The organism is Anaerohalosphaeraceae bacterium (assembly GCA_035378985.1).
Lineage (GTDB): Bacteria > Planctomycetota > Phycisphaerae > Sedimentisphaerales > Anaerohalosphaeraceae > JAHDQI01.
In genome coordinates this window covers 1-57,530 of the sequence record DAOSUR010000006.1, presented here as the reverse complement: position 1 = coordinate 57,530, position 57,530 = coordinate 1, and the positions used below count along the sequence as shown (strand labels likewise).

The window sequence follows — 57,530 nt, the reverse complement described above, 5'->3', positions numbered from 1 at the left end:
ACGTCGGGCGGGGCTGGAGCATCGCGGCAAGGTTTTGTTCCACCATCGAAAACAGAGGAGCCAGCTCCGTTTTTCCAAAAATTCCCTCATCCGGGTCATCCCGACGGATTTGACGGGGAATCAGCCGGTTGTCGTCCTTGCCGGAGGGAACCCATTTGGTTTGATAAATCAGGTATTGCAGATGTTTTTGTGCGGTATCCCAGCGGGTTGCTCCGAAACGGTCCTGCGGCAGAGGCGGAATCGATTCTCCGGGCAGTGGACCGAACAGTTTCCGCATTTCTGTTTTGACAATATCCAGTTCGGCGGCATATTCAGAGCGGCGGGACAGGTCCATTTCCTCAAGAATCTGCCGATACTGTTCGGAAAGAGAAAAAACCACTTCAAATGGGCTGTTCTGAAAACGGGGATTGGTCCGCTGGGCATCCACGGTATCCAGCAGGGATTCCGCTTCCGTTTTGTCTGTTGTTTCCAGGGCCTGCAGAAAGGCATCGCGAATATCCTTGGCCTGCTCGCGGAGCCGGGCATACTCGTCATTCGAGACTTCCAGATAGCGAAGATGGCGTCCGAACTGCTGATAAGCCGCTTTGACTTCTTTACTCAGGAGAGCGGTGTCGATCCCCCGGCTGAAATGCTCCAGGAGGGCCAGGGCTTCCTGACGAGCTGCATTCGTTCGGGCTATTATCCTTTCAAGGTCCTCCGGGCGGCCCCGTTTAAAAAGTTCCATCTGCATTTTGTCGAATTCGACGGTTTTCCGGAAAAAGACGGCTTGGCTGCCTTTCCAGAGCATAGGAAGCAGAAAAATCATCAGCGTAGCGGCCAGAAACAGCACGGAACCGCTGCACAGGGCCGTAAAGAGCGCATTTTTTATTTGACGCCAGAGAATCATCGCTTCGGCTTTTTCATTTGCATAATAAAATGTTCACTGAGCAGATTCAGACAGAATGTAAAAATCAGCAATACCAGGCCGATGGCAAAAAGCGAATGAAAATGAATCGTGCCCTGCGGCACTTCCCCCAGTTCGCCGGCAATAGTCGCGGTCATGGTGCGGACGGACTGCGACAAATCCCACCACGGAGAGGGAATCTGCGTGGCGTTGCCGGAGGCCATCCAGACAACCATCGTTTCTCCGACGGCACGCATCATTCCGAGGATTACGGCGGCCAGAATGCCGCTGTGGGCGGCGGGAATAACAACCCGCAAAAGGGTTTCCGCCCGCGTGGCGCCAAGACCGTAAGAGGCCTCGCGAATTTCCCGCCCGACGGCGGTCAGGGCGTCTTCAGCTACACTGATAATCGTCGGCATGGCCATAATCGACAAAATAATCGAGGCATTCAGGGCATTGGTTCCGGTTGGGAATTCGAACTTTTTCTGAAGCCAAGGGGCTGCAACCATAACGGCAAAGACACCGTAGGCCACAGAAGGAATAGCAGCCAAAATCTCAATGAGCGGCTTGCAGATTTGACGGATGCGGAAGGAGGCAATGTCGCTGAGAAACACGGCGGCCAGAAGACCGGTCGGGACGGCAATTAGCAGAGAGGTGATGGTGACATAAAAAGAGCCGGCAATAATAGCCAGAATCCCGTATTCCGGATGGACCTGGTGTTCAGGAAACCAGCGCCGACTGGTAAAAAACTCGGTGATTCTCTCTCGGGGTGAAATTCCACTTTCCGCAAAGAAGGGGGCTGCCTGGCGAATGACAAAAACGAATATCAGAAAAACGGCCGCTACCGAGCAGAACGTGACGGCAAACAGAAAAGATTTCACAAACCAGGACAGCAGGGTGCTGCTTAGGTCGTCTCGAAACGTAAGACGCAGCGGCCGCGTGAATTGGACCGCTGCGTCGGATTGACTGCCTGCTGTTGTCATATTCAGAGAACCGAACAATCAAAATGAGAGGGTTAGTATTCCGTTACTGGGACAAAGCCCTTGGCTTCAATGATTTCCTGCCCTTTTTCCGTCAGATAAAAGGTGCAGAATGCGTGGATGATGGAACCGAGTTTGGGATAGCCGTTGGTGAAGAGAAACAGAGGCCGGCTGATCGGGTAAATCCCTTTGGAAATTGTAGAACGGGTCGGCATGACCCCGTCCACTTTCAGCGCTTTGACATAGCGATCCAGGAAGCCGATGCCGACGTAGCCGATGGCTCCGGGCGTACTGCGGACGCGGGCATGGGCCTGCGGATTGGAATTGACGTACTCGACGTTAGCGGCCATCTTTTCGTTGTGCATGACCAGGGAGTGGAACGATTCATAGGTGCCGCTGGAGGTATCGCGGCTGACGGGGACAATCGGTATATCCGGGCCGCCCAGTTCCTTCCAGTTGGTGATTTTGCCCATGTAAATGTCGCGAATCTGTTCCGTGCGAAGTTCGGTGATGGGATTGGAGGGATGAACGACAACACAGACTCCGTCCATTGCTATTACATGCGCTACGGGGAAAACCCCTTTTTCAACGGCCTGCTGGAATTCCTTATCTTTCATAAATCGGCTCATCATCGCAATATCACATCGACCGTCGATCAGAGCTGCCGCCCCGTCACCGCTTCCGGTTTTTTTTACGGTGATGGAAACGTCCGGGTGGAGCTCTTTAAAGACTTCTGCAAAGGCGTCTCCGAGCGGACCTACGGTGGTGGACCCGTCAATCTGAAGGGTTTTGCCCTCTGCGGCCAAAACCGGCTGGGCCGCCCACAGGGTGAGTCCGATGAAGAACAGAACTGTTTTTCCAGACCGAACCGTCATCTTTTTTTCCCTTTCCATTATTGTTTAAAAAGTAAACGTCCTGTAAAGCACACATGGTACTCTACAGGACGTTTGTTAGTGTTTCGTTAGGAAACGGTTAGGAGGTCGTGAAAATCAGAATTTCACGACGAAATCAAACTGGATTCGCTTGTAGTCCTCATTGGGCTTTTGCGACAGCTTGTCGGCCAGATAGTAGCTGATGCCGAAAGACGTGTTTTTGGCGAGCATATAGGTCCAGTTGAACTTATGCCCTTTGACATTGGTGCCGCCGTCTGCAAAGTCGGAATCAGCAAACGCACCCAGCACAGCATCGGCTTCGAGGTCGCGATAGCTGTAGGTGAAATCCCATGTCCCCGGGTCTTTGGCCTTGTTGAAGGTTAGCCCTGCCAGCCAGCCCGTATCCTCTTTTACGCCGGAGGCCGTGTTGACGACATAGTCGCCGAATGCGGCAAACGGGTAGCTGCCCAGTTTAAAGGCATACTGCCCAAAGGCGTTGACGAGGTTATAATCGTAGAGGTAATTTGAGCCGTCATTGGAGTTGCCGGCGGCTCCGTTGTCGATGACCTGGTCATTGATGGCCGGCAGATTGGTCCCTTCGACATTGGAGTAGTCGTAGTAGGACACACCAAATGTGGCCTTGGATTTGTCTTCAAAGGTATGGGCCAGGCCGACTTGTCCGCCGAACATCCGCTTGTCGGCTGAACTGCCGTTTTCTTCGACATAGCCGACAAACGCGTTTGCAAACAGCTCATCCTTTTCCGTCCAGGGCTTGGTGTACTGGAGGGCGATACCTTCCGGATTGACATCGCCGTCCCAAATCAAATCGCTCTTGCCGACATAGAAGGGATTGTAGATTTTACCGGCGGCGATGGTCAGGCCTTCAACGGCTTTTGGGGTGTAAGACACGTAGGCCCGGTCAACCCAGAGATTTTTGCCGGACCAGTAGTCGCCGAGAGTCTGGTTGGCGGCATTGGCGGCAGAACCCGGGATAATCGCATCATTTTCATCTTTGAGGAATTCCGAGGTGGCTACACGGAAGTCGAAGAGATATTCCTCATTAATTTGGAACTGCACACCAACGCGGGCACGAATGCGGTGACGGTCATCCTTCGGATCAGACCTCCAATCCCGGTCACGGCATTCATACCGGTAGCGGAAATCCCCGTAAAGTTTGATTTTTTCCAGCCAGCTGAGCGTCTCGGGGATTTCAAAACCGCCGCTTTCCTCTACTTTGGCAAGCTTTTGGGCCTGTTCTTTTTGAGCAGCCTCCATTTTGAGCAGGCGGTTGTTCATTTCGGCCAGCTGGTTGTACAGTTTTTCCTGTTCTTTTCGCAGTTCGCTGATTTCATCGGCCCAGGCGGTGCCGAACAGCAGAACTGCGAAAACCGCCGTCCATGTCCATTTCCATTTTCCTGTCATAACTGTACCTCCACATAAAGGAATAGGTGCGTGTTCAAACCGCTTGAAGACACGCTGGATTGGTTTCAGAAGAAATCTCAGACTCCGTTTTCAAAGACACAGCCTTTCTCGGATAAAAGATTATCGGCAAATTTCCTTTTTTTCTGAATTTTCTTGGGGGAAAATCCGGAGGGTTTGCAAGGATTTGATAAAGAAACAATTTGCTCTTTTTTCGAGTCCGAAAAAAGATGAAGCGATGATGCTGGAGTGAAAACAGGGGGCGAAACCCCCTAAAAGAGTTCTGGGGCAAAAGGGAGGAAAATGGAAAAGGTGCTTCCTCTGCCTACCGTACTTTCCACTCGGACAGAACCGCCGTGTGCCTGTACAATGTGTTTGACAATAGCCAGCCCGAGGCCTGTTCCGCCTAATGAGCGGCTGCGGGCTTTGTCTGCCCGGTAGAAACGCTCAAAGAGCCGCGGCAGGTGTTCTTTGGCAATTCCGCAGCCGTAGTCCTGCACTTCGATGCAGATTGTTTGTTTTTCGGCAAAGGCGCGGATAAAAACGGAGGAGGTCTCTTCGCTGTATTTCACAGCATTATCAATCAGGTTGACAAGGGCCTGGATGAAGAGAGAGGGGTTTACATTTGCCGTTAAATCCGGCCGGCAGTCAATTTGCAGGGCGATTTTTTTGCGTTCCGCCTGGTGCCGGCAGCATTCCGCAGCTTCCTTCAGCAGGGGCAAAATCGCGGTTTTCTGCATAGATATTGAGGATTTGTCCGCCTGCTGTTCGATATCAGAGAGCGTCAGAAGGTCTTCAATGATTGAATTCAGCCGTTCTGTCTGACGCCGCATGATTTCCAGAAAACGCTGAAGGTCTTCCGGATTGTCTTTGGCCCCGTCAAGCAGCGTTTCAATGAAGCCCTTAATACTGGTAACGGGGGTTTTCAGCTCGTGAGTGACATTGGCGACGAAGTCGGTTTTGACCCGCTGGGCTTTGTAGATGTCGGTAATATCGTTAAGGACGAAGAGGGTACCAAATCGCTTTTCAGCGCGATCTTTCAGGGCGCTGCTGCGAACCTGGATGGAACGGGATTGGTCTGTTTCGTGAACTGTCAGATGTTCTTCGAGCGATTCAGGACTGGAAAGGGCTTTTTGGACAAAGTCTTGGAACTGTGTATTTCGGATGATTTCGGCTATGGTTCGTCCGACCGGCTCTGCAGCGGAGATTTGGAGAAGACGGCAGGCCGCATTGTTAATACTGATACAGCGGTTTTGTGTATCGATTGCCAGGACACCTTCACTCATGCTGGTTAAAACGGCCTGCTGTTCGTTCCGTTGGGCCGTAATAGTATCCAGACGCCGAATCAGCTCTTCGGCCATTTTGTTCATCGCTTTGGCTAAAGAGGTAAACTCCCGTGTTGCAGCCATCGGCAGACGGACGGTCAAATCCCCTTCGGCCAGCTGTTTGGCGGCGGCCTCCATTTTCTTCAGCGGTCGGGTAAGATGCCAGCAGACAAACCAAAGCAGCAAAGCGAGCAGCACAGCAGCCGGGAAGCCCGCCAGAAGCATCTTGCGGCGAAGATGGACAAGCATTTGATCGATTTGGTGAATGGAAGCGGCCGTCCGTATGAAAAAGAGGAGTTGGTTATTCGGAGCATAGGGAATGGCTGCATACAAAAAGCGCTCACGGAGCGTGCTGCTTGAACGGATGTCAAATCCGGTCTGTCCGCGGAGGGCCTGCTGGATTTCCGGTCTGGAAAGGTGGTTTTCCATAGAGGCGGGGTCTTTGTCGGATTCTCCCCAAACCTTGCCGTCAGGGCTGATAATGGTGATTCGTGTTGAGGTCTGATGACTGAGTGTTTTGCAAAGGCGGTCAATGGCAGGCGGCTCGAGCGGTTCTTTTGCGAACGGGGCGAGCACGGACTGCACAAAAGCCGCCCGAATCAGCAATTCACTTTTCTTTTCTTCAAGCAGTTTTTTTGTGAGGATATCCGAGAGCAGCCCGTAGAGAACAACCAGAAAAAGCAGCAGAAGGACAAGAACTGCCGGATAAATCTGCCAGAGAAGAGCCCGCCGTTTGGCCATAAAGAGCGTTCAGTTTTCCTCCCGAAAACGATAACCGACTCCCCGAACCGTTTCAATCAGGTCGCCGGCCTTACCGAGTTTTTTTCGCAGGCCGACGATTTGAACATCGACTGAACGGTCAGTGACAGGATAATCCGGGCCGTGTACAGCATCGACAATCTGATAGCGCGTAAAGACCCAGCCGGGACGAGCAGCCAGAAAGTGAAGCATCTTGAATTCTGTAGAAGTCAGCTCCACTTCTTTTCCATTTACAAAAGTACGATGGCGTCCTGGATCTATTTCGATATTGTGTATTCTGATTATTGTTTTCTCGCTTGGCGGTGGTGCTTCCGCTCGGCGAAGCACGGCTTTAATGCGGGCCAAGAGAACTTGAGGACTAAACGGCTTGGTAATGTAGTCATCAGCTCCTGCCTCTAACCCGGCCACCACATCCGATTCTGTTCCTTTTGCGGTTAAGATGATGACGGGAATCTTTGACAGAGTGTTGCTGCTCTTGAGACTTCGACATACTTGAAGACCGTCAATGCGGGGGAGCATTAAATCAAGCAATACAAGGTCCGGTTTATATGTATCTGCCTTCATTAACGCAGTTTTCCCATCTAATGCAGATTCGCAAAGAAAACCGTTTTTCCGGAGATTGTATTGAATCAGTTCCTGAACATCTTCTTCATCTTCTACAATCAAAATCTTTTTGGGAACCATCTTGTTTCCTCGAATTTAGGTTTTTTCATGTCCCCATTTACTTTCAGATTGTTTGGTTATGATTAAGAAGATGTTAAAAAACTATTTGGAAACCACCTATTTTTTGTATGTTGCTTTCGGGTCGTAGACCTTTTGAGCTACAAACTCAAGCTGATCAGAGGTTCCTTTTTTCAAGGCCCGATAAAAACAGGATTGATAACCGACATGGCATTGTCCTTGATTTACTTCCACTTTCAGAAGAAGACAATCCTGGTCGCAATCGGTTAGAATCTGAAGGACTTTTTGGACGTGCCCGCTTTCTTCCCCTTTTTTCCAGAGTTTTTTTCTGGAGCGGCTGTAATAAACGGCATTTCCGGTCTGAATAGTCAGCTTAAGGGCCTCTTCATTCATATAGGCAACCATCAAAATCTGTCCGGTCCGGGCATCTTGGGCTATCGCTGTGATCAGACCGTTTGCATCGAAACGAGGAGTGAATTGGAGACCTTCTTCCAGGTGAATGTCTGCTGCCACAGGGTTTAATCCTTTCCAAAGACAAAAGGTTTTTTCTGAACGTCTTGTTGTTGTTTGTTTTACCGGTTATGATAAGCAAAAACAAGCATTTATCAGGAAGATTCATTGTTGGAAGAAAGGAAGCAAAAGGTACGAAAGCGGATTCATTTGTTCCTTCGGCTCTTTGTGGTCGCAGCCGCCTGTTTTTTGATTTTTAAAAATCTGGATTATCAACAGTTTATTGCGTCTTTCAGGCATTTAAGAGGGTGGGTAATCTGGACTGCAGCGGCTGTTAAGATTCTTACTGAGGGGGGGATGGCGTTCCGTTGGTGGATTCTTCTTCGGGCTTTAGGGATTCCGATTCCGCTTCGATCGGCGGTCCGGCTTCATTTTCATGGACTTTTTTTCAGCGGTTTTCTGCCGAGTTCAACAGGCGGAGATTTCATCCGGGCCTGGTATGTTACCCGTCACACGGATAAACGGGCGTTGTCTGCACTGAGTGTTTTTGCGGACCGATTTACCGGTTTGTTTTCTACAGCCCTGATTGCCGCAGTCTCCTTCTTTGTCTTTTTTAGGGGCCGGTCTCTTTTGGGTGGGAGAAGAGAAGAGCTTTCATGGAAAATAAGCTCTTATCAAATATGGATTTATGTTCTCCTTGCCGTTTTGGTGCTTCTGTTGGTTTTTTGTTTATTCAGCCGGAGGACGAGGGACCGATTTACTCAATTCTTCAAATTTCTAAAAAAAATAGGGTGGAAATTTTTCCTTTATACCAGAGAGATTATCTCTGTTTATTTCAAAAAGTGGTGGCTCTTTCCTCTTACGGTTTTTATTACGGTTCTTTTTCAAAGTCTGACTTTTGTAAGTTTCTGGCTGATTGGGATGGATTTAGGGGTCAGCGGGCAGTTAAAGCATTATTTTGTCTTTTTCCCGCTGGTATGGGTAATCGGGGTTATTCCTGTGAGTATTGCGGGTCTGGGCATTCTGGAAGGAGGAGTTGTTCTGCTTTTTGTGAACTCAGCAGGGGCCAGTGCGGAGTCGGCTGCGGCTTTGGCTGTTTGCCAAAGGGCTCTTTTTTTGTTCGGTTCGATTCCCGGTGTCTTTGTTCACTTAAAAGCAGACTATCTGCCCAAGATGAAAGAGCATATTTTTATTGACGTACCGGAATAGTTTGGATACATTCAGCCCATTGCGAGACAAAGAGTTGCGAGTCCTTTGGACCTTCGAGCACCACTGGACTGTTGTTCAGGAAAACCCTGTCGGACAAAGTGGGGCAGGGAAGCAGAACGAAAACTGTCACGGCCGTCGTGATTGTTATAAACTTTTCGGCCCGACCCGGGATGGTTAGGGTAGAAACCGGACATGCAGGCATTGCGAAACTTCAGGACCTATTTTTTCAGGGGGATGGCGGCTTTGCTGCCGACAATCCTGACCATTTGGATTTTTGTCCAGTGTTATATCTTTATCCAGGACAAAATCAGTATTTATGTCAATAAGGCATTGGTATGGGTTCTTTTGCATCTGAATCCGGAATGGGAGAGGGAGTTCCTGGAATCCTTCTAGGTGTATGGTCCGGGCAAAATCTCCGGTTTTATTATTACCATTATTGGGGTGGTTATTCTCGGGGCCTTTCTTGCCAGTATGGCCGGCCGAACGCTGTGGCATTTTTTTGAAAAGATTTTTTTCAAAATCCCTCTGATTAAGCAGGTTTATCCGTATATCAAACAGGTGACCGATTTCTTTCTGATTCGCAAAGAGCTGTCTTTCAACCGAGTCGTTGCTGTGGAATATCCTCGCAAGGGTATCTGGTCGCTGGGGCTTGTGACAGGACAGGGGCTTCAGGGGTTGACTCGGAACAATCCGAGAGGGTATCTGACGGTGTTTGTACCATCCTCGCCGACCCCGTTTACCGGATATGTAGTTACGGTGCCGAGGGAAGACGTAATCGAGATTGATTTGACGATAGAGGAAGCTCTTCGATTTGTGATCAGCGGCGGTGTGATTACGCCTACAGAACATCGGGCATTTCAGCAGGCCCTGCAGGAAGAACGTGAAAAACAGGCGGTACCATAATGGAAACTTTTTATGGATAAGGGGATGTCGATGCTTTTTACGATTACCGGACGACATATTGAAATTACCGATGCCATTCGAGAGCATGCGAAGAAACGCGCGGATAAACTGCCGCGGTTTCACAGCAATATCGCCCGTGTAGAAGTGCTTGTTGAGGAGGGAGAAGGTCCGAATTTTACAGTTGAAGTTATTGCCCATGTGGAACATGAGGCCCTGATCGCGGCCAAAGAGATGCGGCCGGAGCTGTATACGGCTCTGGATGCGGCGTTTGATAAGATGGTTCGTCAACTGAAAAAGAAAAAAGAAAAACAGCGTGATAATAAACGAAGCGGAATCTCCGAACCGGAGCCGTTTGGCAAGCCGGAGCGTGAAGATGTGGCGTAAGACGTTCGCCGATCGGCAGGTTCAAGTACCTGTCCGGATGCCGGAGAAGCCTTTTGGTTAAGGAGTCAATATGAAATTGTCAGACATTGTGTGTTTTTCGGCGATTGTCCCGGAGTTGGAGGCCAAGGACCGCAATGGGGCAATCCGGGAACTTGTAGGACTTCTTCATCAGAGCGGCTGTTTAGGGCGCAATGACCCGGAAAAATTGATCCGGGCCATTATTCAGCGGGAAAATGAAGCCAGTACCGGTATGGGCAAGGGTGTGGCTCTTCCGCATATCAAAGCGGACGGGATTACGGAACCGGTAGCGGCCGTCGGACGCAGCAGTCATGGAATTGACTTTCGGTCGCTGGATAAACAGCCGGTTTATACAGTTCTTCTGCTGGTTAGTCCCAAGGACAATCCCGATAAGCATCTTCAGGCGATGGAGATTCTCTTCCGAAATCTGAATCAGGATGATTTTCGCCGATTTCTTCGTCAGGCGCAGACGGTGGAGGAGATTGCGGAAGTGATTCGAGATGCAAGTTGATCCGAGCATTTAGACAGTTGGTCGAAGCGAAGACAAGATATTCCGAAAGAGGCGAATGTGCTGTGAGTGAACCGGTTGCGGAAATTGAGGTGGAGATTCAAAATGAGGAAGGTCTGCATTTGCGGCCTGCGGTTCAGTTTGTCGATGTAGCCAGCCGGTTTCGCTCTGCCATTACGGTTTCTCACGGTTCGGTTCAGGCGGATGCCAAGAGCGTGATGGAAATGACGCTTTTGGCGGCCGCATGCGGCAGTCGTCTGAAAATACGGGCTGTCGGACCGGATGCTTCGGATGCGGTTGCAGCTCTGGGAGAACTGGTGGCCAAGAATTTTCCTCCAACGTCCAAACCAGCGGAAGCCAAGAAGGAAGGATAACCTGCCGAAATGGAACTGCGAAAAGGAATAGCCGTTTCACCGGGCATTGCGATTGCCCGGGCGATGGTGATTGATTCGAAGGATTACCGAATTCCCCGTCGCTCGATTATGGCCTCTCAGCGTGCCGGGGAAATTAAGCGGGTTCGGCTTGCGTTTGCGGACGCCATTCGGGAGCTGGACCAGATTCAGACGGCCAAGCGAATCGAGGAGGGCTCGATTCGGGACATTTTCGCCGTGCATATGCGTTTCCTTCGGGATAAGCGGTTTCTTAAGCGGGTTACGGATTACATTGAGAAGGAACTGGTGACGGCGGAGTATGCTGTTTCGGCGATTCTGCGGGAGATTGCTTCGCACTTTGAGAAGGTTGACGATGTGTACATCAGCGAGCGTGCGGCGGATATTTATGATATTGAACGCCGTCTGCTGACGCATCTGCTGGGCAAGGTGGCTGAAGAGGTGGAGCATCTGCGGGAAGAGGTAGTTATTGTAGCCCATGACCTGGCACCGACCCAGACGGCCAGTTTCAACAAAACTTTTGTGAAGGGGTTTGCGACAGAGCGAGGGGGACGGACCAGTCATACGGCGATCATTGCTCGTTCGCTTGGAATTCCGGCCGTGGTGGCTCTGGAGGATTTGATGAGCTGCGTGACGGCTCAGAGCACGGTGATTATTGACGGCAATCGGGGAGTGGTGGTCATCGACCCGGATGAGGCCACGCTGGAGGAGTATCGTGCCCATGCCCGGCGTTTCACGGAGTTTGAGCATGAACTGGACGGTTTTCGGGATATCCCGGCTGTTACGCGGGACGGTGTGCCGATTACCCTGCTGGGCAATGTCGAGTTTCCGGATGAAGCGGAGGTAGTCCTGCAGAAGGGCGGTCAGGGCATCGGGCTGTATCGGACGGAGTTTTTGTATCTGTACGGCGGCACCGAGCCGACGGAGGATGACCATTACCATGCGTATTCGGAAGTGGCACGGCTGATGAACGGCAAGCCCATCGTTATCCGGACGATGGATTTGGGTGCGGACAAGGTGCCGCATACCAACCGCCATCCGCAGGAGGCCAATCCGGTGCTGGGGCTTCGGTCGATTCGGTACTGTCTGCAGAACCTGCCCCTGTTTAAAACGCAGCTGCGTGCGATTCTTCGTGCTTCAACGCTGGGGGATGTGCGGGTGATGTTTCCGCTGATAACAACGATGCAGGAGCTGCGCCAGGCGAAGATGATTCTGCGGGATGTGATGGAGGATTTGGATGAGTACGGCGTTCCGTACAATGCGCAGATGCCGGTGGGGATTATGATTGAGACGCCCAGTTCGGCACTGACGGCGGGGCTCCTGGCTACGGAGAGTGATTTTTTCAGTATCGGCACCAATGATTTGATTCAGTACACGCTGGCAGTGGACCGGGGCAATGAGCATGTTTCCACAATGTACTCGGCGGCGGAACCGGCGGTGCTGTATCTGATTCGCAGCGTGATTCACGATGCCAACAAAGCCGGCATCGGGCTGAGTGTCTGCGGAGAAATGGCTTCGGAACCGGAATTTGTGATGCTTCTGTTGGGGATGGGGGTTCGAATGCTGTCGATGGCTCCGCCGCTGATTCCGGAGGTCAAAAAGATTGTCTGCTCGGTTACCATTGAGGAGTGCAATCTGCTGGCCCGAAAAGTGGCGACCTTGGATTCGCAGCGTCAAATTAAAAATCTGCTTCGAGATGCGGCCGGCCGGATTCTGCCGGTGGAATATTGAGGCGGACTGCGGAGGCGGATTCAAATGACCCAGCGGACGGCAATGGTGATTGTGTTTGACATTCGGGGGGACTTGTGTGTTCTTTCTCATCGTGAAACGATGACGATGTGGGTTCGAGCTCTGGCCCGCTCGGGACTTCCGGTCTCCTACAGTGCCGGCTTTAATCCGCATCCGCGTCTGTCGCTTCCCCTGCCGCGTGCGGTGGGGGTAGAGGGCGAAGGAGAAGTGCTTTGGGTTCAATTGGAAAGAGGATGCTCCCCGTCTGAAGCGGAAGGGCTGGCTCGGATGCTGCCGGCGGGCTGCGCAATCAGGGGGATTGAGGTTCCGGCAGGACCAAGTCCCCGGCGGGCGGTGCGGGCGGATTATGTTTTTGAGCGGGCGCCGGGGGTTTCTGCGGATTTCTGGCTCGAGCGGCTGCACAGAGCTCATCAGCAGCTTTTGTCGGGCGAACCAATTCTGCGGAAAAGGCTGACGCCCCGAAAGCAAAACAAGACGCTGGATTTTCATTCGTATCTGGAGGGGATCAGCGGAGATTCCGAGCAGATTCGGCTGAGCTGCCGGATTGCACCGGAAGGGACGCTTCGCGTTGAGGAAATGCTGGATTGGCTGGGGCTGAAGCGGGAAGACCTTTCGGGATCGCCGCGAAGGAACAATGTAGTCTGGATAAGCAATTAAGCAGCGGGGTTTGTGAAGATGGCACGTGAAATGCTGGTAAATGTGGCCGAGGGGGAGGAATGCCGAATTGCCGTTGTGGACGACGGCGTGCTGGAGGAGCTGTATATTGAACGGGCGAATGTCGCCAGCACGGTCGGCAATATTTATAAGGGTCGCATTGTCAATATTGAGGCGGAAATCCAGGCAGCGTTTGTGGATTTTGGGCAGTCCAAGAGCGGCTTTCTGCACATCAGCGACCTGCATCCGCGGTATTTTCCGGAGGGACAGGACAAGGAGGAGGAAAAAATCGGCCGGCGGCAGTCGGTGACCCAGCGTCCACTGATTCAGAAATGCCTGAAGAAGGGGATGGAAATTGTCGTTCAGGTGATTAAGGAGGGAATCAACACCAAGGGGCCCACGCTGAGCACCTATATTTCACTGCCGGGGCGGTATGCTGTTTTGATGCCCTGGATGAATCAGGTGGGGGTTTCGCAGAAGATTGAGGATGAGGCGGAGCGCAAACGGCTTCGGGAGCTGGCCTCGACGCTCAAGCTGCCCAAGCAGTCGGGACTGATTATCCGCACGGCCGCGCAGATGGCGACCAAGCGGGAGCTGCAGAACGACGTGTCCTATCTGTCCCGATTGTGGAATGCGATTCTCAAACGCAGCGAAACGGAAAAGGCGCCGGCGCTGATTTATCAGGAGTCGGATTTGGTGATCCGGACAGTGCGGGATATCTTCGACAGCCGCATCAGCAAGATTTACTGCGACAGTGAGGCCATTACCCAGAAGATTAAGGATTTTCTGGGTATTGTGCAGCCGCGGATGTGCAGCCGGGTGGTTTATTATGACGGCAAAGTGCCGCTGTTCAGCCGGTTCCGGATTGAGCAGGAGATTGAGAAGATTCAGTCTCCGTATGTGCCGCTCAAGAGCGGCGGCTCGCTGGTGATTGAGCAGACCGAGGCGCTGGTGGCGATTGATGTCAACAGCAGCAAGTACCGCAAGCAGGATAACGCCGAGCAGACGGCCCTGAAGATTAACCTGGAGGCGGCCAAAGAGATTGTGCGGCAGCTCAAACTGCGGGATTTGGGCGGGCTGATTGTCTGCGATTTTATCGATATGCGGGACGGGAAGAATCGCCGGGAGGTGGAGCGGGTTTTTCGGGAGGCCCTCAAAAGCGATCGCGCTCGTTCCCGTGCCCTCAAGATGAGCCAGTTTGGTCTGATTGAGCTGACGCGGCAGCGCATTCGTCCTTCGCTTCAGCTGAGTACCTATCAGAAATGTCCGCATTGTCAGGGCCGCGGCCTGGTGAAGAGTTATGAATCGCAGGCGATTGAGCTGATTCGTCTGCTGCAGACGGCAGCGGCCCGCAAAGAGATTCAGAAGATTGAGCTGCGTGTCCAGCCCGAGGTGGCGGACTTTCTTCAGAATCAGAAACGGTCGGTCCTGGTGCGTCTGGAAAGCGAAAACGAAAAGGAAATCGCGGTCCATGCGGACTGGAAAACGAACGGACAGACTCCGACAATCATCTGCTACGATGCGCGAGGCAATGAGGTGAAAATTTGAATCGGAATGGAACAAAATCAGCGGGTTGTCTGCCCATGAAACCGGATTTGGTCTATGCCAGACGGGTGATTGAAGCGGAAGCGGCCGGAATTGCCGGCTTGGTTTGTTTGGTTGAATCGGCGGCATTTGCACAGGCCGTGCAGCGGCTTTATGACTGCCGCGGTTCGGTCATCGTGACGGGGGTCGGCAAGGCCGGTCAGATTGGTCAGAAAATCAGCGGCACGCTGGCGTCGACGGGGACACCGAGCCATTTTCTGCATCCGACGGAGGCGCTGCACGGCGACTTGGGCCGGGTCGGGCCGGAGGATGTAGTCCTGGCGCTCAGCCACAGCGGGCGAAGCGATGAAATTCTGCGGCTGGTCGAGCCGCTCAAACAGCGGGAGATTCCCCTGATAAGCATTGTGGGAGACGGGCAGTCGCCGTTGGCCCGCTACAGCGATTTGGTGCTGTGTATGGGCGTTCAGGAAGAGGCCTGTCCGCACGGGCTGGCGCCGAGCGTTTCAACAACGTGCATGCTGGCCCTCGGAGATGCCCTGGCCCTGACGGTGATGAAGGCAAGGAATTTTACGATTGAGGATTATGCACGCTTTCATCCGGGCGGGGCGCTGGGGGCCCGGCTGATTACCGTGGGCCAGTCGATGTGGTTTAAGCGGGGCGAGACCCTGCCGCTGGCCCTCGAGACGGATACTGTAGAAGAAATGCTGAACAAAACGGCCTCACTGAAACGCCGGGGGGCGGTGATGATTGTGGACGGAGACGGCAAGCTGAAGGGGATTATTACAGACGGGGACCTTCGGCGTGCGATGACGCGGTTTGGCGCGGCGGTTTTTGCCCGCAGGACGGCGGATTTGATGACATCGCCCTGCAAGCGGGTGACGGAAGAGACGCTGGCGGCGGAGGCAATGGCGATTTTCCATAAATATCGAATTGACGAGCTTCCGGTGGTGGATGCGCAGGAGCGGCCGGTGGGGTTAATAGATGTACAGGATATTGTGAGTTTGAAAATTGTTCAGTAAGGATTGAGATGGCGGCCAAAGCCCGAGTGAATCTGAATCGAATTCGTATGCTGCTTCTGGATGTGGACGGGGTCCTAACGGATGGGGGGCTTCTGATTCATCCGGACGGTTCGGAGAGCAAATGGTTTAACGTCTATGACGGTCACCGAATCCGAATGTGGCAGCGGGCGGGACTGTTGTGCGGTTTGCTGAGCGGTCGTCAGTCGGAGGCGACAGCCCGCCGGGCCGAGCAGCTTCAGATTTCGTTGGTTTTGCAGGGCTGCGGGGAAAAACTGCCTGCGTTTGAACAGATGCTTGCAGAAATGCGGCTGGAACCGGATGAAGTGGCTTATGTGGGGGATGATTTGATGGATTTGCCGATTCTGCGGCGGGTCGGATTTGCCGTGGCGGTGGCCAATGCACCGGAGGAAGTGCGGCGGCATGCGGATTATGTGACGCTTCGGGACGGAGGAAAAGGAGCTGTGGCGGAGGTGATTGAATATTTGCTGCGCATCACCGGCCGCTGGGAAGAACTTTTGAAGCAGTATCAGGTATAACGGATGACCGGTCGAAAGTGGATCAGAAGATTCGGATTAGCGGCTGCGGGCGGGGCGGCGGCCGCTCTTGTGTTTTGGAGTTTTTGCCGGCTGAGTCCTTCGGCTCCGATGCCCAGCCCGGAACTGGTTCCGGTATCGGTGCCTGATTTGCCGAAGCGGTCCGCTTCGGCGAGCTCGCCGATTGCCGAAACGTCGGTGGAGCTGGTGGAAAACAGCCGCTGGGTGCGTCGGGACCCACAAACCAAACGGGTGATTGAAATCGGCGGTTTTTCAAAACTGCTCACACCTCCGGAGGGGGCTTCGTACTGGATTGTTGAATCGCCGTATCTGATCCGTTATGAAGACCGGTTTGTTTGCCGAATTGACGCCCGGCGCGGCCGGATTCAGATGGAGCCGGGCGGTCAGGTGCCGTCCAATGTGGAACTTCGGGAGCAGGTGACGCTGGAAATTCGCCGGCCGGGGGCAGATGAGAATGAATCCGCAACCCGGATTTTTCTGGAGGATTTAACTTACAACAGCGAACGGTCGGAGTTCTTTACCGAAGGACCGGTTCGGGTGGTATCCCAAGAGGCGGACTTAAAGGGCAAGGGGTTGATGCTCATTTACAATCCCCGGTTGAGCCGGTTGGAGTATCTGGAAGTGCGGAATCTGGATTATCTGCTGATCAAAGAGGCGGCAGGACTGGGGACCGGCAGCACCGCAGGAGATTCAGACAATCAGGAATCCGGTCCTGCCCCGGCGTCTGCCAATGGGCCTCAGGTTGATAAACCTCAGACCAGGCCGGCGGATTCTGACCCGCTTTATTATCAATGCAGTCTTCGAGAGGATGTTGTGGTTCAGTACGGTACGCGGCTGGTGGTGGCCGGCGCTGACCAGGTGAACATCCGACAGATTCTCTGGCAGAATGGTTCCGATGGTCCGGAACGGATTTCTTCGGAAAGTTCCGAGTCGATGGGGCAGCCGATAAACAAATCGGCGACAGCGACGGAACGGAAACAAGAGGGTACCAAAGACGAGGAACCGGCGGCGGAGCCGCTGAAGCCGGCGGAGAATGAGGTTTTGATTACCTGTCGGGGCGGGATTGTGATTCAGGTTGCTCCGGAGGAAGAGTCGGCGGAGAAAGAAAAACATGTGTCCACCGTGGAGATGATTGGGCAGCTTCAGATTGAACGGCTGGCTGACGATTCCAAAACGAGGATTCCGCTGGCGGCTTGTTCGGCCTTGCGGTATGTGCTTGCCGAGGACGTTCTGGAGCTGTTTTCGGATTCAGGAGAGAAGCCGATTTGGCTGTATCTGGACGGTTCCGGGGATAAAATCCGAACCCTGGGCCGCGTTTTCTGGGACCGCCGGAATCATCTGGCTCGCGTGGACGGGCCCGGCCAGGTTTTCCTCGATGGAGATGCGGAGAAGACCGGCGAGGGACGCCGGGAGGTTCTTTTCCAGGGGCCGATGGATTTGGAGTTTGCGCAGCTGCCTTCCGAATCTCTGTTGTCGCTGAAGACGGCGAATCTGGCGGGGGGTGTGGAGGCCGTGTGGGAAAAGGAAGGGATACGCAGCCGTTCCCGTCAGGCCTTTCTGGTTTTTGAACCTCGCACGAGCAAACCGCAGGTGCTGGACTTGAGCGGGGGTGTCCAGTTTGAGACTCGTTCAGACGGGCGCTCTTCCCGGGTAGAAGCCAATCGGACAATCTTTCATTTTGATTCATCAGGACAGGTCAAGACGGCGAGTCTGAACGGGCGGGTGCGGATGGTTTCTGATGAACAGACAGTTGAATCCGATTCGGCGGATATTGCATTTGAGCAGACGCAGGAGGGCCGGCTTGTTCCTGCGCAGGTTCTTCTGAAAGGCCGTTCCCAGATTCAAAGCCGGTCGGGAGAAACTCTCCCGCCGGCACGGTTTGAAGCCCTTCGGATCGATTATGATTACCTCCGGGGTACAGCGGTTGCGGCAGGTCCCGTGCTTTTTGTCTTCTATACACCGGCGGATTCAACGGTTTCCTTTCTGACGGAGCCGATTCCGGTGGAGATTACCGCAGAGGATTCTGCAGAGTTTTTGACCGATGGACGGGGGACGATTGAACAGGTTGTCTTTCGGGGCAAAGTATCGGCCCAATGGAAGGCCAAGACGGAACGGGAAGAGATGATACGGCGTTTTTACGGCGATCGTCTGACAGTGGACCTGGACCGGAACTCGCAGACGGGGCAGCGGATACGCCGTGTGACGATGCAGGACAAGCAGGTTTTGTTTGAATCGCTTCATTTTGCGGACCGCAAAAAAGTCAATCATCTGCGTCTGACGTGTCGGCAGTTTGATTATTTGGGGGATGAAAACAGGATTGTGGCGGTCGGTCCGGGGAAGATGGAACTGAATAACCAGCAGGTGCCGGCATCTGCCGCGGAGGCCGGCGGGCAGGCCTTCAGCCTTCAGCGGCCCTGTTTTGCGTATATGGAAGGGTTTGACCGGCTCAGCTGGCGTGTATCCGCCAATGAGTTTTCCGGCGAGGGGACGGAGGGGATTTATCTGAATTACTGGCCGTTTGAGAACGGTCAGCTGGCAGATCAGATTATTGTTCAGTGTGTACGGGTGCGAGCCGGTTTTTCAGATAAAGGCGGCGGGAAAAATGAACTGGACTTTCTGCGGGCGGATGGGGGGGTGGAATACCGGGAGCAAAAACAGGACGGACGGTATCTGCAGGGAGATGTTCTGACCTATGAAAAACAAAACGGCTGGGTGGTGATTGAAGGCAGTCCGGAACGTCCGTGCAAAGTGAACGGGGTTAATGTTCCGATGATTCAATACCACCCGCTGACGGGGCAAATGAAGACGAAACTGAGTCCTTCCCCGTCCAGTCTTTCTCCGCAGGGGACAGCTCGATAAAAAGAAAAAAGCCCGCTTCGAGGAGCGGGCTTTCTGTTTTTTTGCGTTTTTTATTCTGCTTGTTTTTCTTTCTTGTATTGGGCGACTACCTGCTGCTGGATATTCGGAGGAGTCGGTTCATAATGGCTTAATTCCATCGAGTAGCTGCCCTGTCCGCCGGTGACGCTTTTGAGCTGGCTGTTGTAGTTGGCCACTTCGGACAGCGGCACCTGGGCCCGAATCAGAACCATTCCGCCCGGAAGCATTTCCTGACCGGTGACTCGCCCGCGTCGGGATGCCATATCGCCGGTGATATCCCCCATATTTTCGGCCGGAACGGTGATTTCCATATTCACGATGGGTTCCAGCAGGACCGGTTTGGCTTTTTCGAGAGCATCAATAAAGGCCCCTTTGCCGGCCGTGCGGAAGGCCACTTCTTTGGAATCGACCGGGTGGTGCTTGCCGTCATAGACGGAGACCTTGATATCCTGCATCGGGAAGCCGGCGACGATTCCGCTTTCCATCACATCCTGGATGCCTTTAAGAATGGCCGGCTCGAACTGGCCGGGAATGGTGCCGCCGTAAATGTCCCAGCTGAAAATCAGCGGCGGGTCGGAATCCCGCGGCGCGGGCTCGACGCGCAGATACACTTCGCCGAACTGGCCGGCACCGCCGGTCTGCTTTTTGTGCCGATAGTGTCCTTCCGCCTTGGCGGTGATGGTTTCGCGATAGGGAATCTTGGGCGGCTTGGTATGCACGGATACTTTGTATCGGTTTTCCATTTTGGCCAGCATAATCCGCAGGTGCAGGTCTCCCAGACCGCTGATGACCAGTTCTTTGGTCTGCGGGTCGCGGTTGACCTTAAAGCAGACGTCTTCCTCGCACAGTTTTTCCAGCGCGCTGCTGAGGCGGTTTTCATCGTTTCGTGAAATCGGCTCGAGGGCCAGGGAAAACATAGGTTTTGGAATAGCGGGCAGCTCGAATTTGCCGGAGAATTTTCCGTCGTGCACGAGGAGGCCGTGCGAGAGCTCATCAATTTTGGTCAGCGTAATAATGTCGCCGCACGTTCCTCCTTCCACCTCTTTGATTTCTCCGCCGAGCATTTTGAGCGGATGGCCCGGTCGGATGGGTTTTCGTGCATCTCCGACAAACAGCTGCGTGGAGGAATCGAGTTTTCCGCTGAAAATTCGGATGGAGGCGTACTTCATATTGGAGCGGGCTTCGTAGCCGACGCGGAAAACCAGTCCGGCAAACGGGCCGTTTGGATCCGGGGTGATTTCGATTTTTTTCTCGCCGTCTGTAAGTACCGGCGGTTTTACATCGACCGGCGACGGAGCGAAATGAGCCAGCATATCCATGAGTTCCGGGATGCCGACTTCGGTTTTGGCGTTGGTGAACAAAACGGGAATGACCGTTCCGGATACGAGGGCCTTGACAAAGACTTCTGAAATTTTTTCATCCGAAATGGTTTCACCGGATAAATAACTTTCCATTAGCTGGTCGTCGGCTTCAATGATGCTTTCGAGCAGTTCCGTATGGGCTTTGGCAACATCCATCACAGGAGACTGGCCGGATTTGTTTCGGATGCAGTCAATCACGGAGTTTTTGTCCGGAGAAGGCAGGTTGGCCGGTCTGCATTGCGGTCCGAAAGACTCCTGGATTTGCCCGAGCAATTCTTTCAGGTCAGCATTTTCTGCATCGATTTTATTGATAACGATAATCCGTGCCTTGCCGGCGGAGGAGGCTGCCGCAAACAGTTTTCGGGTATTGATTTCGATTCCTGCGGAGGCACTGATGACGATTACAGCCGTGTCGGCGGCAGGAATGGACATTAAAGCCGCCCCGATGAAATCCGGATAACCGGGGGTGTCAATCAGGTTGACGGTTTTTCCTGCGTGGGTGAAGTAGAGGAGTGATGAGTAGATGGAATGGCCGCGGTTTTTTTCCTCTTCATCGAAATCGGACACGGTATTTTTTTCGTCAACACTCCCTAAGCGGTTGGTAACACCGGCTTTATGAAGAATGGCTTCCGCCAGCGAAGTTTTGCCGGCGCCGCCGTGTCCTAAAAGAACCACATTTCGAAAGTCCTTAACTGCTGCCACGCTTGTCAACCTCCAAATTCAAAACTTTGTTTCCGTCTTTCGCATAAAAACGGCGATTGTACAGGGAAAATGTTTCTTCTACAAGTCCTAAATAAAGGAAAAGAGTGTTCGATGACTGATAGTTGTATTTATTGTGTATCCGGTTAAACCTCAATCTGGCAAGGACTCTGATTTTATTGACCTTAGTGGAAAACAACTTATAATGGTGTAAGGTTTTTCGATGAAACAAAACATTTTGATTCCACTTTGGCTGTTAATCCTTTGTGGGGATGCCGTTTCGTTCGGGGATGGAACGGACCAACGAAGGGTTTATGTTCTTACCGTTTTGCAAGTTCATTCCGCCAATGAATTTACCTGCCGTGTTGATGAATGGAAACAGGTAAAGAATCTCAAATTACGGGTAAAAGTGCGCAGTTTAGAGAAGATAGAGGAAGGCGAAAGAGGGCAGAGAATCCTTGAAGAACTGTTTAAGAGCAAAAAGGAATTTTTTCTCAGAAATATTGAAGACCGCGGATATTTTTATGTCTTGGCGGATGTTTATGCGGGGAAGCTGAATATTGCAGAAATTCTCTCTGCTCAAATTCAACTTTTGCGAGAAGAGGGGGCACAGAGGAAGACTGCTGCTGATGAAAACCTCGACACCGAGATGCTCGAAAAAAGAAACGAGCGAAGTGTTCCTTTGGTTGTTCAGGAGAACAGCCAAAAAGCTGAAAAGATTGAAATTGATACAATCTTACAGAAAGAAGCGGATTTATCGGGTCTTCGGGAGGATGTGACGCTGAGGGAAGCATTCGAGATTATCCGAACTTCTGTAGAACCTCCTCTTCCTCTTCTGGTTTTGTGGAATGATTTAAGCCGTAATTTGGCGGTTGACCCTGAACGTCCGATTGGTTTTGAAATAAAGGGAAAAGCCCCTCTTGGAGTGGTGCTTGAGTTGATTCTTTCCTCAGCAAGTTTGTCAGGGCAGCGGCCGGTATTGCTTCGCGAAGGCGGCATGCTGCTTGTAGTCAGCCCTCCATTTGCCGTGATAAAGATGCGTCCAAAAATCTATGATATTGGAGAGTTAACCTCTTTTGGGATTTTGGAGGAAATGAGTTCCGGGAACGCAGGCAATTCCGGAGGTACAGGAAAATAAGACTCCTGAATGCTCCATTTCCTTTTTGTTTTATCTTTTCCGTCCGATAATCGTAGAAATCAAGAAAGCCGAAGAGAACTGGGGTTGTTTTCCGATTAAGGATATAGCGTTCTTAACCGATAACGAAAGCGGCACGTGTCCTTTATCAGGCATCGGTGCATGCTTTTAAAACTTGAATCAGGGAAGACTTATGCAAAACGTTAGAACATTCACCGTCAAACCGTCGCTGCCGGAACCACTGAAAGACCTGCAGCTGATTACCGGCAATATGTACTGGTCCTGGAATTATGAGATTACAGATATATTTCGGCGGGCGGACTACGATTTGTGGAAGCAGTGCATGCACAATCCTGTCCGGATGCTCGGGATGATTTCGCAGGCGCGTCTGGAGGATTTGGCGAGAAATGAAGGATTCTTGTATCAGCTTCAGCAGGCCAAGCTCAAACTGGAGCAGACGCTGAATGCGCCGAGCTGGTTTGACAAGATATACGGCCAGCAGCCGCGTCCTCTGATTGCTTATTTTTGTGCTGAATTTGGAGTTCACGAGAGCATTCCGATCTACTCCGGCGGTTTGGGAATCCTGGCGGGGGACCATCTGAAGAGTGCGTCTGACCTGGGGATTCCCCTGGTGGGAGTGGGGCTGCTGTATCAGAAGGGTTATTTCCGTCAATATCTGAATACGGACGGATGGCAGCAGGAACATTATATTGATAATGATTTTCATACGATGCCTCTGGAGCTGGTACGGAAAGAAGGAGGGCATCCGCTGCTGGTGACGATTCAGTTTCCGGGACGAACGGTATCGGCTCAAATCTGGAAGGCGCAAGTGGGGCGCACTCCTCTGTATCTGCTGGATACAAATGTGCCTGACAATTCGCCGCAGGATCGGATGATTACCCAGGCACTGTACGGCGGAGATTTGGAAACCCGAATCTGTCAGGAAATTGTGTTGGGCATCGGCGGTTTGAAAGCACTGTATGCGATGGGGCTGGAGCCGACCGTCTGTCATATGAATGAAGGGCATGCGGCGTTTCTGGCAATTGAGAGAATATCCAAACTCCGCAGTCTTCGGAATATGTCATTTGATGAAGCGTTTGAGGCGGCCAAGGCCAGCAATGTGTTTACGGTCCATACGCCGGTGGCTGCCGGAAGCGATGAGTTTCCGGTGGAGCTGATGGATAAATATTTCGGCCATTATTACGGCAAACTGGGCATCAACCGGGAGCGGTTCCTCGGGCTGGGACGAATTCGCCCGCAGGATGGGGCGGAGTCGTTTAAGATGCCGGTGCTGGCGCTGCGGTGCAGTGCGTTCCGCAACGGAGTGAGCGAACTGCACGGGCAGGTTTCCCGGCAGATTTGGCGGAATCTGTGGCCGGAACTTCCGGTTCACGAGGTGCCGATTGGTTCCATCACAAACGGGATTCATGCCAAGACCTGGCTCAGCTCCGAAATGAATCAGCTTTACGAGCGGTACCTGGGCGCCCGCTGGGCCGATGAAATTGTGGATAAATCGCTCTGGCAGGTGATTGACCAGATTCCGGATGAGGAGTTTTGGCGAACGCATCAGCGATGCAAAGAGCGGCTGATTGCGTTTGCTCGCGCGCGTCTGAAACGGCAGCTGGAACGCCGCGGGTCTTTTCATTCCGAATTGAGATGGGCCGATGAAGTGCTGGACCCGGAGGCGCTGACCATCGGCTTTGCCCGGCGTTTTGCTACATACAAACGAGGCACTTTGCTGCTTCGGGAACCGCAGCGTCTGATGAAGCTGCTGACGAATACGCAGACGCCGGTTCAGTTTATTTTTGCGGGCAAGGCCCATCCGCGGGATACGGCCGGCAAGGAACTGATTCGGCAGATTGTGCATTTTGCCTCTCAGAATCCGGAAATTCGGCGTCGGCTGATTTTCCTGGAAGATTATGATATGGATATTGCGCGGTATCTGGTTCAGGGAGTCGATGTGTGGCTGAATAATCCGCGGCGTCCGATGGAGGCCAGCGGAACCAGCGGAATGAAGGCGGCGATCAACGGTGTGCTGAATATGAGCACGCTGGACGGCTGGTGGTGTGAGGGGTATGTGCCGGAAAGCGGATGGATTATCGGGGCCGGCGAGGAGTACGAAGACCTCAGCTACCAGGACCAGGTGGAATCGCAGGCGATTTTCAATCTGCTCGAGCAGGAGGTTGTGCCGCTGTTTTATATGCGTACGAAGGACCAGCTGCCGCGTCAGTGGATCCGACGAATGAAGAATACTATCAAATGGTGTGCGCCCCGGTTTAATACCAGCCGGATGGTGGCGGAATATACACGTCGGTATTACAGGCCGGCGGCTGTCAAGTGGGCCGAGTTGACGGAAAACGGCGAGGCCAGGGTGCGGGCGCTTTCGGAATGGAAGGTGCGGACGCGCATGGCCTGGGACAATTTGGCGATTCTGAATGTGTCCGTCCAGTCCGGCAAAGGAGAACAGTATGTGGCCTGGAACGGCCGTGTGCCGGAACTGGAAGTCGGTTCAAATCTGGCCATCACGGCTGAAGTGAAATTGGGACGGCTGAATCCTTCCGATGTCTCTGTGCAGATTTACTACGGTCATGTCAATTCTTCCGGTGTCATTGAAGACGGGAAAATTGCCGAGATGCAGTACGAAGAGGGTTCTCTGAATCCGGACAGAATTGCTCGTTTCAAGGGAAACATAGAATGCCGCAGTTCCGGCAAACAGGGATTCTGTTTACGAATCGTTCCTCGTCATCAGGATTTGGTAGAGCCGTATGAGCCGGGAATGGTGCTGTGGGAAGCATCCCGAGGATGAGCAGCCCTGCGTGCCTGGTCAGCCGGGAATTATTCCGTTTCTTTGCTGCTGATGAGTTCGTAAACCTCTTCCGGAGAGGAGGCCTTTTCGAGTTTGGCCTTGAGGGTTTCGTCCAGCATCAGCCGGCTTATGCGGGCCAGGGCCTGGATATGGGGCCCGGTGCAGTCAGGCGGGGACAACAGCAGGACGATGATTTTCACAGGTTTTTTATCGATGCTGTCGAAATCAATCGGATTTTTTGCGATTCCGAAGGCCATAACCAGCTCTTTGGCGGAGGCGGTTTTCCCGTGAGGAATAGCAATCCCTGAGCCGATGCCTGTGCTTCTTTGCTGTTCCCGTTCCATTACAGCTTCAAGGGCACCAACGGGATCGGTAATCTGTCCCGCTTTGGCGAGCAGGTTTATCAACTCTTCAATAGCGCTGGTTTTATCCCGACTTTCCAGCGGCGCTTTAATGCAGGTCGGCTGCAGAATTTGCGTCAAAATCATACCTGATTCCTGTTGACCGAGTCTTATTCAACATTTCGTTTTCTCAGAAAAACAAGCACAACTTTATACCACCCTGTTCCGAAAAGAGCAATGTTTTTTCTGGTAAAAGAACAACAGACGAACCGAAAACCCTCTCAGCAGTTTGCCGCAGAGGCGGTTTGTCTGGCGGTGTTTTTTATCTTTTGCTTAATGGTTTTCTGCGGCACAGGGGCTGTCGCCCGATCCATATTGGCCAGTTGGACGGCCTGCTGGGGGTCGGGGGCATATAAGTCGGCTCCTATTTCCTCCCAGAGTCCCTCTGCGCGTCCAAATACGCCCCCGGAAAGCATAATACGCATAGCAGGCCAGGCATTAATTTCTCGGATTCTGTCGATCAGCCGGCGAATACCGGGTGCGTCCGAGCCGTTCATTCCATAGAGGAGGAGGATATCAGGAGAATATGTATGGATAAACGCAAGAATATCGTCTGTACAAACACTCCCTCCGAGGAAGCGGGTTTCCCATCCGTCGCTTTCGAACAAGTCTGTAAGCATTTGACCGCCGAGTTCTGCTTGTTCATTATCCGCAGTGCATATAACAACTTTCTTTTGCTTTTCAGGTTTTCTGGGGAGTTTGTTTTGGAGTTGGTTGACTAACGTTCGGTTGATTCGGGATGCGAAGGCTTCTTGAGCGGAGTCGATTCGTCCTTCTCGGTAGAGCCGTTCGATTTCGACCATAATCGGCCAAATAATATCAAGGTACACCTGATGGGCCGGTACTCCGTTTTTGAGAACATCCTCAATGACAAGCCGACAAGAGATACGGTCCCCGGAAAGAAGTGAGCGAAGGTACTTTTCGAGAATGTGTTCATCAACCATAAACCTCTCCCTTTCATATTTAATTGTGCGTTAAAATAGGAAAACTGGTCAATCTGGGGTTTTAATCGGAATGCGGGTCAAAAAATCTTTAGTTAAAATAGGCAATATGCTGGAAGGCGGTTCTCCTCTGAATATATTCATATATCTTTGTAATAAAATAGGATACGATATTTTTATTCTGGGTAAGGCCTATAAAAGATAGGATTTTTTGTGTTAAAATAGTCAAAAAGGGCAATTTTTTGGAGAGGTTGTTTTTTGCAAAGGAGGAGGAGAAAAGACCGATAGTTTGGAATATATGTTTCTTGCGAAAGGAAATTGAAATGATAGAGATTCTCGGAGAGCGAACGATTTGCTGTATAGAAGGATTCGGCCGCTTCGGACGATTTGCGGGCGAGTCATTTCGGGCGATGATTCATACTTTTTTTCATCCCCGTTCCTATCCGCTGGTTCTAAATCAGATGAATGTGATTGGGGTAAAGAGCGTTCCTGTCGTGATGGCTACGGGGGCTTTTGTCGGGATGATATTGGCCATTCAGGCCTATGGACAACTGGCATCGATGGGTCTGGAAGAGCGCTTGGGTGTGTTAATTAACATAGCGGTTGTGAAAGAATTGGGGCCTGTTCTGGCGGCGGTGATGCTGGCCGGACGGGTCGGAGGGGCCCTGACGGCGGAACTGGGCACGATGAATGTAACCGAGCAGATTGCGGCGGTGCAGAGTTTTGGAGTCAGCCCGATTCGATATCTAGTGGCTCCGCGGGTTTTGGCGTGTCTTCTGCTGACACCGCTTTTGATTATTTACGCGGACTTGCTGGGTATTCTCGGCGGCTTTTTTGTGAGTGTCAAACAGCTGGGCATCAATCCCGGTGCCTATTGGAATTACAGCGCGATGGGGGTGGAATTATGGGACGTATCGACTGGAGCCCTGAAGGGGTTCTTTTTCGGAGGGGCGATCGCCTTAATCAGCTGTTATAAAGGATTTACCTGCCGAGAGGGGGCGCGGGGTGTCGGGGAGGCCTGTACGGAGGCGTTTGTCGGGTGTTTTATTTCGATCCTGGCGCTGAATTATGTATTTGCGGTTGTTCTCAGTGCGGTGTATAAAACCTTTTGGCCGCTGCGGCCGCTGATTTAATGGTGTCGGAGGTTCGTTGAGTCAAAAACAGATTCAGCCGGAAGATGGGATTCTTGTCGTCCGTGATTTGACAAAGCGGTACGGCGACAAACTGGTTCTGGACAGCGTCTCGATGGCGATTGAAGAAGGCAAAACGACGGTCATCATCGGGCCGAGCGGCTGCGGCAAAACTGTCTTTATGAAACACTTGATTGTGCTGGAGCGTCCGGATTCCGGGGAAGTCTATTATCGAGGCCGGCGGATTGATCGTCTCAGCGAGCGGGAACTGGTTCCGATTCGCCGGAAATTCGGCTTTTGTTTTCAGATGGGGGCTTTGTTTGACAGCATTACGGTTTATGAGAATATTATTTTCCCGCTGCGTCAGCACTACAAAATCACCGACTGGAAGGCCGTCGATGAAATGGTCAAACAGAAGCTGGCTTTGGTCGGGATGGACGGCTACCAGCATTATTATCCGGCGAATTTGTCCGGCGGTCAGCGCAAGCGGGTGGCCCTGGCCCGGGCAATTGCACTGAATCCGGAGATTATCCTTTATGATGAGCCGACGACCGGTCTGGACCCGATTACCTCGGATGTGATTAATGAGCTGATTTTGAAACTCCAGCGGGAACTGAAGGTGACCAGCGTGGTGGTTACACACGATATGAGAAGTGCCTATAAGATAGCGGACCGGATTGTGATGCTCCATCACGGGCGCATTGTTGCGGACGGAGATGCCGAACACATTCGGACACATCCCAATGAGATTGTCCAGCAGTTTATTCAGGGCAAGGTCAGCGAGGCGGAGCTGGAGGCGCTGCGGCTGGGCGGAACAAAATTTCCGACCCAGTTTATGCCGGAGGATTTTGAGTGACCTGTCGGCCGTTTTTTTCTTGATTTTTTCAGAAACGTCTGTATCTTCATTTTCTGTTCTTTACCAGTGGAATATGGATTGCAGGTCCGGATGTCCCCGGAGGATATTCGGATAATCAAACGGGAACACGGTGAAAAACCGTGACGGTCGCGCCGCTGTGAGCATCGGCTGAACGGAAGTTCGGCGCTTTGCAGGCAAAAGCCACTGTCTGAAAAGATGGGAAGGTGCCTGCGGAGAATCGATGCAAGTCAGAAAACCTGCCTGCAGTTCGGAACGTATAAGATGTTTCCCGCGGATGGAACGCTGTGCACGTTGAAGCCGCTGAATGCGGAGTCTGTCCTGACGGATAGACCGGTCGGGCTTCAATGGAATCAGATATTGAAAGCCGTTGCTTCCGTGGCGGAGGCAGCGGCTTTTTTTGTTTTGTCCGCCGGGGCCCTCGCGGTTAGGGCCAAAGAAACGCAGGAAACGGAGGTGGAACAAAAAGTAACTGAAAAGAAGGATTCTGTTGTGTTGGTTTTGACGTGAATGCAAAGAACTATTTTCAGAGTGGTTTTCGGAGGAAAGAATGAAACGTTATCTTTTTGCAGGTATTTGTGTGATGGTTAGTGTATCGTCCGTTGCTTTGGCGGGCTTAAGTTTTGAGCAGGTGAATGTGGAATACTGGGCCGGTCAGGGCTCCAATCGGGCAATGATTGTGGTGGATTTTGATGACAGCACCAGCTTCGCCTTCGGGTATCTGTGGGATGGTGCAAAGACCAGTTATGATGCTCTGCTGGCGATAGATGCGTATTCGGATGATTTTACGATGAACGCATACTGGGTGGACAGCGTCGGCGGCTGGTTTATTGCGGATTTAAGCTATCTGGGGGCCTCCAAACGAGGCGGCTCGTGGAGTTTCTTTACATCCGATGACGGCGTGAACTGGTTGCTCAGCTGGGTCGGTGCATCGGACCGAGTTCTATTAAACGGAGCTTGGGACGGCTGGGCCAGCGGCGACTGGGTCTGGGTCGGCCCGAGTGACTGGGACTGGGCCTTTACCGGTTCGGTCCGGACGCCGATACCGGAACCGGCCAGTTTGGGGTTGCTGGGACTGGTGAGCTTGTTTGTGTTCAGGAAACGGCGATAGTGTACAGCGGAGGCCGGCTTCTTCTGTCCGGCCTTCCTTTTTCGAAAAGGTATGATGAAAAAATTATTTGCAGCAGTCGGATGGATTCTGCTTGGCGCCCTGGCTGAAGCGGCTGTGTATGATGCGAATGATTTTGCCGTGGAGGTAGTGGAGTACGTGCCGGGCGGGGGGATTCCGACGCATTACTGGACGGGCCAGCCGTACAACAATCCGCAGGCGGCTTTGGGCAGGCCGACGGTGAATACCGTTGGAGACGGGACCGCTGCACCGCCGGGGCAGACGGTACCGGTGGTGCCGGTGTATCCGGCCTGGCTGCCGAGTGAGGTCGTCAGCATCGGCTTTGGGGGGCATCTGGTCCTGCGGTTCGGCAGGCGGGTTTATGATGTACCCGATAATCCCTTCGGAAAAGATTTGATTGTTTTCGGAAACTCCTTTCAAAACATCAGCGGCAGCCAGTATTGGCTGATGGGAAATCCGGTGCTGCTGACGACTCTGAATAAACCATGCACGAAGGAGCCGGCGGTGATCAGTGTCAGTCAGGATGGACTGAACTGGTTTACTTTTACGATGGATGAGGCATATCGGGTCAATCCGGATTTTTCAGACCCCAACTTCCCGGGCCGCTATGGTTTTCTGGGGGATTTTTTTGCGGATGCGTTCGCCCCGACGCTCGGACGGGTGTACGAGCCGGCTCTGCCGGAATGGTGGGGTCAAGAGACCGACCCGACGCTGCCGCTGGACCCGGCGGTGCTGGAAACGGATTTTCGCAATACTACGCTGGCTCAGATTGCTTTGAAGTACGGAAAGTCGGCCGGCGGGACGGCGCTGGATATCTCGCCGTTTCCGCTGCCGGTTGACCCGCAGACCGGGCGGAAATGGATTCAGTATATTCGCTTTGACAATCCGCGAACCAGCGGGGCTACGCCGGAGATTGATGCGGTCGCACGGGTTCGGGGCCGCTCAGAACGCTTTCCGGCGGCGGACATTACCGAAGACGGCCGTGTCGATTTGAAGGATTTGGTTCAGCTGAGTGCCGATTGGCTGAAAGGAACGGAAGATGGCGTTGAATAGAAAGAGCCGGGGATTTACGCTGACGGAAGTGTTGGCGGTTTTGGCCTGTCTGGTGCTTTTGGCCGGTCTTTTGATGCCGGCACTCAGGCAGGCCCGCGCGCAAGGGCAGTCCGTGCTGTGTCTGAGCAAGCTGCGGCAGTGTGCCCTGGCGGCGTCGGCTTATACAGCCTGCTATAACGGATTCTATCCAATGGCCTATCGAACTGCGGCCTCTTCCGACTGGAGTCAAATCCGGACGATTGCGTGGGATTATATTACGACCCAGAGCTGGGGCGACGGGCGGCGAATTTTTACCTGGGAACCCGGCATTTTGTGGCAAAGCGGCGATTCGATGGAGATTCAGCAGTGCCCGGGCTTTCGAGGACCGGACAATGCAGGCGGCGAGCCGTTTACGGGCTACAATTACAACACCAGTTATATCGGGCACGGCAGTGCCGAGAGCATCCCGGAACCGGCCAAATATTATCAGGTTCGCAATCCGGCCCAGACGGTCTTGTTCGGAGACGGACAGTATGCGGAAGGGGCGAATAAGTTTATGCGGGCACCGTGGGCCAATCCGGGAGATTGGAGTTTCAGCGGCCGATATGCCGGAACGCAGGGATTTCGGCATTGCCGAAAAACAAATGCAGCTTTTTGCGACGGACACGCAGACACGCTGGCGGACCGCTATACGGAGACTTATCCGGAGGACAAGAAGATGATTGCGGAGGGAACGGGCTTTCTGTCGCCGGATAACCGCCTGTATGATTTGAATTAACAGCCGCAAACAAAACTTTGCAGAGAGGAGATTTTAACCCCCATCTTTTCCGCTGACCGCTGGGTAGCAGAGGATAGCCCCGTCCGTAAGGGCGGGAAAAAAGAGAACGAAAATCCCATCTCCTTTCCCTCGGGCTTGCGCCCGGGGCTAATTTCCGCGCCGGTCGATTCAAATCCCGCCTTCCTCCTTCGCTGAAAGCTACGAAGGACAAGCCGCGGGAATAACAGGGGGCGGCGCAATCATAATGTGGGCGGGGTGGACGTAGGGAGGCCGTGACGCGAAAAAACAGTTGCCTGCATTCGGCGGGTGTGGTATCGGGAGGAAATGCAGGTACTTGAGCATCTTGGGTTGTTTTTTCGAAAGCGTCTGCTGCCCTGGGGGCAGGGAGCGGCGGCGATGCTTTGGCCTCGACAGTGCCTCTTGTGCGGGGCCTTTCCGGAGGAGGGAACCTTTCTATGCAGACGCTGCTGGCAGGATTTTGCCCGCACAACCGGACAGGATTACTGCCGCCGATGCGGTCTGACGGTCGGCCCTTATGGACATCTGCCGGAGGGGTGCGGTCGATGCGAGGGACAGCGGATTCTGACGGACGGCATTCTGCGGGTGGGGCAGTATGATTCCGTCTTGCGGGATTTGCTGCTGCGGCTGAAATTTCAGGAAAGAACAGAGCTGGCGGACTTTTTCGGTCCGTTTTTAAGGGCTGTGTTTGAGAGTCGTTCCTGGGGGCAAGTCGACTACCTGGTGCCGGTTCCTCTGCACTGGCTGCGGCGTCTGCAAAGAGGATTCAATCAGTCGGATTTATTGGCAAAGGCGCTTAAGGGACTCGAAGTGCCTATTTGCCGGGATTTGGTTCGTGTTCGGTACACCCGAAGGCAGTGGAACCTGATGAGTGCCCAAAGGCGGAGAAATGTCAAAGGGGCTTTTGCCGTTCGAAAAAGGCATCTGTTTGAGGGGGCGTCCGTTTGCCTTCTGGATGATATTACCACCAGCCGGGCTACGCTGAATGAATGTGCCAGGGTTCTCAAAAGGGCTGGTGCACAAAAGGTTTATGCACTGGTGGCCGCTGTGGCAGACACGGCGGAATTCGATTGACAGACCGCGAAACACAAGGGGGCTGTCTGACCTGTCCCGGATTTATTGGGGTTGCGAGTGGATTTTGGCCGAAAAGACTGTTAACTCTTTTTTGCGGATAAACTTAGAATGGTAAAGGGATTTCGACAGATTGCGGTTTTGACCGTCATCAGCCGGATTTTGGGAATGGTCCGGGATATGGCGTTTGCGTATTTTTTCGGCCGCAGCGACTTGTTTGATGCCTGGACGATAGCGTTTAAGATTCCCAATCTCTCGCGTCGGATATTCGGCGAGGGGGCGGCAACGACCTCTTTTATCCCGGTGTACAGCCGGTATCTGGAAAAAGACCCCAAAGAGGCCAATCGGCTGGCCAATACGGTTTTGACGGCGGTTTTTCTGATTTTGACGGCTGTCGTGCTTTTGGTTTGGGCGGGGATTTGGGGGTATATGCAGTTCGGGGCGGAGCTGGAGGGCACACGGCGGATGCTGAAACTGACGGCAATTATGATGCCGTATATGGTGATGATTTGTCTGGCGGCGGTGATGGGAGGGATTCTCAACAGCCATCGGCATTTTGCCGCTCCGGCGCTGGCACCTGTGGTGCTCAATATCTTTTTGATAGGGGCGTTGGTGATTTCCGGGAAAATGTTGGGCTGGCCGAAGGAAAAGATGGTTTATTTTACGGCCTGGGCCGTCATTGCCGTCGGCATCGGTCAGCTGCTGCTGGTGGCGGCGCCGATGAAACGCTACGGTGTTCAGCTGCGGCCTGCGTGGGAGTTTCGCTCGGAGGGGGTTCGGTCGATTCTGATGCTGATGGGGCCGATGATATTGGGACTGACGGCCACGCAGATTAATACGCTGGCGGATGATATTATCGCCAAGTCTCTGTCCGGTTCGGCGGAGAAAGGGGACAGTTTCCTTCTTTTCGGACAAACGATTCGGTATCCGGTCTGGGCCGGGACGGTTTCGGGGCTTTTTTATGCGCAGCGGCTTTATCAGTTTCCGCTGGGGGTTCTGGGAGTTTCGCTGGCCACGGCGATTTATCCGGTTTTGAGCCGCACGGCCGCCCGGGAGGATAAAACAGAGCTGCTGGAGACGATTCGGCGCGGAATCTGCGGAGCGTTTTTTATTGCGCTGCCGGCCACGGCAGGGATGATTCTCATCGGACGGCCGTTGGTGGCGGTTCTATTTGAGCGTGGGGCGTTTACAGCGGCGGATACAAAGGCGACGGCGTGGATTTTGTACGGCTACAGTCTGGGACTGTGCGGATATTTCTGCCAGCAGATTGTCACGCGGGTGTACTATGCCATCGGGCAGTCCAGGCGTCCGGCGATGACGGCCGCCGCTGCGGTGGGGGTAAATGTTTGTTTGAATCTTCTGCTGATTTGGCCGATGGGGGCGGCGGGGCTGGCGCTTTCTACCGCGCTGTGTTCCTATCTTCAGGTGGGGATTTTGTTGATTTCGCTTCGAAAACAACTGGGCGGAAATGTGTTTGAAGGATGGATGGGCACTCTTTGGAAAACGATTGTCTGTACGATTCTGATGACGCTGACAGGATTGCTCGTTTTGCGGCTGATGAGGGATTGGCCGAAGGGGACTGGATATGAATTGATACGAATCGGAGCGGTGGTAGGGATTTGCGGAGGGGTTTTTCTTGTTGGGTCCTGGATGAGCGGCAATGAAATGCTTACACTCTTGTCAGGAAGGAAAGCGGTTCTTGGGAAGAAAACCAGGGATTCTTGCGGAACGGAAGAATAGAGGGGAAGTTATGTCGGGAAAGTTTGACGCTTCCATTGCTTTCTTTTATAATGCGGAGGTGTAAAGAAAAGGGATGTGAATGCATCTGGGCGGCTGAAGTGATAACGGAAGCAGACAACTGTTTTTCTGCGGCCAAAGGGAGAGTGGAATGAAGCAACGGCTGGTTTTTTTATATTTGTTCGGCGTTTTGGGATTTGTGAAAGCGGCTCCGTCTGGAGAGGATACGTTTACATCGCCGGCAGCGGCTGCGATTCTGGCCAAGGCAGCGATGGATGCTTATGCGGGTGACCCGTTTTCCTCCCGAACCATCGAGATTACGATGACGTTTCTGGAGGCGGCGGCGGCCCTGGACCCCCAGCTGACTTCCGCGCAGGAGATGCTGCTGAAGGTGGCCGCCTCGGCCGGTGCGAATCCGAACGATTATTCCCGTTCCGTTCGCGATGCACTTCGGCAATATATTGATGAACGTGCGAATCTGGCGATTGTCACCGGAGGGGTGGAATATTTGCTGGGACGGCTTCAGACACGGCTGGAACGGGAGATGCTGCTGGGACGGCTGATCGGGACATACGGCAATAAAAATCCGGCGGTTGTCTCGGAACTGTCCACCCATTTGGCGTTGCTGGAAATGGAGCGGGCGGATACGGCTACGGCTTTTCAGCGTTTGCAGTATGCCTATAGTCTGAATCCGTATAATATGCTGGCCTTTTCAAAAATGGCCGAAATAAGCCAGGATGCTGTGCCTCAGGGGCTTTTGACGATTCAGCTTCGCCGTACTTTGGAGATGAATCCGCTGGATGTTCGCGCAGCGAGGGCCTATGCGGATATCCTGCGGCAGGTGCAGCTGTACGAATCCGCCTGTCAGGCCTATCAATATTGTGCAGACCTGTACGGATACCTGAATCCGGGGCAGCAGCTGCCGGGGGAACTTCTTCTGCCCTGGTCACTGTGTGCCCTGCAGTCGGAAAAGACCGCCAGCCAATGTGTGGTGCTGGCAGAACAAGCCCGCACGGAAGGCCGTGAGGATTTGATGCTGGAGGCGGCGGCGGGGATGGCGTTGATGCGAATGGGACAAACGGAGAAAGGGCGTGTACGGCTGGAGACTGCCGGCCGCAAAGCCGCCGGGCAAATCCGGGCTGGAGATGAATCAGTCAAGGTGCTGCCGGAGCAATTGAGCTGGTTTTACAGTTTTGTGCTGCCGGACTCGGAGCAGGCCCTGGCGTGGGGGCACGAAGCCATTTCCCGGCGGCCTGACAGTCCGCAGGCGCGGGTGCTTTTTGCCTATGCGTTGGCACAAAACGGACAGGAAGAATTGGCCCGCCAGTACCTGGAACAGGCGGATGAAAACGACCCGGTGGCCTTGTTTACCCAGGCCGTCTTTCTGCTGAAAGAAAACAACCGCGAAGCGGCTCTGGTTCCTTTGAAAAAGATTGTTCAGATGGGGCCGGAAACCCTTGTGGCCTGGAGGGCTCAGGAGGTTCTGAAGGTAAATGGTTCCGAGTATCTGCCGGCCTTTTCCCCTGCTGAAATCCTGCAGCATCTGAAGGCCGAGTTCGGAGATGAAGTGACTCCGAAGTTTCTTCCGCTGTCGAAGATGGTACGGGTGAAGCTGCGGATGAGCGGTTCGGAGTATCCCTACGGAAGTGAGATGCCGGCGACGGTTGTGATTGACAATATCGGCCCGCGGCTGCTGGTGATTGGGCCGATGGGGATGCTCCATGGGGACATTCGAATTGATGCCGAGGTGAGAGGAGATTTGGTTCAGTCTTTTCCGTCTCTGGTTCGTTTTCCGCTTCGTCCAAGTCTGCCGATACGGCCCGGACAGCATGCGGCTGTTACGGTCGAGCTGATGACGGGGCCGCTTCGTCGGCTGCTCCGGACTTATCCGCAGGCCTCTGTGGAGATTGACTTTGTTCTTCGTGTGGACGGAACGGATTCTGAGGAAATGAGCGGGCAGGACCTTCTGCTTCATCCGGCGCCGGTTCGTCAGACGATACGCCGGCGGGGGATTGTTTTGACGTATGATTTTCTGATCCAGCGGCTCAGCGGACTGGCCAAAGGGAAGGAAGGTCAGAAGTTTCGTTCGGCGGAATTGTTTACAGGGCTTCTGGCGGAACAGCAGGCAGCTCTGGCGAATCGTGTAGGGTATCGTTTTGTGCGGGCGGAACCTGCGCTGCTGGCGGATGCGGTTCGCCGTATGCTGGCGGATGAAGACTGGATTATTCGATTGCAGACCCTTTCGACTTTTACAGACGTATCGCTGACGCTGGATTCTTCGCTGATTAGCTCCATTTCAGAGAATTTGTCCCATGACCGATGGCCTGTTCGAATGATGACACTGTATCTGTTGAGCAGCCTTGATTCGAAGAATTTTGATGCGGTTTTGAATTGGGCAGCCCAGTATGATACAAGTCCGTATGTTCGACAGATGGCAAAGGCCCTCGGTGCCTCGGTTCCGGCGGCGGCTCCCGAAGGTCAGACAGAACAAGCGAATCCTTAAATCGGCTATAATCCGTATATAATTAGGGGATTGAGTGGTTTGACAATTTTTTTGGTTGAAAAAACAGAAAAAAATCTTGAGTCTGATACATTTTTTATGTACTCTTTTGCACCTGCGAAAGCTGTAGCGAAACCGGATATGTGGAAAGGAGAATACAATGCCGGCAAAAGTTGATAAAGAAGTGTGTACCGGGTGCGGGACGTGTGTAGATGCCTGCCCGAGCGAAGCGATTGAGATGATTGAAGGCAAGGCCGTTGTGGATCCGGAAAAGTGCGTAGACTGCGGCTTGTGTGTGAGTGAATGCCCTGTCGAGGCCATTAGTATGCAATAAAGAAAATAATGATGCGGCCCCATCGTCTAGGCAGGCCTAGGACACCGGGTTTTCAACCCGGCAACAGGGGTTCGAATCCCCTTGGGGCTAAATCAATAACGGACGCCTGAAAAAGGCGTCCTTTTTTATTGGTTTTCGGTAGGGGTTTTCTCGAAGGATTCAGTAATTTGGGTTCTGAGCTGCTCCGGTTTGAGCGGTTCGTTCAGATTCAGCCAAAGTCCGGGCGGACGAGTTTTGTAAAGAAATAGGGACAGCAGGGAAAGGTGTTCGGATGGATTGGAGGGTTCCAGGAAACACCGGCCGGGCGGGGTCTGTACAGCTTCGAGTAATTTTTCAGCAGAATTGAGTGTAAAGGGAGGCAGTTTTTCTGCGGTTTGACCGGTAATCAGGAACGGCTGGTAGAGAGGAACCGATTGTTTATTGAGGCGAAGGCGACGATTCTCCGCAATATGCAGGATTTTTAACGTGTTGAGATTTGTGGTCCAGCGGTAGGGGGTGGTTTGGAGTTTTTCGAGTGATTCAATCTGCTTTTTGATAACCTGGGCTTGCTCAAATTGTAATTGAGCGGCCAGCACCTTCATCCGTTCTGTTAATTCCGTCGTCAAAGAAAGTGGGGAAGATTGAGCAGCACGGAGGGCTTGTTTGAGTCGTTCCGGATAGGGCATGTCCTGCTCTTTTTTCACACAGTCGGCCGGACAGAGGTTCATTTGGAAATAGGTGCATTTGGAGCCGCCTCCTCCTAAAGCCAGGGCGCGGTTTCGGCACAGACAGAAAACATCATTCCACGCGCGTGCAAAGAAATCAGCTGCCTGGCGGGTTGGAAAGGGGCCCCAGTAATGGGCGGTGCCGTCTTTGAATGGCTGCGAAGAGACCATGAAAGCCGCCCATTGCTCCCGGGGGCTGAGGCGGACACAATGAGCCGGCGGCAAGGACAACATCTCTCGTTCCTTCTGGGGGAAGAGAAGATGAGTCAGACGATTATAGAACCAATGGCTGTGATATTCGCAAGCAAGAAGGGTGTAGAAGACCGCCGATGCTGCCGTGCGAAGAGAGGTCTTGCGGGAGGTTTCGTCGAGAGGTTCAGCCCATTTGGAAAGCACGGTGCGTCGGATGCTTGCTGTGAAAAGGAGCTGGATGGGCTGATGGTTTGAGTCTGTAAAAAGAAGAACACCCCGTTCATTGGGCAAGGAACGGGGTGTTTCATTGGTCAGGATTTGCTTATATTCGAAGAGGTTTTCAAAACGATTGTCCACCTATACTCTCATCCCGCTGATGACCGTATCAAAAACCATTTTATCGTTTACCACACCCTGAACAATCCCCTCAAACTGGCGGCTTCGGACTCGTGTAATATGGCCGAGCAGATACAGTCGGCTGCCCGGAACAACGGTTTCTCGGAATTTGGTCTGTTCGATTCCGGAAAAGCCGATAAAGCCCTCCAGTCCGTAGATTTTTTTCATAAAGAAACTGCAAAGCTGAGCAGCGGCTTCAACCATAATGACCCCCGGCATAATCGGGCGGCCGGGAATATGTCCCCGGACCCAGAATTCGTTCGGGGTGACATCCTTGTATCCGAGAGCCATCATTTTGGACAAATCATACCATACAATTGCATCCAGTTGGGCCATTTCATAGGATTGAGGATTTACCTGTGCAATGGCGGCACGGTCGAATTCAATGTGATTTAAGTCCAGTTCTTTGTATGGAAACAGAAACTGCGGAGGCATAATTTCCCTTTTCCCTTTTTCAGGAAACTCAAACTGTCCATACCCGCCTGCTGGGGGGTTGAGAAATTAAACGGAGCGATTTTCAGCTATTCTTCCACACGAAGTTCGAGGATTTTATTTCGAACACTCTGGGCGGCCTGCTTGATTGCCTGCATTTGTTTACGGACCCTTGTTCCAGCCGCTTTGTTTCCCCCTTCGGCTTTGTTAATATCGGCTTCGATTTCAGCCACCAGAGCTTTCAGTGTTTCGTATTCCTGCATTAATGAACCTCCTAAGAAGACAGTTAATATCCTTTTTATTTCAAAACCAAAGTCTATCAATCGAGCCTTTGGCTGTCAAAGTTTTTTGCGAAAAAAAGGGGTTTTCTCCGGGTTAGCCGAATAACCGTTTTGTAAGAGCGGCAATCCGCTGTCCCCTTCTTGTGCACTGTTCGAGTACTCTGTTGTCGGGTTTTCCAATGGAAACGGGTCCATAATGGTCGCCCTGCGGGTCGCCCTGAATAATCATTCCGTGAATGAGCATCATGTTGTTGATTTCACAGATCGTTGTCTCGTTTCCGCCGCCGATGTTGGCCGAGCTGCTGAAGGCCCCGCCGACCTTGCCGTCCAGTTTTCCATGTTTGCTGACGGTTTCATCAAACAGCTAGGCGATGGGGGCGGCGGCCCGGCCGTAGTACGTCGGTGAGCCGACTACAATTGCATCGACTTTCAGAAGGTCATCCGGTTTTACTTCGCTCACGCTTTTACAGGCGGTTGGAACGCCTGCAGCGGTCATGGCATCCGCAATGGTTTTTGCCATGATTTTGGTATTGCCGCTACGCGAGTAATAAATTACCAATCCAGTGGCCATACAGATCTCCTTTGCTAATTTGACTTTTGCTCTAACGGATGGGTATTTTGACGGAAGTTGGGCGGGGTTTCAATCTGAAAAACGGTGTCTGCAATGGTTTCGTTAATGCGGAGATTGTTCCACTTTAAATCGTAGAAATCACCCTGGACCGACACGGCGGTCAATCGGATGGGAAGCCAGTTTTGTCGGTCAATCCAGACCTCCATTTGGGTGTAGTCTTTCTTGTAGCGGGAGGTGTTTCGGACTTTCAGCGCTAAATGCTGCGGTTGATTCGGGTCTTCCGGTGCCGGAGATGCTGTGATTTCGAATTCATTTTCAAGGTCCCTGGGGTCTGTGAAGCCAACCATAGGGAAATTGTGGCTGATGAATTCGAAGACACCGACCGGTTTGTCGGCCGGGGCCTTTTGGTAGCGGTCGATGGTTTCGAGAGCCCAGTCAATTTTGGTCAGCCAGACGCCGTCAAACAAATAATGTTCGGGACGGGGCTGTGGGGGTTCTTCATCCTGCTGAAGGGTGTCAAAAGACAGTCTCAGACGGGAACGGGAACCGCCGGTTCCTTTGGTGTAAAACAAGGTTCCTCGCCGGAGAGTTTTGGCGTCGAGCAGTTCCGGGTCCTGAACGAACAGGTAAGTTAAGTCCGCCCGAAGGGTTTGGATGGTTTGGGCGGTTTGATGCATTTGGCTGAGGATTTTCTCAACAGCACCGCAAGATGAATTGTTCGGGTCTGCGGAGGAGGGACAATCAGTTCCTGCGGCGGCAAGAACCGTCCCAATCGGCAGGAGAATTCCGAATATCCATAGCTGAAAGCACAGGTTTTTCATGAAAGGGTTCCTTTGAGTTATCCGGAGAGATTGTCTATGATGAGCCGGATTTCGTCAAGGGAATGAATGACAAAATCCGCCCAAGGAACAAATTCATCGGCTCGGGGGTGGCTTTTGAAGAGGACAGCGACGGCGCCGGCGTTTTCGGCGGCTTGAAGGTCGTGAAGAAAATCCCCGACGACGAGAGTCTTGGAAGGGAGAGTCTGGAATAGACGGCACAAAGCCAGAACCCCGAAGGGGTCCGGTTTCGGCGGTCCGTCTTCACGGGTGATCATTCCATCGACGGTTATCCGGTGTTTGGTGAGGACGGTTTGGGTGCACTGTCGGGAATTGCGGGTCAAAATACCTGTTTTGATATTTTTTTGCCGAAGATAGTCCAGCAGGGATTTGGCGGACGGCTGAAGTGTGGAATGCAGGGCGGCATATTCTTCGTGTCGGCAGAGGATTTCCCATGCCTGCCGACGCCGGTTTTCCGGCAGATTTTCAATGGCTGCGAGAATAGAAGGGCAGTCCGGCGGAAGGCCGATTTGGCGTCGAATCAAATCAAAATCCAGCAGCGGCACTGTGAGCGTGCCGTCTAAATCAAACAGAACCGACTGCACAGACATACTTATTCTTTTCGAAGCAGTTCGATGAGGTATTGGGCGGCCTTGGAACGGCTTTTGTCTTTGCGAACGATAATCCCTGTCGGTCGGAAGAAGGGTTCATTGGAGAATTCGAGGGCTCGCAGCGTCCCGTTGGCCAATTCACTGCGAAGAGTCGGAGCGGGCAGGATGCTGATACCCGCGTTGATTTCCACCGCTCGTTTAATCGTTTCGATATTGTCGAATTCCATAATGCAGCGGACGGTGATATGATAGCGGTTCAGGATGTCGTCGATAAAACGGCGGGTAGGAACGCCTTCGGAAAAGGCGATAAACTTTTCGCCCTGGATTTCATGGATGTCCACTGTTTTTCGGTTTGCCAATGGGTGGGAAGGGGCGCAAGCCAGCACGAGAGGTTCGTTTTCGAAAGGAAAGATTTCGAGATTGCGGTCTCGACGGGGAATGGCAACGACCCCGATGTCAATCACTCCGCGAAGGAGTTTTTCGTAGATATCCTTGGCACTGTTGTACTCTACGGCCAGATTTACATCCGGATAGACAGACATAAATTTCTGAATATAGGGCTGGAGGGTGTGCATTCCGATGCTGAAAATGGCCGCCAAGTGGATTTTGCATGTGGACTGCTTGAGGGCGGCCAATTCGCTGTTGAGCCGATCGTAGCGTTCAAGGATGTCTTTGCAGGCCTGGTAGAAGATTTGTCCGGCAGCGGTTAATTCAATCGGCCTTTTTTTACGGTTAATCAGTTGGACTTTGTGGTCCATTTCCAGCTGGGCCAGCTGCTGAGAAACGGCGGATTGGCTGATGCCGTGTACCTCAGCGGTCCGCGAGAAATTCTTCATTTCTACCAAGTCACAAAAGATTTTGGCCGTCTCAATGTTCATTGGATGTATCAATCCTGCTTATTATAGGTATTCAAAAAGTTTATTTGTTATTTGGTTTTATTAATATTACTATAAGGCAACTTTATTTTATGTAAAGCATATTTTCAGGTTTTTTTGAAAAACATTCCTGGACGGGTCCAGGAAGAAGATAGAATGAAATGAAATCAAACACTTTTTTAAGGAATTAGGACATGTCAAAAGTAAAATCTTACATCCAATCGGTTCTGGACATTGTCAAGAGCCGAAACCCCGGAGAGAAGGAATTTTTCCAGGCAGTTCAGGAAGTGCTGGAGTCTTTGGAGCCGGTGCTGGAGCGGCATCCGAAGTATCAGGACCAGAAGATTCTTGAGCGGATTACGGAGCCGGAGCGGGTGATTATGTTCCGTGTGCCGTGGCTGGATGATAAGGGGCAGATTCAGATCAATCGCGGTTTTCGCGTTCAGATGAACAGTGCGATTGGACCCTACAAGGGCGGTCTGCGGTTTCATCCGAGCGTGAATGTGGGGATTTTGAAGTTTCTGGCGTTTGAACAGGTATTCAAAAACTCTCTGACGACCCTGCCGATGGGCGGCGGCAAAGGCGGTTCGGACTTTGACCCGAAGGGCAAATCGGACAACGAAGTGATGCGGTTCTGTCAGTCGTTTATGACGGAGCTGTGCAAGCACATTGGAGCCAACACGGATGTGCCGGCCGGCGATATTGGTGTGGGCGGACGGGAAATCGGCTATCTGTTCGGCCAGTACAAGCGGATTATCAATGAGTTTACCGGGGTTCTGACAGGCAAGGCGGTCAAGTGGGGCGGCTCTCTGATTCGGCCGGAGGCGACCGGCTACGGCTGTGTGTTCTTTGCGCAGAATATGCTGGCCACCCGCGGCGACAGCATCAAAGGCAAAATCTGCACGGTGTCCGGTTCCGGAAACGTAGCGCAATATACCGTGGAAAAAATCAATCAGCTCGGCGGCAAGTGTGTGACCCTGTCCGATTCGTCCGGAACGATTTATGACCCGTCGGGAATTGATGCTGAAAAACTGGCTTGGGTGATGGAACTCAAGAATGTCCGCCGCGGGCGGATTCGGGAGTATGCCGATAAGTTCAAGGGCTCCCAGTATCTGGACGGCAAGCGTCCGTGGGGAATCAAGTGCGATTGTGCATTCCCGTCTGCGACCCAGAATGAAATTTCTGAAGAAGATGCCAAGACGCTGGTCAAGAACGGCTGCAAACTGGTCAGTGAAGGCGCTAATATGCCGACCGAACCGGGCGGAGTTGAAGTCTTCCTGCAGAGCAAGATTCTGTACGGACCGGGCAAGGCGGCCAATGCGGGCGGCGTTGCGGTTTCGGGTCTGGAAATGGCCCAGAACGCCCAGCACACCAACTGGACCCGCGAGGAAGTTGAGCGGCGTCTGAAAGAGATTATGGATGCCATTCATACTCAGGTGAAGACAACGGCGGAAGAGTATGGAATGCCGGGCAACTACGTAGTCGGTGCCAATATCGCCGGCTTCGTGAAGGTGGCGGATGCGATGATTGATCAGGGTCTTGTATAAGTATCCTGAAAACAGCATCTTATGAGTACTTGAAAGGGTCCGTCTGAAAAGGGCGGGCCCTTTTTTATTGGAAGATTTCGGCTGATTTTATATATTGTCCGACATGACTGAACCACGAGATTTATCCAGGCTGCTGCGGCAGCACAGAGAGCTGGAGTCTTTCTTTGCAGGTGATTTTACCCTGCGCAGCCGTCCGGTTTCGGCGGATGCCTGCGAGGCGAAAGACTCCCGGCGGCTTTTGGAGGCAATTGCCGAAGAGGTTCGGGCCTGCCGCAAGTGTCAAATTGGGAGTACACGGCTGAACGCAGTGCCCGGGGAGGGCAATCCGAAGGCGAGGCTGGTTTTTGTGGGAGAAGCACCGGGGGCTGACGAAGACCAGCAGGGCCGGCCTTTTGTCGGGAGAGCCGGGCAGCTGCTGACCCGGATGATTGCCGCTATCGGACTTCGCCGTGAGGATGTGTTTATCTGCAACACGCTCAAGTGCCGTCCGCCGGAAAACCGCGACCCGCGGCCTGACGAAATCTGGAATTGCCTTCCTTATCTGAAGCGGCAGCTGGCGATTCTGCGGCCGGAAGTGATTGTGGCGCTGGGTTCGCATGCCGCCCGCACGCTGCTGGAGACCGATACGGCCATCGGCAAACTGCGAGGACATTTTCACGAATACCGATTTTCTGATGCAGACCGTCCGGCAAAAGTAATGCCGACGTATCATCCGGCGTACCTGCTTCGAAACTATTCCTACGAAAATCGCCAGCGGGTGTGGGAGGATTTGCAGAAGGTGGCGGATGCGCTCGGACTGCAGCTGCCGCAGGGCGGCAGGCAGGCGGGGCCGTCTTGATTTTTTACAAAGAAGAAAGAAGTGTTCGGCTGGTGTAAATCAGGTCCGCAGCGAGGGCTGCTCCGAGCAGGAGCCATCGAAGAGAATGCAGGCGAATTTGTTTGGTGCAGAGTATGTACACAGCGCCTGTGCTTACGAAAGAAAGCCCATACATCATGGCAGGGGCCCAATATTCTTGTCCTTCCGGTCGAATGAGGGCAGAAAAGAGACAGAAGACGGCCAGGGAAGCGGCCAACAGCAAACAAGCCAGAATCCATTTTCGGTCGGCGGGACCGGCCACCGCCATCGCTTGAGCTCCCAGTCCGGCCAGAATAGACAAAAACAGCATCGGCAGAGCTATCCAAATAATGGGGGGAACATTCAGAATCGGCTGAGAAAAAGCCAAGACGAGCCCCAGCAGCGGCGGCAGCAGGACAAGGACTCGCAGCAGGAAGGAGTATACAAACAATCCCATTACAGCCAGAATGAAGGTGTTGGCATAGAAACCGATGATGATTTTGCCTGCGTGAGTGGTGGAAGGAAATTCGAGGATGGAGAAAATATCTTTTTTGCTGAGCTGCTGTGTAGCGGGCATCAGATTATAAGGGCCCAGCCAGGGTTGGGAAATCAGCCAGTAAAAAAGGAACAGAAAGATGAAGGGAATTGCCAAAAGAGGAAGGCGTCGCAGGGAGACGGCCCAGGAGGGTTTGGCATAACGGTTCCAGAAGGCAGCTGGGCAGAAAAGCCAGGGTAAAACAGCTACACTGAAGCCGGCTAAGGGATGATAAAGCCGGAAACTCAGCAGGAACGGGCCGAAACCGTAGGCCGTTCCGGCCAGGGCGGACGCCCAAAACGAAACGAGCCATCGCCGGCTCAGGGTGAAGCATCCCAATGCTCCGATGAAACTGTTGGCCAACAAAAGGGATTTCCAGAGATTCCAGCGAGTCGGAAGAGGCCAAAAGAGAAATGCAGACAGTGCCAGGAAAAAAACTCCCGCCGGCAGGCCGGGATACAAAAACTGCAGAAGAAGGCCTGCTTGCCTCTTTTCGGGACACATTTTTGTTTTTCCTACTTGAGGACGACTTTTCCTGTTCCGGGTGTGATCATCCCTATTTTATAGACTTCTTCACCGGCTTTTTCCAGCTTGGTTTTCACCGCATCTGCAAAATCCGGAGCAACAATCAGGACATACCCGATTCCCATATTAAAGACCCGGTACATTTCCTGCTCCTCGACAGGGCCTCGTTTCTGGAGGAAGTGGAAAATAGGAGGAATCGGCCAGGATTTCTTTTTCAGGACGGCATTGCAGCCGGGGGGAAGGACTCGCGGGATATTTCCGACCAGTCCGCCGCCGGTGATATGGGCCATTCCGTGAATGACCTTTTTGGTCTTGTAGGAGGACAGGACGGAGATGACGGAACGGACGTAAATCCGTGTGGGAGTCAGGAGGATTTGGCCTAACGGGGCGCCGTCTAATTCGTCCAGCCGGTCTTCGAGCCGGAGTTTTTCCTGCTTAAAGCAGATATGGCGGACGAGGGTGTAGCCGTTGCTGTGCAGACCGGTGGAGGCCAGACCGAGAACCACATCGCCCGGGGCAACATTTCGGCCGGTGATGATGCGGTTTCGTTCCACGACGCCGACGGCAAAACCGGCCATATCGCATTCGTCTTCCGCATATAAGTCGGGCATTTCTGCGGTTTCTCCGCCGATGAGAGCACAGTCGGCCATCCGACAGCCGGCGGCGATTCCTTCGACCATCTCGGCAATCTGTTCCGGGATAAGTTTATGAACGGCCAGATAATCGAGGAAAAACAGGGGTTCGGCTCCCTGGACAAGCATATCATTGACATTCATCGCCACCAGGTCGATTCCGATGGAATCCATCCGGTTCATCTGCCGGGCAATGAGGATTTTGGTTCCTACACCGTCGGTACAGGCAACCAGGACCGGGTTTTTGTAGTTTTTCTTGAACAGTTTTTCATCGTAGTCGAGCCGAACGAGTCCTGCAAAGCCGTTTTCGAGCGGGATAACACGCGGGCCGAAGGTGGAGGCCAGAGAACGGCTGATTCTTCGGACCATTTCGTCGTTGGCATCAATGCTGACACCGGCCTCCTGGTAAGTGATTTTTTTGGGTGGATTCATTTAGAGTTCCGTCTCATCAAACAGTTGCATTTGGTGACGTTCCAGAGAAAACTTGTTAACTTGTGTGCTGACGGGGATGCGGTACTGCCCGCTCCAGCAGGCCGTGCAGTAATGGTCCGCGGGAAGAGAAACGCTGCTCAGCAGCCCTTCGAGAGACAAATATTCCACGCTGTCCGCTTCGAGCGCACGGCTGATTTCAGAGAGGGGGACCTGGTTGGCCAGCAGTTCTTCTCGTGTTGGGAAATCCACACCGTAAAAGCAGGGGAACCGAACCGGCGGACAGGCCACTCGCAGATGGATTTCTTTGGCGCCGGCCTGCCGAAGCGAACGGATTTTCCCTTTGGTGGTGGTGCCGCGGACAACGGAATCGTCAATCACAATGACCCGTTTGCCGCGCACAGCTTCTTTGACAACCGTCAGCTTGAGTTTTACTTCCAAATCCCGGAGGGCCTGACTGGGCGAGATAAAGGTGCGTCCGACATAGTGGCTGCGGACAAATCCCATATCGAAGGGGATGCCGCTCTCGAGGGAGTAGCCGATGGCGGCGGAGGTCCCGGAGTCCGGAACGGGAATGACGACATCGGCGGAAACGGGGTGTTCCTGGGCCAGTCGCCGCCCGCACCGTTTGCGAACTTCGTGGACATTTTCCCCGAAGACAATGCTGCTTTGCTTGGCGAAGTAGACGTGCTCGAAGATGCAGTGGGCCGGCGTGACGGTTCCGGGGGTGACAAAGAAGCGGCTGTGGATGCCCTCGGCATCGAGGGTGACGATTTCCCCGGGTTCAATTTCACGGATGTAATCGGCTTCGATGGCGTCAAAAGCGCAGGTTTCACTGGCGACACAGTAGGCGCCGTTTTTGGTTTTTCCCAGGCACAGCGGACGAATCCCGTAGGGGTCGCGGGCGGCTTCGATGCGGTCCGGAAAGAGAAACAGCAGCGAATAGGACCCCTGCAGATGATTGAGGACATGTCCGAGCGGGTCCGGTTTGGTGATATGGGATGGTTTGGCCATCAGATGGACGATAATTTCGGTATCGTTGGAGGATTTGAAGATATGACCATAGGCCTCATATTCATCCCGAAGCAGAGAAGCATTAATCAAATTGCCGTTGTGGGCTACGGCTACTTGTCCGCGGGAATATTCGCTGAGGAAGGGTTGGGAGTTCATCGGAGTCGTTGAGCCGGTGGTTGAATAGCGGACATGCCCAATCGCCATTGGATTGTTCAGCCGCTCGAGAATACCTCGTCCGGACCGGAAGACCCGACTGACATGCCCCATTCCTGTATAACAGTGAATAAACTCTCCATTGCTGGAGGCAATCCCTGCGGATTCCTGGCCTCGATGCTGAAGACTGTGTAATCCGAAATACGTTTTTTGAACGGCCTCGGGATCTCCGAAAATACCGAATATCCCGCATTCTTCTTTTATTTGAGTCATAGAACCTCAGATTGGAAGACTGGAGTCAACATCTATGATTCTACCTTACCGAAGAATGGGGTCGGCGTCAACGGCAAATTCGGGAATCGTCTTCAGGAGGGCTTTGGGAAATCAATTGAAAATCAGGAAAGAATCTGTTATAGTATCATTTTCTTTTACTAATTTTAGATAAAGGATATGCAATATGGAGTTTCGGGTTCCTCTTTCGCGTCCAGATGTCAACGAAACGGATATTCAAGCGGTTGTGGATGTTTTACGCAGTCCTTTTTTGTCGCTGGGGCCGAAGGTGCGTGAGTTCGAGGCGTGTTTTGAGCGATATGTCGGGCGTCGGTATGCGGTGGCGGTCAACAGCGGCACCAGCGGTTTATTTTTGGGTATGAAGGCGATGGGATTGGGGCCGGGGGATGAGGTGATTACCACACCGTTTACGTTCATTGCTACAGTGACGACGATTCTGATGACCGGTGCATCGCCGGTCTTTGCCGATATTGACCCGGTCACCCTGAATCTGGATGTAAAGGAGGTTGAAAAGAAGATAACCAAACGAACCAAGGCCGTTGTTCCGGTGGAGGTTTTCGGCAATCCGGCGGGGATGGATAAGATTTGCGAATTGGCAAAATCGTATCGACTCGAAGTTGTTGAGGACTGCTGTGAGGCTCTCGGTTCGGAATTGAACGGCCGGAAGGCAGGCACTTTCGGGCGAGTGGGAGTCTTTGCGTTTTATCCCAATAAGCAGATGACTACTGGGGAAGGGGGAATGATTGTCACGGATGATGAGGAAATCGCCCGATTGTGTATTTCGCTTCGCAATCAGGGTCGAGGAAGCGGAGGCGGCTGGCTGGCTCATGAGCGGCTCGGATACAATTACCGCCTCAGCGATATTAATTGTGCTTTAGGCATCTCTCAGTTCAGACGGATTGAGGAGTTTGTTCGCAAGCGACAACAGGTGGCGGACATGTACCTAAAGCGGCTGGCTGGTGAGAAACGGATTATCCTTCCGCAGGTGCCGAAGGAAGCTCGGATGAGCTGGTTTGTTTTTGTGATTCGGCTGGCGGATTCCTACCGACCTGAGCAGCGCAACGAAGTGCTGAACCGTCTGATGGAGCGGGGAATTCAGGTGAGCAATTATTTTCCGCCGGTGTATTTGCAGCCGTTTCTTGCCAAGGCCCTCGGACACAAGAGCGGGGATTTCCCCGTAACGGATCATGTCAGTGCCCGCACCATAGCCCTGCCGTTTCATAACAATCTGAGCCGGCAGGAGGTCGAGCTGGTCTGTTCAGAATTGCAGGATATTTTGGATACTTTGGGCTGACCGGCGAACTAGATCTTTGTCTGATAAAAAGGACTTTCTTGTGCGGAATCCGCGAGGGGCGGGTTTTTGTAAGTCCTTGTATTTCAATTTGTTAACGCGTCCTAAAACCTTTCTTTTTTCCTTCATTCCGGTTGACCCGTCTGCTTCTATTTTTTAGGTTTTAATAGACGAGGCCGAATGGTAAGGCAAATGGAAAACCGGAAAAGATGTTTTCCGCGGGAGAAAACGCAAGATGGGTCGATTGTTATTTCTCTTGATGGTATTTGGGGCAGGATTTGCTACGGCTTTGTACTTGGTAGCCCCTGTCGATGACAGCCAGGCGATGTGTGAGCAGGCGATGACGGAACGACTGCGGGACAGACAGCAGATGCGAGAGGATTTACTTGCCTTGTCGTGCAAGATACGTCTGGGGATGAATCAACTGATTAGTTTCGCCGAGGAAAAGTCTGCTCAACTGGCTGAATATATGCGGCAGGAAGCGGCCAAAAAACAAGCCGAGAGCGGAATCTAACCCTCTGCCGCAGAACCGAAACAGCGTATTTGCCTGTTTTCGGTATCGTCCGTGTGCCTTGTATGCTGTGCCTGAATGCGAGGCCGATGACCCGTGTCGGCGGTCTTCCTGACCGGAGACCGCCGACACGTTTATTTTGAGGAGTTATTCAAAACCTTGATTATTTCCGCTGATTGGCGGGTCTGTCCAGCTGGAACGCGTCGCACACAGCAATCAGGGCCCTGTCGCCGTCTTCCACATTGACCAGACAGCTGATGCGGATTTCGCTGGTTGTGATGGAGTCGATATTGATTTTCGCATCGGCCAGGGCCTGGAACATCCGGTCGGCTACGCCGTAATGGGACCGCATTCCCACACCGACAATCGAAACCTCCGCGACGTCCTCCCGAACAAAGACATTCTGGCAGTGAACGGACTCTCGGATTTCTTCGATGGCCTGGCGGGCGGCATCCAGGTCAGATTTGTTGACCGTAAAGAGGATGTTGGCCTTTTCGGGGCTCACTTCGGTCTGGATGATGTCATTGACGCTGACGCGTGCCTTGGCCAGATGAGAGAAGATTTTTGCGGCATTGCCGGGTTTGTTGTCGACACCGATCAGACTGATTTTGGCCAGTTCTTTCTGAATGGTTGCACCAGAAACCAATATACCTTCCATTTTCGGGACCTCGTGAGTGATTAATGTTCCGGGGTTATTGTTCATACTGCTTCGGACGTGAATAGTCACGTTGTATTTTTTGCCGAATTCGATGGAACGGCTGTGCATGACACCGGCGCCTAAACTGACCAGTTCGAGCATTTCATCATAGCTGATTTGTTCCATCTTAACGGCTTTGGGGTAGATTCTGGGGTCGGTGGTGTAGATTCCATCGACATCGGTGTAAATTTCGCAAAAACTGGCACCGAGTGCGGCGGCCAAAGCGACGGCGCTGGTATCAGAGCCGCCTCGTCCGAGCGTGGTAATGTTGCCTTCCGCATCGACGCCCTGAAAGCCGGCAACGACAACGATATATCCTTCATCCAGTTTTTTTCGAATCTTTTCCGTGCCGATGCTTTGAATGCGGGCTTTGGTGTGGGTATCATCGGTGAGCATGCTGATTTGGGAGCCGGTAAAGCTGATGGCCTTTTGCCCCATCGCATAGCAGGCCATTGCAAACAGTGAAACCGTTTGCTGTTCGCCGGTGCTCAGCAGCATGTCCATTTCGCGTTTGGGCGGATTGGGATTGATTTCCATCGCATCCGCAATCAGCTCGTCGGTCTGTTTTCCGCGAGCGGAGGCGACTACAACGACCTGATAGCCGTTTTTGTGGGCTTCGATGGCCCGTTTGGCAGCTCGATGGATTTTTTCGGCATTGGCTACAGACGTCCCGCCGAATTTTTGAACCAGAATGGGCATAAGTTTCTTCCTTAAATCAGTTTTACTGACATTGCTGATAATTGGGGAATTACTTTATGCAGGATGTTGAGAAAAGTCAATCCTTTTCGGTTTGCTTTTCTTTTGGGGAAAAATTATATTCTTCAGCCGGAACGGAGGCAATTGGTTCAAGGAAAGGAATGAAAACAGAAGTCGTCAAACTGGATACCCCTTTAGACAGGGAACAGGTCAGAAAAATCGTTCGTGTGATTGAAAAGGGGGGGATTGCGGCTGTCCCTACGGAAACCGTCTATGGCTTGGCTGGTCGTGCTTTGCCGGACACCATAAAGCGCCTGGATGCCTTGAAGGGACGGACCTCAGATAAACGTTATACCCTTCACATCGGCAGAAAAGAAGACTTGACGAAGTATGTTCCCAAAGTACCGCCTCCGATGATGAAGCTTGCCAATCGATTCTGGCCCGGTCCTTTGACAATTGTGTTTGAACTGGACCAGACGAGTCTTCAAACGCCGCAATCTATGTTTTCAAAAGAGATTTATGAAGTCTTGTACTTAGATGGTTCTATAGGAATTCGCTGTCCGGATTCAATTATATGTAGAGAAATTATATCTACTTCGATTCTCCCTATAATGATTCCGAGTGCGAATCCCACTTCTTGCAAACCGGCAATATCTATTCGAGAAGTTTTGGAGTATTATGATGGACAAATAGAGTTGGTTGTAGATTCAGATTCTCTGGAATGTCGATATAAGAAGAGTTCATCGGTTGTGAAATATGGAGCAAATGGGATAGAGATTCTAAGAGAAGGGGTTTTGGCAAGTGAATTGATAACAAAAAATGCCATATTCAAGATATTGTTTGTCTGCACAGGAAATACATGCCGAAGTCCAATGGCTGAATCAATCTGTAAAAAGATTCTTTCGGATAAATTAGGTTGTTCTATTGACTCTCTGGAGCGGTTTGGTTATAAGGTTGAATCGGCCGGAGTCTTTGCTGCAGAAGGTATTAGTGCGAGCAAAGAAGCCGACATTATTTGTCGGGAGTATGGAGCGTCTTTGGAAAACCACAAAAGCCGTCTTTTAACCAAGCAACTGCTTGAGGAAAGCGACGTCATTTTTGCTATGGCTCAGAGTCATTTGGATGACTTGAAAAGGATGGCGACGGCAAAGACTGAGATTTGCCTTTTAGATAAAAATGCTGAAGTTCCGGATCCGGTAGGACAGGATGTGGCTGCTTACAGAAAGTACGCAGAGCAGATTGAGAGGGCCCTGCGGGAAAGGATTAATGAAATCTTATGATTGTTGCTGTGTCGAATGACCATCGTGGGGTACGCTCCGGTGAACAGATTCGGGCAATTGTTGCTCAATTAGGGCATGAATGTCTGGATTTAACCCATAAGGATGATCAGGCGGTGGATTATCCGGATTATGCTTATGAAGCCGCTATGGCAGTGGCGACTGGAAAAGCGCAGCGTGCTATTTTGGTTTGCGGGACCGGCATAGGGATGTGCATTGCCGCCAATAAGGTTAAAGGGATTCGTGCGGCTCTTTGTTATGATGAGTTGGCTGCAAAGGTTTCCCGGCAGCATAACGATGCGAACGTTCTGTGTTTGTCGGGCGATTTGCTCGGGCCGACGATGCTTCGCAAGATGGTTGAAGTCTGGCTGACGACCGATTTTGAGGGGGGGCGTCATCTGAGACGGGTTCGAAAAATTCAGGCCATTGAGGAGGGAAAAGACCCGAGGGAAATAAACGGGTAGATTTTTGGGAAGATGCATTGCAAAGGCCGAATTTGATTCGGCCTTTTTTCTTGGATTTCAGAAGGAAAGCTGAAGACGAGTAAAGAAGGTGCGGCCGGGGGTTTCATGCGCTGTAAAATAGCTGATATCGTGAACCGGCGGCACAGTTTGATTGAAAATATCTGTCACCCCGAGCATCCATTCCCCTTTGCCTTGAAAGATTTGACGGCTGATGGTGATATCCATCCGATTTTTTACTTCTATATCATCCGGCGGGCTGCCGGTGGGGGTCGTTGGAATCAGGTTGTTATACACATAGTTGAGGTTCATCGCCCATTTCTCATCCAGTTTCCAGCGGACACGCAGTCCTGTTTTGTGCTCGGAGGGAAAGAAAGCGCGGATATTCTGGCCGCTGAAATCTGTTCTTAAATGATTGAAGCTGTAAAAGGCGGCGGCTGTGAACGAGTGGTATCGGAAGGTCAGTTCACAGTCCGTTCCCCAGGCGTCAGCCCCGTCTATATTGAAAAAGGCGCTGTTTTGAACGGGGCCGGATTCACTGACTATTTCGCTGCCGATAAGCTTTTCCATTCGCTGATAATAAACATCGGCACGGAACAGAAGGTGTTCGGTCAGCTGTCCACTGTATCCGGCTTCGATGGACGAGACGGATTCGTTTTTGAGCCGTTCGGGAGTCGGAAGGATGTTCACCAGTCCCATCAGTCCGTTCAGCGTGGTTTCCCGCAGCATAATGGAGGGGGCTCGGAAAGCACGGGCGAAACCGGCCCGCAGCATATGACTGTGGGCTTCATCGAGGGCGTATAGGGAAGACAGGCGAACCGATGCATCTGTTCCGCTTTCGCTGTACCGGTCGATTCGCCCCTGCGCTTCGAGGGTCAGCCGGTCGGTCAGTTTGAATTGATCCATCAGGAAAAAGCCCGTCCAGTACTCTTCAAAGCGTCTTTGGCTGAACAGGATTTCCCCGAAGACGGTTTGATTTCGGTTTCTGATTCGCGTCCAGCGAGCGCTGCCGCCCATCGTAATGGTATGCTTTTCGTTGGGGGTCAGGGTTATCTGGCTTTCGAAGTCATTCTCAAAATAGTCATATCGGTCTATCACAAAGGGGGGCTGGTAGGCGGCGTAATTTCCATACCATTGCAGATATCCGCTGACATCTTCATCGACCCCGAAATCGGTGCGGGAAAACAGGCGGAGCATTTCAATGTGAGCGTCTTTTTGCGGAAAACGGCCGCACATTTCCCGGTCGCCCGACTCGTTCGTGGAGGCGGCAGCCCCGAAGGTCCATTTTGTCGAAGGGTCTATCTGATACGAAACAACGGAGTCTGTTTTCCAGATGCGCAGAAAATCGCGTGCGGGATAGGTTTGTACCGGAATCAGCGGGGCCATAGCCGGATAGCCGAGCTGATAGTCTCCGGCGCCGGCTGCATCGGAATCTTGGATTGTTTCGAATCCGGAGGAGATTTTCCAGGTCCATTTGTCTCTGGATTCCGCCCATCGCAGGTGTGTAAAACTGTCTCCGTATTGAGTGACGGTTGTGCTCAGAAGAGTTCCCATCCGACCGGGCTTTTGGGTGATGATGTTGATGACGCCGTTGAAGGCGTTGGCCCCCCAGACGGCTCCGGCCGGTCCCCGCGTGATTTCAATCTGTTCGATGTCTTCGAGGAAAATCGGCAGATTCAGCCAGTTTGGTGCCCCAAAAACCGGATTCATAATGCTCCGGCCGTCAAGCAGGACAAGAGTTCGGTCGGAGAATTCACTGTGCAGGCCGTGGACGCCGACAATCCAGCGCGTACGGTCCAGTCTTGCGACGTCCATACCGGCATAAAACTGCAGGATTTCCGGGATATTGGTCAGGCCGCTGGCGCGGATTTCTTCTGCGGTGATAACCGTAATCGGAACCGGGCTTTCCGTTAATCTTTGTTCGGTTCTGGAAGAAGAAACCACCAGAGAAACATTCATCAGTTCTTCCAGAGACATTTCAAATAATTCTTTATTCAGCGGTGTGTCTGCCTGGACGGTAAAGGCCGGAAAGAAAAAAAGTACTGTAAATAGTACTCCTAAGCGGTAAAAGTTGTCCCCGATATGTTTGGCGAGATGTTCGTACTCATTTAGAGGAAGGTGCGGCGTCCAGTTGTGAAGAACAAGCGAGTTATCTCGAAACGTTTGCATGCATTACGAGTTTTGAAACGGGAAACATCCCTTTTCATTCTATCAGTTGTTTTCTTATGGGCTTATAGGAAAATTTGTCGGCAAATAGGGAAAACTACTTAATTGGGTTGGAAGGGAAAACCGCTGATGACAAAAACCAATAAAAACGTCCGATAATTCAATTTTTGGCAGGGAAGTTTTTTTAGGGATGTTTTTCCCTGCCGAGCATTTCGTTCAGAGAGCCGGAACGGAAGCCCTGCAGATCGAGGGTGATGTATTGAAAGCCCAAGGCTTTGAGTTTTTCGACAATTTTGTTTCGACAGGATTCCTCGGCGAGCATCCGGATTTGATTGGAAGGGATCTCGATTCGAGCCAGACTGCCGTGGTGTCGGACCCGCAGCTCCGAAAGCCCTAAGGAGCGGAGAAAGTCTTCCGCCTGTTCGACCTGGCGAAGTTTCTCCTCGGTGATTTCAATGCCGTAGGCAATGCGTGAAGCCAGGCATGGGGAAGCAGGCAGGTCTGCAGTCGGCAGATTCATCTGGCGGCTGAGGGTTCGGATGTCTTCTTTGGTTAATTGTGCATCCATCAGGGGAGTCAAAATGTTCAGAGCCGCAACGGCTCGCGAGCCCGGCCTGTAGTCGTTTTGGTCGTCCCAATTGCTGCCGCAGGCCAGATGGGAAAACCCTTCCTGTTCGGCGCGGCGGCGAATCGTGAGCATTTGATGGCTTTTGCAGTGAAAACAGCGGTCCGGTTTGTTGGCCGTGTAGTTGGGGTTATTCAATTCCGTCAAGAGGATTTCCAGGAGACGAATTTGCAATTGTTCCGCAATCCGTCGGGCTTGATTCAGCTGCGATTGCGGAAGAGAAGGGCTTACACCGATACATGCCAAGACATTTTGAGGGCCGAGCGTTTGGGCGGCGACGGCCAGAAGGAAGGTGCTGTCCACACCGCCGGAAAAGGCAACGGCAAGTTTCTGCAGGGTCCGAAGCTTTGTTTGAAGGTGTTGATATTTTTCGTTCGGCGTCATCGCAAAGAACCTTTCTGGAAAACAATAAGTAAAGAAAGGCGGTTTTGACAAGAGAAAAAAACTTATTCAGATAACGGATGGGTTATATCCTTTAAATGGGATAAAGTCCTTTCCGGCGAAAGACGAAAAAAATAAAAAATTTTTAAAAAATGCTATTGACGGGAAAACTTTTGGAGTTATATTAACTCATCTCAGATGAACGAGCGGACAAGTAAGTTCTTAATGAGAATTGCTTGGCCGCTTATTGTTTCGGCTTGAAGAAGTTGAAACAAAACTGAGAAGCTCTTTGGAAAGTGAACAGTTGATACCATCCTAAGCAGCGAGACCGCAGGACCTCGGACCCTCACGAATCCGGTTCGAGGCCCTCCAAAATTGGTGTGTTGAAAAACCTTTGCGGGGTCGAAAGACCCTGCGGGAATCAACCGGTTCTCGTTGCGTGAGCGAGTTTTGAGTTGAGTTTAGCTGAAGATAACCGTCTCTTCGGAGACGGGAGTCAGCGATACAAATTGAAGAGTTTGATCCTGGCTCAGAACGAACGCTGGCGGCGTGGCTAAGACATGCAAGTCGAACGGGCCGTTCAATTGGGTAACCGAGAGAGCGGTCAGTGGCGCAAGGGTGAGGAATAGATAGGTAACGTACCCCGAACTTCGGGATAGTGTCGTCTTGAGCAATCAAGACTACCGAAAGGGGCAGTAATACCGAATAATGTCGGCTGTCAGAAGACAGTTGACCAAAGATTTATCGGTTCGGGAGCGGCCTATCTCCTATCAGCTAGTTGGTGAGGTAACGGCTCACCAAGGCGACGACGGGTAGCGGGACTGAGAGGTTGACCCGCCACATCGGGACTGAGACACTGCCCGGACCTCCACGGAGGGCTGCAGTAACGAATCTTGGGCAATGGGCGAAAGCCTGACCCAGCGACGCTGCGTGCAGGAGGAAGCCCCTCGGGGTGTAAACTGCTGTCAGGGGTTAGAAAGCCGAAAGGTTGATCAGCCCCAGAGGAAGTCACGGCTAACTTCGTGCCAGCAGCCGCGGTAAGACGAAGGTGGCAAGCGTTGTTCGAAATCACTGGGCTTAAAGGGTGCGTAGGCGGACCTGCAAGTGTCTTGTGAAATCCCCCGGCTTAACCGGGGAATTGCTCGGCAAACTGCGGGTCTTGAGGCAAGCAGGGGTGCGTGGAACTCTTGGTGGAGCGGTGGAATGCGTAGATATCAAGAGGAACGCCGAAGGTGAAGACAGCGCACTGGGCTTGCCCTGACGCTGAGGCACGAAAGCGTGGGGAGCAAACAGGATTAGATACCCTGGTAGTCCACGCCCTAAACGATGCCTACTAGGTTGTAGGGGTTCTGACGCCCTTACAGTCGAAGCAAAAGTGTTAAGTAGGCCGCCTGGGGAGTACGGTCGCAAGGCTAAAACTCAAAGGAATTGACGGGGGCTCACACAAGCGGTGGAGCATG

Annotated in this window: 54 protein-coding genes, 1 tRNA gene, 1 rRNA gene and 1 riboswitch (1 of these 57 running past the window's edge); of the genes, 32 read left to right on the top strand and 24 right to left on the bottom strand. The window is 52.5% G+C overall.

The genetic code is table 11. The annotated features are described in order from the left end of the window. The 7 genes from pstA to hisI all read right to left on the bottom strand — a co-directional run. Positions 1–886, bottom strand: the 5' portion of a protein-coding gene (gene pstA, locus PKY88_06080) for a phosphate ABC transporter permease PstA (GenBank protein HOQ04762.1). Its footprint begins 749 nt before the window's first position; the window shows 886 of its 1,635 coding nt (coding positions 1–886); the start codon lies at positions 884–886; its stop codon lies off the left edge, out of view. Next, positions 883–1,866, bottom strand: coding sequence for a phosphate ABC transporter permease subunit PstC (pstC, locus tag PKY88_06075; protein ID HOQ04761.1), 984 nt, complete (start codon positions 1,864–1,866; stop codon positions 883–885). Before pstC ends, pstA begins: the two co-directional genes overlap by 4 nt. A gap of 32 nt (positions 1,867–1,898) precedes the next feature. Continuing rightward, complete coding sequence (locus PKY88_06070; GenBank protein HOQ04760.1) at positions 1,899–2,738, bottom strand: phosphate ABC transporter substrate-binding protein; 840 nt, start codon at positions 2,736–2,738, stop codon at positions 1,899–1,901. Between the two features lie 114 nt (positions 2,739–2,852). Next, positions 2,853–4,157: a putative porin gene (locus tag PKY88_06065; GenBank protein HOQ04759.1), complete on the bottom strand. Its 1,305-nt coding sequence runs from the start codon at positions 4,155–4,157 to the stop codon at positions 2,853–2,855. Positions 4,158–4,426: 269 nt separating this feature from the next. Next, positions 4,427–6,220 (bottom strand): ATP-binding protein, encoded by a 1,794-nt coding sequence (locus PKY88_06060; protein ID HOQ04758.1) that lies wholly within the window; start codon positions 6,218–6,220, stop codon positions 4,427–4,429. 9 nt (positions 6,221–6,229) lie between these two features. Next, positions 6,230–6,922, bottom strand: a complete 693-nt coding sequence (locus PKY88_06055) for a response regulator (protein HOQ04757.1) — start codon at positions 6,920–6,922, stop codon at positions 6,230–6,232. 96 nt (positions 6,923–7,018) lie between these two features. Beyond that, a complete protein-coding gene (gene hisI / locus PKY88_06050; GenBank protein HOQ04756.1) occupies positions 7,019–7,432 on the bottom strand; it encodes a phosphoribosyl-AMP cyclohydrolase in 414 nt (137 codons plus the stop codon). Between the two features lie 147 nt (positions 7,433–7,579). Between hisI and PKY88_06045 the strand changes: the two genes are divergently transcribed. From PKY88_06045 to PKY88_05990, 12 genes are all read left to right on the top strand, one after another. Beyond that, positions 7,580–8,578 (top strand): lysylphosphatidylglycerol synthase transmembrane domain-containing protein, encoded by a 999-nt coding sequence (locus PKY88_06045; GenBank protein HOQ04755.1) that lies wholly within the window; start codon positions 7,580–7,582, stop codon positions 8,576–8,578. Between the two features lie 234 nt (positions 8,579–8,812). Next, complete coding sequence (locus tag PKY88_06040; protein HOQ04754.1) at positions 8,813–8,971, top strand: hypothetical protein; 159 nt, start codon at positions 8,813–8,815, stop codon at positions 8,969–8,971. After that, positions 8,972–9,481 carry a DUF502 domain-containing protein gene (locus PKY88_06035; protein ID HOQ04753.1) on the top strand — a complete coding sequence of 170 codons (510 nt, stop codon included), beginning with the start codon at positions 8,972–8,974 and terminating at the stop codon, positions 9,479–9,481. Between the two features lie 12 nt (positions 9,482–9,493). Continuing rightward, on the top strand, positions 9,494–9,865 hold the full coding sequence (raiA, locus tag PKY88_06030; GenBank protein ID HOQ04752.1) for a ribosome-associated translation inhibitor RaiA: 372 nt from the start codon (positions 9,494–9,496) through the stop codon (positions 9,863–9,865). A 70-nt stretch (positions 9,866–9,935) separates the two neighbouring features. Continuing rightward, positions 9,936–10,394: a PTS sugar transporter subunit IIA gene (locus PKY88_06025; protein ID HOQ04751.1), complete on the top strand. Its 459-nt coding sequence runs from the start codon at positions 9,936–9,938 to the stop codon at positions 10,392–10,394. A 62-nt stretch (positions 10,395–10,456) separates the two neighbouring features. Next, on the top strand, positions 10,457–10,765 hold the full coding sequence (locus PKY88_06020) for an HPr family phosphocarrier protein (GenBank protein ID HOQ04750.1): 309 nt from the start codon (positions 10,457–10,459) through the stop codon (positions 10,763–10,765). 9 nt (positions 10,766–10,774) lie between these two features. After that, positions 10,775–12,511: a phosphoenolpyruvate--protein phosphotransferase gene (gene ptsP, locus PKY88_06015; GenBank protein ID HOQ04749.1), complete on the top strand. Its 1,737-nt coding sequence runs from the start codon at positions 10,775–10,777 to the stop codon at positions 12,509–12,511. 24 nt (positions 12,512–12,535) lie between these two features. Further along, positions 12,536–13,186, top strand: a complete 651-nt coding sequence (locus PKY88_06010; GenBank protein HOQ04748.1) for a TIGR03936 family radical SAM-associated protein — start codon at positions 12,536–12,538, stop codon at positions 13,184–13,186. Between the two features lie 18 nt (positions 13,187–13,204). Next, a complete protein-coding gene (locus PKY88_06005; GenBank protein ID HOQ04747.1) occupies positions 13,205–14,731 on the top strand; it encodes an Rne/Rng family ribonuclease in 1,527 nt (508 codons plus the stop codon). Positions 14,732–14,766: 35 nt separating this feature from the next. After that, entirely contained in the window at positions 14,767–15,747 is a 981-nt protein-coding gene (locus PKY88_06000; protein HOQ04746.1) for a KpsF/GutQ family sugar-phosphate isomerase, read from the top strand. 8 nt (positions 15,748–15,755) lie between these two features. Next, complete coding sequence (locus PKY88_05995; protein ID HOQ04745.1) at positions 15,756–16,283, top strand: HAD-IIIA family hydrolase; 528 nt, start codon at positions 15,756–15,758, stop codon at positions 16,281–16,283. Between the two features lie 3 nt (positions 16,284–16,286). Further along, entirely contained in the window at positions 16,287–19,160 is a 2,874-nt protein-coding gene (locus PKY88_05990; protein HOQ04744.1) for a hypothetical protein, read from the top strand. A 50-nt stretch (positions 19,161–19,210) separates the two neighbouring features. Here the strand turns inward: PKY88_05990 and fusA are convergent, their stop codons facing one another. Continuing rightward, positions 19,211–21,241, bottom strand: coding sequence for an elongation factor G (gene fusA / locus PKY88_05985; protein HOQ04743.1), 2,031 nt, complete (start codon positions 21,239–21,241; stop codon positions 19,211–19,213). Between the two features lie 220 nt (positions 21,242–21,461). On the opposite strand from fusA, the gene PKY88_05980 reads away from it, so the two are divergent. Next, positions 21,462–22,376: a hypothetical protein gene (locus tag PKY88_05980; protein HOQ04742.1), complete on the top strand. Its 915-nt coding sequence runs from the start codon at positions 21,462–21,464 to the stop codon at positions 22,374–22,376. Between the two features lie 190 nt (positions 22,377–22,566). Then, positions 22,567–25,179, top strand: a complete 2,613-nt coding sequence (gene glgP / locus PKY88_05975; GenBank protein HOQ04741.1) for an alpha-glucan family phosphorylase — start codon at positions 22,567–22,569, stop codon at positions 25,177–25,179. A 29-nt stretch (positions 25,180–25,208) separates the two neighbouring features. Here the strand turns inward: glgP and PKY88_05970 are convergent, their stop codons facing one another. Both PKY88_05970 and PKY88_05965 read right to left on the bottom strand, forming a co-directional pair. Continuing rightward, positions 25,209–25,667, bottom strand: a complete 459-nt coding sequence (locus PKY88_05970) for a PTS sugar transporter subunit IIA (GenBank protein HOQ04740.1) — start codon at positions 25,665–25,667, stop codon at positions 25,209–25,211. A 134-nt stretch (positions 25,668–25,801) separates the two neighbouring features. After that, positions 25,802–26,524 (bottom strand): cobalamin-dependent protein, encoded by a 723-nt coding sequence (locus tag PKY88_05965; GenBank protein HOQ04739.1) that lies wholly within the window; start codon positions 26,522–26,524, stop codon positions 25,802–25,804. A 320-nt stretch (positions 26,525–26,844) separates the two neighbouring features. On the opposite strand from PKY88_05965, the gene PKY88_05960 reads away from it, so the two are divergent. The 11 genes from PKY88_05960 to PKY88_05910 all read left to right on the top strand — a co-directional run bounded on the left by PKY88_05960 (position 26,845) and on the right by PKY88_05910 (position 37,214). Continuing rightward, entirely contained in the window at positions 26,845–27,654 is an 810-nt protein-coding gene (locus PKY88_05960; protein HOQ04738.1) for an ABC transporter permease, read from the top strand. 16 nt (positions 27,655–27,670) lie between these two features. Beyond that, on the top strand, positions 27,671–28,507 hold the full coding sequence (locus PKY88_05955) for an ABC transporter ATP-binding protein (GenBank protein HOQ04737.1): 837 nt from the start codon (positions 27,671–27,673) through the stop codon (positions 28,505–28,507). Between the two features lie 65 nt (positions 28,508–28,572). Further along, positions 28,573–28,787: riboswitch (cobalamin riboswitch) on the top strand. A gap of 2 nt (positions 28,788–28,789) precedes the next feature. Beyond that, positions 28,790–29,035 carry a hypothetical protein gene (locus tag PKY88_05950; protein HOQ04736.1) on the top strand — a complete coding sequence of 82 codons (246 nt, stop codon included), beginning with the start codon at positions 28,790–28,792 and terminating at the stop codon, positions 29,033–29,035. Between the two features lie 40 nt (positions 29,036–29,075). Beyond that, positions 29,076–29,636 carry a PEP-CTERM sorting domain-containing protein gene (locus PKY88_05945; GenBank protein ID HOQ04735.1) on the top strand — a complete coding sequence of 187 codons (561 nt, stop codon included), beginning with the start codon at positions 29,076–29,078 and terminating at the stop codon, positions 29,634–29,636. 51 nt (positions 29,637–29,687) lie between these two features. Further along, positions 29,688–30,707 carry a hypothetical protein gene (locus tag PKY88_05940; protein HOQ04734.1) on the top strand — a complete coding sequence of 340 codons (1,020 nt, stop codon included), beginning with the start codon at positions 29,688–29,690 and terminating at the stop codon, positions 30,705–30,707. Then, a complete protein-coding gene (locus PKY88_05935) occupies positions 30,694–31,464 on the top strand; it encodes a prepilin-type N-terminal cleavage/methylation domain-containing protein (protein HOQ04733.1) in 771 nt (256 codons plus the stop codon). Before PKY88_05940 ends, PKY88_05935 begins: the two co-directional genes overlap by 14 nt. A gap of 324 nt (positions 31,465–31,788) precedes the next feature. Further along, positions 31,789–32,556: a ComF family protein gene (locus PKY88_05930; protein HOQ04732.1), complete on the top strand. Its 768-nt coding sequence runs from the start codon at positions 31,789–31,791 to the stop codon at positions 32,554–32,556. A gap of 108 nt (positions 32,557–32,664) precedes the next feature. Further along, positions 32,665–34,293, top strand: coding sequence for a murein biosynthesis integral membrane protein MurJ (murJ, locus tag PKY88_05925; GenBank protein ID HOQ04731.1), 1,629 nt, complete (start codon positions 32,665–32,667; stop codon positions 34,291–34,293). 148 nt (positions 34,294–34,441) lie between these two features. After that, positions 34,442–36,793: a hypothetical protein gene (locus PKY88_05920; GenBank protein HOQ04730.1), complete on the top strand. Its 2,352-nt coding sequence runs from the start codon at positions 34,442–34,444 to the stop codon at positions 36,791–36,793. Between the two features lie 157 nt (positions 36,794–36,950). Further along, complete coding sequence (locus PKY88_05915; protein HOQ04729.1) at positions 36,951–37,124, top strand: 4Fe-4S binding protein; 174 nt, start codon at positions 36,951–36,953, stop codon at positions 37,122–37,124. 15 nt (positions 37,125–37,139) lie between these two features. Continuing rightward, positions 37,140–37,214 (top strand) — tRNA-Glu (locus PKY88_05910). 35 nt (positions 37,215–37,249) lie between these two features. Here the strand turns inward: PKY88_05910 and PKY88_05905 are convergent. The 8 genes from PKY88_05905 to PKY88_05870 form a co-directional block, all read right to left on the bottom strand. Next, on the bottom strand, positions 37,250–38,377 hold the full coding sequence (locus PKY88_05905; GenBank protein ID HOQ04728.1) for a hypothetical protein: 1,128 nt from the start codon (positions 38,375–38,377) through the stop codon (positions 37,250–37,252). After that, complete coding sequence (locus PKY88_05900) at positions 38,378–38,851, bottom strand: hypothetical protein (GenBank protein ID HOQ04727.1); 474 nt, start codon at positions 38,849–38,851, stop codon at positions 38,378–38,380. A gap of 86 nt (positions 38,852–38,937) precedes the next feature. Further along, entirely contained in the window at positions 38,938–39,111 is a 174-nt protein-coding gene (locus tag PKY88_05895; GenBank protein HOQ04726.1) for a hypothetical protein, read from the bottom strand. Positions 39,112–39,223: 112 nt separating this feature from the next. Beyond that, positions 39,224–39,376: a hypothetical protein gene (locus PKY88_05890; protein ID HOQ04725.1), complete on the bottom strand. Its 153-nt coding sequence runs from the start codon at positions 39,374–39,376 to the stop codon at positions 39,224–39,226. A gap of 117 nt (positions 39,377–39,493) precedes the next feature. Continuing rightward, the gene (locus tag PKY88_05885; GenBank protein ID HOQ04724.1) at positions 39,494–39,700 is read right to left on the bottom strand and encodes a flavodoxin family protein; all 207 of its coding nucleotides are present in this window, start codon (positions 39,698–39,700) and stop codon (positions 39,494–39,496) included. A 14-nt stretch (positions 39,701–39,714) separates the two neighbouring features. After that, on the bottom strand, positions 39,715–40,521 hold the full coding sequence (locus PKY88_05880) for a hypothetical protein (GenBank protein ID HOQ04723.1): 807 nt from the start codon (positions 40,519–40,521) through the stop codon (positions 39,715–39,717). A gap of 17 nt (positions 40,522–40,538) precedes the next feature. Continuing rightward, on the bottom strand, positions 40,539–41,129 hold the full coding sequence (locus PKY88_05875; protein ID HOQ04722.1) for an HAD family hydrolase: 591 nt from the start codon (positions 41,127–41,129) through the stop codon (positions 40,539–40,541). Between the two features lie 2 nt (positions 41,130–41,131). Continuing rightward, complete coding sequence (locus PKY88_05870; protein HOQ04721.1) at positions 41,132–42,007, bottom strand: LysR family transcriptional regulator; 876 nt, start codon at positions 42,005–42,007, stop codon at positions 41,132–41,134. Positions 42,008–42,198: 191 nt separating this feature from the next. On the opposite strand from PKY88_05870, the gene gdhA reads away from it, so the two are divergent. Further along, the gene (gdhA, locus tag PKY88_05865) at positions 42,199–43,551 is read left to right on the top strand and encodes an NADP-specific glutamate dehydrogenase (protein HOQ04720.1); all 1,353 of its coding nucleotides are present in this window, start codon (positions 42,199–42,201) and stop codon (positions 43,549–43,551) included. Between the two features lie 103 nt (positions 43,552–43,654). After that, positions 43,655–44,389 carry a uracil-DNA glycosylase gene (locus PKY88_05860; protein HOQ04719.1) on the top strand — a complete coding sequence of 245 codons (735 nt, stop codon included), beginning with the start codon at positions 43,655–43,657 and terminating at the stop codon, positions 44,387–44,389. A gap of 4 nt (positions 44,390–44,393) precedes the next feature. On the opposite strand, the gene PKY88_05855 is transcribed toward PKY88_05860, so the two are convergent. Genes PKY88_05855 through purF form a run of 3 tightly spaced genes read right to left on the bottom strand, consistent with a single transcriptional unit; the run spans position 44,394 to position 47,947 of the window. Next, entirely contained in the window at positions 44,394–45,425 is a 1,032-nt protein-coding gene (locus tag PKY88_05855) for a hypothetical protein (GenBank protein ID HOQ04718.1), read from the bottom strand. An 11-nt stretch (positions 45,426–45,436) separates the two neighbouring features. Then, complete coding sequence (purM, locus tag PKY88_05850; GenBank protein ID HOQ04717.1) at positions 45,437–46,510, bottom strand: phosphoribosylformylglycinamidine cyclo-ligase; 1,074 nt, start codon at positions 46,508–46,510, stop codon at positions 45,437–45,439. Then, a complete protein-coding gene (gene purF, locus PKY88_05845; GenBank protein HOQ04716.1) occupies positions 46,511–47,947 on the bottom strand; it encodes an amidophosphoribosyltransferase in 1,437 nt (478 codons plus the stop codon). A 184-nt stretch (positions 47,948–48,131) separates the two neighbouring features. Here purF and PKY88_05840 point away from each other — a divergent pair, with 184 nt between their 5' ends. Together PKY88_05840 and PKY88_05835 are read left to right on the top strand one after the other, a co-directional pair. Then, positions 48,132–49,259: a DegT/DnrJ/EryC1/StrS family aminotransferase gene (locus tag PKY88_05840; protein ID HOQ04715.1), complete on the top strand. Its 1,128-nt coding sequence runs from the start codon at positions 48,132–48,134 to the stop codon at positions 49,257–49,259. Between the two features lie 232 nt (positions 49,260–49,491). Further along, on the top strand, positions 49,492–49,770 hold the full coding sequence (locus tag PKY88_05835; protein HOQ04714.1) for a hypothetical protein: 279 nt from the start codon (positions 49,492–49,494) through the stop codon (positions 49,768–49,770). A gap of 160 nt (positions 49,771–49,930) precedes the next feature. Here the strand turns inward: PKY88_05835 and PKY88_05830 are convergent, their stop codons facing one another. Continuing rightward, a complete protein-coding gene (locus PKY88_05830) occupies positions 49,931–51,163 on the bottom strand; it encodes an aspartate kinase (protein ID HOQ04713.1) in 1,233 nt (410 codons plus the stop codon). A gap of 56 nt (positions 51,164–51,219) precedes the next feature. On the opposite strand from PKY88_05830, the gene PKY88_05825 reads away from it, so the two are divergent. Then, on the top strand, positions 51,220–52,440 hold the full coding sequence (locus PKY88_05825) for a Sua5/YciO/YrdC/YwlC family protein (protein ID HOQ04712.1): 1,221 nt from the start codon (positions 51,220–51,222) through the stop codon (positions 52,438–52,440). After that, entirely contained in the window at positions 52,437–52,901 is a 465-nt protein-coding gene (gene rpiB, locus PKY88_05820; protein HOQ04711.1) for a ribose 5-phosphate isomerase B, read from the top strand. Before PKY88_05825 ends, rpiB begins: the two co-directional genes overlap by 4 nt. Before the next feature lie 57 nt (positions 52,902–52,958). On the opposite strand, the gene PKY88_05815 is transcribed toward rpiB, so the two are convergent. Beyond that, positions 52,959–54,875: a TonB-dependent receptor gene (locus tag PKY88_05815; protein HOQ04710.1), complete on the bottom strand. Its 1,917-nt coding sequence runs from the start codon at positions 54,873–54,875 to the stop codon at positions 52,959–52,961. A gap of 373 nt (positions 54,876–55,248) precedes the next feature. Continuing rightward, on the bottom strand, positions 55,249–56,073 hold the full coding sequence (gene larE / locus PKY88_05810) for an ATP-dependent sacrificial sulfur transferase LarE (GenBank protein ID HOQ04709.1): 825 nt from the start codon (positions 56,071–56,073) through the stop codon (positions 55,249–55,251). 503 nt (positions 56,074–56,576) lie between these two features. Between larE and PKY88_05805 the strand changes: the two genes are divergently transcribed. Next, positions 56,577–57,530: ribosomal RNA gene (locus tag PKY88_05805) — 16S ribosomal RNA — on the top strand; the annotation flags it as partial.

Excerpts from the sequence above, each read along its gene's own strand:
- PKY88_05815 (HOQ04710.1), bottom strand. The coding sequence starts at position 54,875 with ATGTCTCTGGAAGAACTGATGAATGTTTCTCTGGTGGTTTCTTCTTCC.
- PKY88_05945 (HOQ04735.1), top strand. The coding sequence starts at position 29,076 with ATGAAACGTTATCTTTTTGCAGGTATTTGTGTGATGGTTAGTGTATCG.
- murJ (HOQ04731.1), top strand. The coding sequence starts at position 32,665 with ATGGTAAAGGGATTTCGACAGATTGCGGTTTTGACCGTCATCAGCCGG.
- purF (HOQ04716.1), bottom strand. The coding sequence starts at position 47,947 with ATGACTCAAATAAAAGAAGAATGCGGGATATTCGGTATTTTCGGAGAT.
- PKY88_05940 (HOQ04734.1), top strand. The coding sequence starts at position 29,688 with ATGATGAAAAAATTATTTGCAGCAGTCGGATGGATTCTGCTTGGCGCC.
- gdhA (HOQ04720.1), top strand. The coding sequence starts at position 42,199 with ATGTCAAAAGTAAAATCTTACATCCAATCGGTTCTGGACATTGTCAAG.
- PKY88_05995 (HOQ04745.1), top strand. The coding sequence starts at position 15,756 with ATGGCGGCCAAAGCCCGAGTGAATCTGAATCGAATTCGTATGCTGCTT.
- PKY88_06010 (HOQ04748.1), top strand. The coding sequence starts at position 12,536 with ATGACCCAGCGGACGGCAATGGTGATTGTGTTTGACATTCGGGGGGAC.
- PKY88_05880 (HOQ04723.1), bottom strand. The coding sequence starts at position 40,521 with ATGAAAAACCTGTGCTTTCAGCTATGGATATTCGGAATTCTCCTGCCG.
- PKY88_05930 (HOQ04732.1), top strand. The coding sequence starts at position 31,789 with ATGCAGGTACTTGAGCATCTTGGGTTGTTTTTTCGAAAGCGTCTGCTG.
- PKY88_05900 (HOQ04727.1), bottom strand. The coding sequence starts at position 38,851 with ATGCCTCCGCAGTTTCTGTTTCCATACAAAGAACTGGACTTAAATCAC.
- PKY88_05920 (HOQ04730.1), top strand. The coding sequence starts at position 34,442 with ATGAAGCAACGGCTGGTTTTTTTATATTTGTTCGGCGTTTTGGGATTT.
- PKY88_05935 (HOQ04733.1), top strand. The coding sequence starts at position 30,694 with ATGGCGTTGAATAGAAAGAGCCGGGGATTTACGCTGACGGAAGTGTTG.
- PKY88_06025 (HOQ04751.1), top strand. The coding sequence starts at position 9,936 with ATGAAATTGTCAGACATTGTGTGTTTTTCGGCGATTGTCCCGGAGTTG.
- larE (HOQ04709.1), bottom strand. The coding sequence starts at position 56,073 with ATGACGCCGAACGAAAAATATCAACACCTTCAAACAAAGCTTCGGACC.
- glgP (HOQ04741.1), top strand. The coding sequence starts at position 22,567 with ATGCAAAACGTTAGAACATTCACCGTCAAACCGTCGCTGCCGGAACCA.
- PKY88_05970 (HOQ04740.1), bottom strand. The coding sequence starts at position 25,667 with ATGATTTTGACGCAAATTCTGCAGCCGACCTGCATTAAAGCGCCGCTG.
- PKY88_05860 (HOQ04719.1), top strand. The coding sequence starts at position 43,655 with ATGACTGAACCACGAGATTTATCCAGGCTGCTGCGGCAGCACAGAGAG.
- PKY88_05980 (HOQ04742.1), top strand. The coding sequence starts at position 21,462 with ATGAAACAAAACATTTTGATTCCACTTTGGCTGTTAATCCTTTGTGGG.
- PKY88_05895 (HOQ04726.1), bottom strand. The coding sequence starts at position 39,111 with ATGCAGGAATACGAAACACTGAAAGCTCTGGTGGCTGAAATCGAAGCC.
- PKY88_06005 (HOQ04747.1), top strand. The coding sequence starts at position 13,205 with ATGGCACGTGAAATGCTGGTAAATGTGGCCGAGGGGGAGGAATGCCGA.
- PKY88_05855 (HOQ04718.1), bottom strand. The coding sequence starts at position 45,425 with ATGTGTCCCGAAAAGAGGCAAGCAGGCCTTCTTCTGCAGTTTTTGTAT.
- PKY88_06055 (HOQ04757.1), bottom strand. The coding sequence starts at position 6,922 with ATGGTTCCCAAAAAGATTTTGATTGTAGAAGATGAAGAAGATGTTCAG.
- PKY88_05960 (HOQ04738.1), top strand. The coding sequence starts at position 26,845 with ATGATAGAGATTCTCGGAGAGCGAACGATTTGCTGTATAGAAGGATTC.
- PKY88_06040 (HOQ04754.1), top strand. The coding sequence starts at position 8,813 with ATGGCGGCTTTGCTGCCGACAATCCTGACCATTTGGATTTTTGTCCAG.
- PKY88_05825 (HOQ04712.1), top strand. The coding sequence starts at position 51,220 with ATGCAGGATGTTGAGAAAAGTCAATCCTTTTCGGTTTGCTTTTCTTTT.
- raiA (HOQ04752.1), top strand. The coding sequence starts at position 9,494 with ATGGATAAGGGGATGTCGATGCTTTTTACGATTACCGGACGACATATT.
- PKY88_05950 (HOQ04736.1), top strand. The coding sequence starts at position 28,790 with ATGTTTCCCGCGGATGGAACGCTGTGCACGTTGAAGCCGCTGAATGCG.
- PKY88_06065 (HOQ04759.1), bottom strand. The coding sequence starts at position 4,157 with ATGACAGGAAAATGGAAATGGACATGGACGGCGGTTTTCGCAGTTCTG.
- PKY88_05875 (HOQ04722.1), bottom strand. The coding sequence starts at position 41,129 with ATGTCTGTGCAGTCGGTTCTGTTTGATTTAGACGGCACGCTCACAGTG.
- PKY88_06060 (HOQ04758.1), bottom strand. The coding sequence starts at position 6,220 with ATGGCCAAACGGCGGGCTCTTCTCTGGCAGATTTATCCGGCAGTTCTT.
- PKY88_06070 (HOQ04760.1), bottom strand. The coding sequence starts at position 2,738 with ATGACGGTTCGGTCTGGAAAAACAGTTCTGTTCTTCATCGGACTCACC.
- PKY88_05835 (HOQ04714.1), top strand. The coding sequence starts at position 49,492 with ATGGGTCGATTGTTATTTCTCTTGATGGTATTTGGGGCAGGATTTGCT.
- PKY88_05870 (HOQ04721.1), bottom strand. The coding sequence starts at position 42,007 with ATGAACATTGAGACGGCCAAAATCTTTTGTGACTTGGTAGAAATGAAG.
- PKY88_05965 (HOQ04739.1), bottom strand. The coding sequence starts at position 26,524 with ATGGTTGATGAACACATTCTCGAAAAGTACCTTCGCTCACTTCTTTCC.
- PKY88_05915 (HOQ04729.1), top strand. The coding sequence starts at position 36,951 with ATGCCGGCAAAAGTTGATAAAGAAGTGTGTACCGGGTGCGGGACGTGT.
- PKY88_05885 (HOQ04724.1), bottom strand. The coding sequence starts at position 39,700 with ATGGCCACTGGATTGGTAATTTATTACTCGCGTAGCGGCAATACCAAA.
- ptsP (HOQ04749.1), top strand. The coding sequence starts at position 10,775 with ATGGAACTGCGAAAAGGAATAGCCGTTTCACCGGGCATTGCGATTGCC.
- PKY88_05890 (HOQ04725.1), bottom strand. The coding sequence starts at position 39,376 with ATGATGCTCATTCACGGAATGATTATTCAGGGCGACCCGCAGGGCGAC.
- PKY88_05830 (HOQ04713.1), bottom strand. The coding sequence starts at position 51,163 with ATGCCCATTCTGGTTCAAAAATTCGGCGGGACGTCTGTAGCCAATGCC.
- PKY88_05840 (HOQ04715.1), top strand. The coding sequence starts at position 48,132 with ATGGAGTTTCGGGTTCCTCTTTCGCGTCCAGATGTCAACGAAACGGAT.
- PKY88_05990 (HOQ04744.1), top strand. The coding sequence starts at position 16,287 with ATGACCGGTCGAAAGTGGATCAGAAGATTCGGATTAGCGGCTGCGGGC.
- rpiB (HOQ04711.1), top strand. The coding sequence starts at position 52,437 with ATGATTGTTGCTGTGTCGAATGACCATCGTGGGGTACGCTCCGGTGAA.
- pstC (HOQ04761.1), bottom strand. The coding sequence starts at position 1,866 with ATGACAACAGCAGGCAGTCAATCCGACGCAGCGGTCCAATTCACGCGG.
- PKY88_06000 (HOQ04746.1), top strand. The coding sequence starts at position 14,767 with ATGAAACCGGATTTGGTCTATGCCAGACGGGTGATTGAAGCGGAAGCG.
- purM (HOQ04717.1), bottom strand. The coding sequence starts at position 46,510 with ATGAATCCACCCAAAAAAATCACTTACCAGGAGGCCGGTGTCAGCATT.